This is a genomic window from Bradyrhizobium murdochi (assembly GCF_000472965.1).
GTDB classification, from domain to species: Bacteria; Pseudomonadota; Alphaproteobacteria; order Rhizobiales; family Xanthobacteraceae; genus Bradyrhizobium; species Bradyrhizobium murdochi.
Genome location: NZ_AXAU01000016.1, coordinates 112,847 through 160,309, shown reverse-complemented (window position 1 = coordinate 160,309; position 47,463 = coordinate 112,847). Strand labels below are relative to the sequence as shown.

Annotated in this window: 48 protein-coding genes, 3 pseudogenes and 2 riboswitches (1 of these 53 running past the window's edge); of the genes and pseudogenes, 29 read left to right on the top strand and 22 right to left on the bottom strand. The window is 62.4% G+C overall.

What is annotated here, in order from left to right:
- Together YUO_RS49010 and YUO_RS0126725 are read left to right on the top strand one after the other, a co-directional pair.
- Positions 1-96, top strand: a pseudogene (locus tag YUO_RS49010) (integrase core domain-containing protein); the annotation flags it as partial.
- A pseudogene (locus YUO_RS0126725) lies at positions 78-263 on the top strand (IS3 family transposase); the annotation flags it as partial. The pseudogenes YUO_RS49010 and YUO_RS0126725, both read left to right, overlap by 19 nt.
- A gap of 2 nt (positions 264-265) precedes the next feature.
- Here YUO_RS0126725 and YUO_RS41855 read toward each other — a convergent pair.
- Positions 266-562 (bottom strand): annotated as a pseudogene (locus tag YUO_RS41855) (PaaI family thioesterase); the annotation flags it as partial.
- Positions 563-791: 229 nt separating this feature from the next.
- On the opposite strand from YUO_RS41855, the gene YUO_RS0126715 reads away from it, so the two are divergent.
- The 3 genes from YUO_RS0126715 (at position 792) to YUO_RS41850 (ending at position 1,824) form a co-directional block, all read left to right on the top strand.
- Positions 792-1,067, top strand: coding sequence for a hypothetical protein (locus YUO_RS0126715; protein ID WP_028350019.1), 276 nt, complete (start codon positions 792-794; stop codon positions 1,065-1,067).
- Between the two features lie 82 nt (positions 1,068-1,149).
- Positions 1,150-1,380, top strand: a complete 231-nt coding sequence (locus tag YUO_RS0126710) for a hypothetical protein (RefSeq protein WP_028350018.1) — start codon at positions 1,150-1,152, stop codon at positions 1,378-1,380.
- 108 nt (positions 1,381-1,488) lie between these two features.
- Complete coding sequence (locus YUO_RS41850) at positions 1,489-1,824, top strand: PilZ domain-containing protein (protein ID WP_035727708.1); 336 nt, start codon at positions 1,489-1,491, stop codon at positions 1,822-1,824.
- Between the two features lie 12 nt (positions 1,825-1,836).
- On the opposite strand, the gene YUO_RS0126700 is transcribed toward YUO_RS41850, so the two are convergent.
- The 4 genes from YUO_RS0126700 to YUO_RS0126685 all read right to left on the bottom strand — a co-directional run bounded on the left by YUO_RS0126700 (position 1,837) and on the right by YUO_RS0126685 (position 4,316).
- Positions 1,837-2,079 carry a DUF6894 family protein gene (locus tag YUO_RS0126700; RefSeq protein ID WP_028350017.1) on the bottom strand — a complete coding sequence of 81 codons (243 nt, stop codon included), beginning with the start codon at positions 2,077-2,079 and terminating at the stop codon, positions 1,837-1,839.
- Between the two features lie 214 nt (positions 2,080-2,293).
- Entirely contained in the window at positions 2,294-2,473 is a 180-nt protein-coding gene (locus YUO_RS0126695; RefSeq protein WP_028350016.1) for a hypothetical protein, read from the bottom strand.
- Positions 2,474-3,201: 728 nt separating this feature from the next.
- Positions 3,202-3,381 (bottom strand): hypothetical protein, encoded by a 180-nt coding sequence (locus tag YUO_RS46525; protein ID WP_156434032.1) that lies wholly within the window; start codon positions 3,379-3,381, stop codon positions 3,202-3,204.
- A 692-nt stretch (positions 3,382-4,073) separates the two neighbouring features.
- Positions 4,074-4,316, bottom strand: a complete 243-nt coding sequence (locus tag YUO_RS0126685) for a hypothetical protein (RefSeq protein WP_156908783.1) — start codon at positions 4,314-4,316, stop codon at positions 4,074-4,076.
- Positions 4,317-5,017: 701 nt separating this feature from the next.
- Here YUO_RS0126685 and recA point away from each other — a divergent pair.
- A complete protein-coding gene (recA, locus tag YUO_RS0126680) occupies positions 5,018-6,109 on the top strand; it encodes a recombinase RecA (protein WP_028350014.1) in 1,092 nt (363 codons plus the stop codon).
- Between the two features lie 235 nt (positions 6,110-6,344).
- On the opposite strand, the gene gcvP is transcribed toward recA, so the two are convergent.
- The 3 genes from gcvP to gcvT all read right to left on the bottom strand — a co-directional run bounded on the left by gcvP (position 6,345) and on the right by gcvT (position 10,953).
- On the bottom strand, positions 6,345-9,218 hold the full coding sequence (gene gcvP / locus YUO_RS0126675) for an aminomethyl-transferring glycine dehydrogenase (protein ID WP_028350013.1): 2,874 nt from the start codon (positions 9,216-9,218) through the stop codon (positions 6,345-6,347).
- Positions 9,219-9,416: 198 nt separating this feature from the next.
- Positions 9,417-9,782: a glycine cleavage system protein GcvH gene (gene gcvH, locus YUO_RS0126670; protein WP_028350012.1), complete on the bottom strand. Its 366-nt coding sequence runs from the start codon at positions 9,780-9,782 to the stop codon at positions 9,417-9,419.
- Positions 9,783-9,807: 25 nt separating this feature from the next.
- Positions 9,808-10,953 (bottom strand): glycine cleavage system aminomethyltransferase GcvT, encoded by a 1,146-nt coding sequence (gene gcvT, locus YUO_RS0126665; protein ID WP_028350011.1) that lies wholly within the window; start codon positions 10,951-10,953, stop codon positions 9,808-9,810.
- A 55-nt stretch (positions 10,954-11,008) separates the two neighbouring features.
- A riboswitch (glycine riboswitch) is annotated at positions 11,009-11,087 on the bottom strand.
- Positions 11,088-11,090: 3 nt separating this feature from the next.
- Positions 11,091-11,181, bottom strand: a riboswitch (glycine riboswitch).
- A gap of 325 nt (positions 11,182-11,506) precedes the next feature.
- Between gcvT and alaS the strand changes: the two genes are divergently transcribed.
- The 3 genes from alaS to YUO_RS0126650 all read left to right on the top strand — a co-directional run bounded on the left by alaS (position 11,507) and on the right by YUO_RS0126650 (position 16,274).
- Positions 11,507-14,179 carry an alanine--tRNA ligase gene (gene alaS / locus YUO_RS0126660; RefSeq protein WP_028350010.1) on the top strand — a complete coding sequence of 891 codons (2,673 nt, stop codon included), beginning with the start codon at positions 11,507-11,509 and terminating at the stop codon, positions 14,177-14,179.
- Positions 14,180-15,000: 821 nt separating this feature from the next.
- Positions 15,001-15,324 (top strand): septal ring lytic transglycosylase RlpA family protein, encoded by a 324-nt coding sequence (locus tag YUO_RS45080; RefSeq protein WP_083754727.1) that lies wholly within the window; start codon positions 15,001-15,003, stop codon positions 15,322-15,324.
- A 275-nt stretch (positions 15,325-15,599) separates the two neighbouring features.
- Positions 15,600-16,274, top strand: coding sequence for a DUF2270 domain-containing protein (locus tag YUO_RS0126650; protein ID WP_028350008.1), 675 nt, complete (start codon positions 15,600-15,602; stop codon positions 16,272-16,274).
- A gap of 151 nt (positions 16,275-16,425) precedes the next feature.
- Here YUO_RS0126650 and YUO_RS0126645 read toward each other — a convergent pair whose 3' ends face one another.
- Both YUO_RS0126645 and YUO_RS0126640 read right to left on the bottom strand, forming a co-directional pair.
- Positions 16,426-16,932, bottom strand: a complete 507-nt coding sequence (locus YUO_RS0126645; protein ID WP_028350007.1) for a DUF3455 domain-containing protein — start codon at positions 16,930-16,932, stop codon at positions 16,426-16,428.
- 139 nt (positions 16,933-17,071) lie between these two features.
- Positions 17,072-18,286 carry an NADP-dependent isocitrate dehydrogenase gene (locus tag YUO_RS0126640; protein ID WP_028350006.1) on the bottom strand — a complete coding sequence of 405 codons (1,215 nt, stop codon included), beginning with the start codon at positions 18,284-18,286 and terminating at the stop codon, positions 17,072-17,074.
- 430 nt (positions 18,287-18,716) lie between these two features.
- Here YUO_RS0126640 and YUO_RS0126630 point away from each other — a divergent pair, with 430 nt between their 5' ends.
- The 3 genes from YUO_RS0126630 to YUO_RS0126620 all read left to right on the top strand — a co-directional run bounded on the left by YUO_RS0126630 (position 18,717) and on the right by YUO_RS0126620 (position 21,707).
- Positions 18,717-19,922, top strand: coding sequence for a TrmJ/YjtD family RNA methyltransferase (locus YUO_RS0126630; protein WP_028350005.1), 1,206 nt, complete (start codon positions 18,717-18,719; stop codon positions 19,920-19,922).
- A gap of 153 nt (positions 19,923-20,075) precedes the next feature.
- Positions 20,076-20,708, top strand: a complete 633-nt coding sequence (locus tag YUO_RS0126625) for a DUF1326 domain-containing protein (protein WP_028350004.1) — start codon at positions 20,076-20,078, stop codon at positions 20,706-20,708.
- A 204-nt stretch (positions 20,709-20,912) separates the two neighbouring features.
- A complete protein-coding gene (locus YUO_RS0126620; protein ID WP_028350003.1) occupies positions 20,913-21,707 on the top strand; it encodes a DUF2182 domain-containing protein in 795 nt (264 codons plus the stop codon).
- Between the two features lie 6 nt (positions 21,708-21,713).
- Here the strand turns inward: YUO_RS0126620 and YUO_RS0126615 are convergent, their stop codons facing one another.
- The gene (locus YUO_RS0126615; protein WP_028350002.1) at positions 21,714-22,373 is read right to left on the bottom strand and encodes a TetR/AcrR family transcriptional regulator; all 660 of its coding nucleotides are present in this window, start codon (positions 22,371-22,373) and stop codon (positions 21,714-21,716) included.
- A gap of 226 nt (positions 22,374-22,599) precedes the next feature.
- On the opposite strand from YUO_RS0126615, the gene YUO_RS0126610 reads away from it, so the two are divergent.
- The 4 genes from YUO_RS0126610 (at position 22,600) to YUO_RS0126595 (ending at position 25,982) form a co-directional block, all read left to right on the top strand.
- Entirely contained in the window at positions 22,600-23,142 is a 543-nt protein-coding gene (locus YUO_RS0126610; protein ID WP_028350001.1) for an OsmC family protein, read from the top strand.
- A gap of 35 nt (positions 23,143-23,177) precedes the next feature.
- Entirely contained in the window at positions 23,178-24,302 is a 1,125-nt protein-coding gene (locus tag YUO_RS0126605; protein WP_028350000.1) for an acyl-CoA dehydrogenase family protein, read from the top strand.
- A 52-nt stretch (positions 24,303-24,354) separates the two neighbouring features.
- Positions 24,355-25,233, top strand: a complete 879-nt coding sequence (locus YUO_RS0126600; RefSeq protein WP_028349999.1) for a sulfurtransferase — start codon at positions 24,355-24,357, stop codon at positions 25,231-25,233.
- Positions 25,234-25,370: 137 nt separating this feature from the next.
- On the top strand, positions 25,371-25,982 hold the full coding sequence (locus YUO_RS0126595; RefSeq protein WP_028349998.1) for a hypothetical protein: 612 nt from the start codon (positions 25,371-25,373) through the stop codon (positions 25,980-25,982).
- Positions 25,983-26,078: 96 nt separating this feature from the next.
- On the opposite strand, the gene YUO_RS41845 is transcribed toward YUO_RS0126595, so the two are convergent.
- From YUO_RS41845 to YUO_RS0126580, 3 genes are all read right to left on the bottom strand, one after another.
- Complete coding sequence (locus YUO_RS41845) at positions 26,079-26,423, bottom strand: hypothetical protein (protein WP_051379669.1); 345 nt, start codon at positions 26,421-26,423, stop codon at positions 26,079-26,081.
- 141 nt (positions 26,424-26,564) lie between these two features.
- Positions 26,565-26,993: a hypothetical protein gene (locus YUO_RS0126585; RefSeq protein ID WP_028349997.1), complete on the bottom strand. Its 429-nt coding sequence runs from the start codon at positions 26,991-26,993 to the stop codon at positions 26,565-26,567.
- A gap of 110 nt (positions 26,994-27,103) precedes the next feature.
- Positions 27,104-29,026, bottom strand: a complete 1,923-nt coding sequence (locus YUO_RS0126580; protein WP_028349996.1) for a sigma 54-interacting transcriptional regulator — start codon at positions 29,024-29,026, stop codon at positions 27,104-27,106.
- 166 nt (positions 29,027-29,192) lie between these two features.
- Here YUO_RS0126580 and YUO_RS0126575 point away from each other — a divergent pair, with 166 nt between their 5' ends.
- The 4 genes from YUO_RS0126575 to cynS all read left to right on the top strand — a co-directional run bounded on the left by YUO_RS0126575 (position 29,193) and on the right by cynS (position 33,071).
- Entirely contained in the window at positions 29,193-30,575 is a 1,383-nt protein-coding gene (locus tag YUO_RS0126575) for a CmpA/NrtA family ABC transporter substrate-binding protein (protein WP_028349995.1), read from the top strand.
- 166 nt (positions 30,576-30,741) lie between these two features.
- The gene (ntrB, locus tag YUO_RS0126570; protein ID WP_028349994.1) at positions 30,742-31,581 is read left to right on the top strand and encodes a nitrate ABC transporter permease; all 840 of its coding nucleotides are present in this window, start codon (positions 30,742-30,744) and stop codon (positions 31,579-31,581) included.
- 5 nt (positions 31,582-31,586) lie between these two features.
- Positions 31,587-32,513 (top strand): ABC transporter ATP-binding protein, encoded by a 927-nt coding sequence (locus YUO_RS0126565; RefSeq protein ID WP_028349993.1) that lies wholly within the window; start codon positions 31,587-31,589, stop codon positions 32,511-32,513.
- Positions 32,514-32,582: 69 nt separating this feature from the next.
- A complete protein-coding gene (gene cynS, locus YUO_RS41840; RefSeq protein ID WP_049820198.1) occupies positions 32,583-33,071 on the top strand; it encodes a cyanase in 489 nt (162 codons plus the stop codon).
- A gap of 71 nt (positions 33,072-33,142) precedes the next feature.
- Here cynS and YUO_RS41835 read toward each other — a convergent pair whose 3' ends face one another.
- A complete protein-coding gene (locus tag YUO_RS41835) occupies positions 33,143-33,955 on the bottom strand; it encodes an isocitrate lyase/PEP mutase family protein (RefSeq protein ID WP_035727705.1) in 813 nt (270 codons plus the stop codon).
- Between the two features lie 119 nt (positions 33,956-34,074).
- On the opposite strand from YUO_RS41835, the gene YUO_RS0126550 reads away from it, so the two are divergent.
- Positions 34,075-34,995 (top strand): LysR family transcriptional regulator, encoded by a 921-nt coding sequence (locus tag YUO_RS0126550; protein ID WP_028349992.1) that lies wholly within the window; start codon positions 34,075-34,077, stop codon positions 34,993-34,995.
- A 49-nt stretch (positions 34,996-35,044) separates the two neighbouring features.
- On the opposite strand, the gene YUO_RS0126545 is transcribed toward YUO_RS0126550, so the two are convergent.
- Positions 35,045-35,368 carry a DUF1476 domain-containing protein gene (locus YUO_RS0126545; RefSeq protein ID WP_028349991.1) on the bottom strand — a complete coding sequence of 108 codons (324 nt, stop codon included), beginning with the start codon at positions 35,366-35,368 and terminating at the stop codon, positions 35,045-35,047.
- Positions 35,369-35,703: 335 nt separating this feature from the next.
- Between YUO_RS0126545 and purC the strand changes: the two genes are divergently transcribed.
- The 4 genes from purC to YUO_RS0126525 are packed head-to-tail and all read left to right on the top strand — an operon-like array spanning position 35,704 to position 38,406.
- The gene (purC, locus tag YUO_RS0126540; RefSeq protein ID WP_008974302.1) at positions 35,704-36,471 is read left to right on the top strand and encodes a phosphoribosylaminoimidazolesuccinocarboxamide synthase; all 768 of its coding nucleotides are present in this window, start codon (positions 35,704-35,706) and stop codon (positions 36,469-36,471) included.
- Between the two features lie 21 nt (positions 36,472-36,492).
- Positions 36,493-36,732, top strand: coding sequence for a phosphoribosylformylglycinamidine synthase subunit PurS (gene purS, locus YUO_RS0126535; protein ID WP_028349990.1), 240 nt, complete (start codon positions 36,493-36,495; stop codon positions 36,730-36,732).
- A 10-nt stretch (positions 36,733-36,742) separates the two neighbouring features.
- Positions 36,743-37,444 (top strand): phosphoribosylformylglycinamidine synthase subunit PurQ, encoded by a 702-nt coding sequence (gene purQ, locus YUO_RS0126530; protein WP_028349989.1) that lies wholly within the window; start codon positions 36,743-36,745, stop codon positions 37,442-37,444.
- Positions 37,445-37,452: 8 nt separating this feature from the next.
- Complete coding sequence (locus tag YUO_RS0126525) at positions 37,453-38,406, top strand: tripartite tricarboxylate transporter substrate-binding protein (protein ID WP_235782839.1); 954 nt, start codon at positions 37,453-37,455, stop codon at positions 38,404-38,406.
- Positions 38,407-38,445: 39 nt separating this feature from the next.
- Here YUO_RS0126525 and YUO_RS46520 read toward each other — a convergent pair whose 3' ends face one another.
- The 3 genes from YUO_RS46520 to YUO_RS0126510 all read right to left on the bottom strand — a co-directional run bounded on the left by YUO_RS46520 (position 38,446) and on the right by YUO_RS0126510 (position 40,357).
- A complete protein-coding gene (locus YUO_RS46520; RefSeq protein WP_156908781.1) occupies positions 38,446-38,769 on the bottom strand; it encodes a hypothetical protein in 324 nt (107 codons plus the stop codon).
- Between the two features lie 168 nt (positions 38,770-38,937).
- Positions 38,938-39,867 (bottom strand): DMT family transporter, encoded by a 930-nt coding sequence (locus YUO_RS0126515; RefSeq protein WP_235782838.1) that lies wholly within the window; start codon positions 39,865-39,867, stop codon positions 38,938-38,940.
- Between the two features lies 1 nt (position 39,868).
- Positions 39,869-40,357 (bottom strand): PaaI family thioesterase, encoded by a 489-nt coding sequence (locus tag YUO_RS0126510; protein WP_028349985.1) that lies wholly within the window; start codon positions 40,355-40,357, stop codon positions 39,869-39,871.
- A 161-nt stretch (positions 40,358-40,518) separates the two neighbouring features.
- On the opposite strand from YUO_RS0126510, the gene purL reads away from it, so the two are divergent.
- The gene (gene purL, locus YUO_RS0126505; protein WP_035727701.1) at positions 40,519-42,726 is read left to right on the top strand and encodes a phosphoribosylformylglycinamidine synthase subunit PurL; all 2,208 of its coding nucleotides are present in this window, start codon (positions 40,519-40,521) and stop codon (positions 42,724-42,726) included.
- Between the two features lie 57 nt (positions 42,727-42,783).
- On the opposite strand, the gene YUO_RS0126500 is transcribed toward purL, so the two are convergent.
- Positions 42,784-43,968 (bottom strand): acyltransferase family protein, encoded by a 1,185-nt coding sequence (locus YUO_RS0126500; protein WP_028349983.1) that lies wholly within the window; start codon positions 43,966-43,968, stop codon positions 42,784-42,786.
- Positions 43,969-44,153: 185 nt separating this feature from the next.
- Between YUO_RS0126500 and YUO_RS45070 the strand changes: the two genes are divergently transcribed.
- Positions 44,154-44,327: a DUF1328 domain-containing protein gene (locus YUO_RS45070; RefSeq protein ID WP_028349982.1), complete on the top strand. Its 174-nt coding sequence runs from the start codon at positions 44,154-44,156 to the stop codon at positions 44,325-44,327.
- Positions 44,328-44,472: 145 nt separating this feature from the next.
- Here YUO_RS45070 and YUO_RS0126490 read toward each other — a convergent pair whose 3' ends face one another.
- Positions 44,473-44,832 (bottom strand): DUF427 domain-containing protein, encoded by a 360-nt coding sequence (locus YUO_RS0126490; RefSeq protein ID WP_028349981.1) that lies wholly within the window; start codon positions 44,830-44,832, stop codon positions 44,473-44,475.
- Positions 44,833-45,017: 185 nt separating this feature from the next.
- On the opposite strand from YUO_RS0126490, the gene YUO_RS0126485 reads away from it, so the two are divergent.
- Positions 45,018-45,290 (top strand): BolA/IbaG family iron-sulfur metabolism protein, encoded by a 273-nt coding sequence (locus tag YUO_RS0126485; protein ID WP_028349980.1) that lies wholly within the window; start codon positions 45,018-45,020, stop codon positions 45,288-45,290.
- Positions 45,291-45,313: 23 nt separating this feature from the next.
- The gene (locus YUO_RS0126480) at positions 45,314-46,492 is read left to right on the top strand and encodes a low temperature requirement protein A (protein WP_035727699.1); all 1,179 of its coding nucleotides are present in this window, start codon (positions 45,314-45,316) and stop codon (positions 46,490-46,492) included.
- A 969-nt stretch (positions 46,493-47,461) separates the two neighbouring features.
- Here the strand turns inward: YUO_RS0126480 and egtD are convergent.
- Positions 47,462-47,463 carry a 2-nt sliver of an L-histidine N(alpha)-methyltransferase gene (gene egtD, locus YUO_RS0126475; RefSeq protein WP_028349978.1) on the bottom strand. Its footprint extends 970 nt past the window's final position, so only 2 of the gene's 972 nt are visible here; its start codon lies beyond the right edge, outside the window — the gene reads right to left on this strand; its stop codon straddles the right edge of the window (only 2 of its three bases are visible, at positions 47,462-47,463).

Genomic DNA, 47,463 nt, shown 5'->3' with positions numbered 1-47,463 from the left:
CCATGCTGCTCGAACTCGGCATCAAGCATCGCTACACCAGACCCTACCGGCCGCAAACCAATGGCAAGGTCGAGCGCTTCTGGCGAACCCTCGAAGAGGACGTCATCGAGGGCGCAACCTTCGACAATCTCGACCATTTCACCAAAGAGCTGTTCGAGTACCTGATCTACTACAATAACCACAGGCCTCATCAGGCCCTTGCAGGGCTCACCCCGAAGGCCTTTGCAGCCACCAAGACCACCGCGATCCAATCAGCGAATTAGTGAACATCGACAATTGCGCGGTAGCCGCGGTTGGCGGCGAGGTTGGCGATCACCATCGCGGTGTCGGCGAATGCCATCAGCGCCTGGCCCGAGACCGTGCCGCCATTGCGGCACAGCCGCTCCGAGAACGGCAGGCGCAGGATCGCGCCCGGCTGCCAGTCGGCGGCATCGCCGGGCGGCGCAGAGTCAAAGCGCTCGATCGACAGGTTGAGATCCATCACCCATGGCGCAAATACCTCGCCGAGCACGTGCGTTGCTTCCGCGATGCCGAATTCGCCCGCTTGTGGCTGTTGTTGCATGAACGTCCGTTTCCTCATCCGATCTTGTTGTCGGCGCATTGTAGTGGTCATTGCGACGAAGGGAACAGCGGCGTGGGCTGCAAGTCCGGCGCGATCCGCAAAGCGATTGGCGCACGCGCCCGAAACCCTGCAGGCATCGAACCAAAGGCTTGTCCGCGCGTGCTTGGCTTGGCGGTTACGTCGATGGTATCTTTGCCGAAACGCTGAAAGCATCGCAAAGGAGAGCGTCATGAGAATGCTGAGCGCGGCCGTAATGGTGGTGTTGTTGATGGTGCCGGCCCACGCGCAGATGACCCCCAATATCAACCTGATGCCGGAAGTCCAGTCCAAATCGCCGGAGGAAAGGGAGCAGGAAGCGATCAGGGATAAGGCTTACAAGGATTCCTTGCGGAAGATTCCCGACGCCAAGACGTCTTCCGATCCGTGGGGCACGGTGCGCAGCACCGAGGCGCCCAAGGCCGCGGCGCCCGCCAAGAAGAACAAGACCGGCAGCAGCAGCCAGTAGCTTCCCCGCCAAAGCGGCGGGTAGGATTCGTTCGCCGCTACCCCTATATTTGACCTGTCGTCATCGTGTCTGGAGTTACGACATGGTCTTTCGTCCGCGCGATCTCGCGAGCCGGATGGCCGGCCGGCGCAAGCTGGGCGACGGCTACCTGCGCGAGACGTTTACTTTGCCGCGCGACCAAGCGAGGGCGAGGGCGCGCGACTTCCTCAACCGCTATCCCAAGGCAGCCTATATGAGTTCGGTCGAAAGCTGGCGCGAGCTGCCCAGCGGCGACATCGAATTCACGATGCGCCGGCTTGCCAGCGCCGACTAGGCGACCACCAGCTCGCGTCGGAATTAATACCGACTCCAGGATTTTTGCGGGATCCCGATAACCCGGTATTCAGGTATTCCGCCTACGGTTCCCCGCTCAGGAGAAATCATGGCGAGAGACCGCAAAGACCTTGGTGCCCGCAAGTTCGTTCGGGTCGACTTGCGCAAGCGGGGATTCCTGATTCCGGCGCCGGATGCGCCATGGATCGAGTGCTACGTCCTCGACATTTCCGACAACGGCGCCTGTCTGGATGTGGGCGAGCTCGCGGTTCCCAAGGTGTTCGGCCTTTCTCTCACCGCGGGCGGCGAGGTGCGACGGGTATGCACGCTGATCTGGCGCAGGGGTGAACTGGTCGGCGTCCGCTTCGTCTCCGCCCGGGAGCTGCGCAACGGCGTGGCGCCGCCAAATGAACCCGATGTCGCTTCCCGGAAGGCCCACGCCTAATTTACCGCTCGCTTAATCCGTATCCTGCAGCGTCTCGGCCACCAGGCGAATCCGGAATATCGGCTTCCTGGATTCATCCAGCAATTCCATCTGCCACTCGGTGTTTTCGGGCAGCTCGCGGGAAACGTCCGCGATCATGTCACCGCAGACCCCGGTCATTTCCTTCCACGCGGCGTTGTGATCGGCAAATTCCGCACCGTCATTGCTGACGCACGCATCCTCGCCATGTCGAACGCTGAAGAAAAAGATCGGCATGGCAAGCTGACCAAATGTAAAATGGGGCCGCCGTTGGCCCTGAGATCTCCCATTTGCCGGGGAGTGGATTCCTCGCCTATCGAAAGATCAACCCCGGGTTTTTACGGGCCCAAGCACATTGCCGGGCATATAGATCGGGTTGTCGCTCAGATCTAACCTGATGTTGTTGCAGGGAAATTTCTCCGATGGAAGGCCTGTAGAGGCGGCCGCCGGGTTACTCCCGCTCGGCTTTTTTCAACTCCCGGTCGATCCGAAGCTGGACCCGCCGGATGGCAAGCAGATTGAGCCTGGCTTCGGTCTTGCCCGTGACGACCTTGTCGCCGATACGGAATTGCCATTTCCAGATGCCCGGAGCGACCGCCGTCACGGTGTATTCGACGCCCTTGTGGATCATAGAGAAATCCCGCTGCGGCTCCCGACCGCTTCAAACCGGACCTCTGACTTAAAATTGCAATTGTTCTTGCCGCAGGCAATGCCTTTGCCGCGACGCGCACGGCCGAAATCCGCTCGCGGGGCTTCAACCCCATGGGCGTGACCGAATTCCCTTGCCGAATTCCCTTGTCGACCTAATTTCCGCGGCGCGCAAAAAGCGCTGCGCCGCGCAAGCGGAGTATGGTCGCTTGGCGGCGCAGGCCTATTCCCCGAGTGATGCAATATCCCAGGCAAGAGTTTTGTCGGGGCGATGCGAAAAAGGTTCAACGCACCGAGACAAACTTGCGGGCGATTTGCACGTGCGTAGGGCGCGGCCGTCCGCTTGGATGCCGGCTTCCTATTCCTGGCGCGACGGATAAGGCTGCCGCGGCGGAATGTGGGTTCTCGACGGCGCGTCCGGCCGGACGGGCTGCGGCACCCTTGGGGGCTCCGGCGCGCGGCTCAGGTTCAACAGCCAGGTGAGAAGAAGACGGGCGCCATGGTGTTGAAGCGTCGGCAGGATGGGTTCGTAGGCACGGAGGGTCCCAGGGGCGGTCGCTTGTATCTGCATCCGCTGGGCATAGTGTACAGCGCCTTGAAGGACCGTTCAGATGGAGCCGCAAGCACGCTTAAAATTGTAGGCGACGTCACGTCCCGATTTGCTGCTTGGATAACGATGAGGCCGCCTGTTCGGCGGCCTCATCGCGAGAGCTAGCCTTCCGGCTGCTCTACATCGGGCGCCCGGGGGCTGGCGTCGGGCGCCTCTTCACTCCTGGCCCGAAGGTCGGCGGCCTTGTCGAGAAAACCCGCGGCGATCTCTGGATCCGTGGTGGCCATTGCAAATTTAAGAAAGGTTGCAGCTTGTTCCGTAAGGTATTTCTTGCCCGGCACAATATTGGTTCCCCGTCACTACCCGTCGCTACCCTGCCGCACCCGCTGCAATTACGCACTGCGGTGAAATCCGTTCCGGGAAAAGTGCAAAACTAGACTTAAGTCGGGTGCGCTCCGCGGATCGTGCGTTCGGACCGGCTGGGGCGGGGCGCCGAAGGCGGCAATCTCACGAGGCAGTGGGGCGCGGTGTCCTCGCCCAAAAGCTTCCCGGTTTCCTTATGGATGAAGTGGAGCCGGCTGCAGGCGAGGCAAACGACGGACACATACGAATTGGGCTCGTCCTCCGGCGCGGTCGCCGGAAGCCAATGCTGCACCTTCGTGCCCAGCCGTGGGCATGTGAAAGGATATGTCGGCTCGTCATTGGCGAGAAATATGCAGAGGCTGGGTGGGTAGGTCACCTCCGTGTGTTTGCGCAGTTGGGGGACAGTCCGGGCAGCGAAGGCGAGGCGCGGCTATCTTCCTCAAGACGCACCGGGAGATGGGATTGGAGATACCTGGGGTTCCGGTATTGGAAACACCGTGGTGTTACGGACTCCAAAAAAGGGTGCGGAGAACTCTATGCTTGATGGTGCCGGGGCTGCTTTTCATCCCGAACCAATTTGTACCGGCTGGGGGCCGCCGAAAGGCGGCCCTTTCAATTTGCGCGAGACCTTTTTGGGAAGAAGCCGCCAACACCGGCGGCCTCTTGAGCACTAACGGTAGCCTTTGCATTTGGTCTCTTCTTTGTACTCGCCGTTGCGCTCCCACTTGCGTTCGATCTTGCAGGGACCTCGGTAAAATTCCTGCTTGTACTCGCGTGCTTCATTGTAGCTGCGGCCATAGTAGCCGCCGCGATCATAGCCCCAGCGGCCCTTACCGCTTTCGTCTTTCCACGGGTCGGCCAATGCCGGACCGGCGAGCATCGCTACGCCGACAATCACTAGGGCCCATTTCATCGCCATTCCTCCTCCACCGGGTTCCGGCAAACTTAACTAGGCGGGGATAAATTGGTTCGAATACAAAAAGGCCTAACGCCCAAAATCAAAAAGGGACCGCCGCCAACCCGACGGACTCTATCGCTATTGCAGCCGACTTGGTGTCGGCTGGCGGTATCAGCGGCGCAAGAGCGTTTCGATCTCGCGCTAAGATCGGGAGCTTGCTCTGAAGCGAAGGAGGCCGCCTTACTGGCCGCCTCTTTACTAGTGAACTGCTCTTTCAAGAGGGAGGCGTAGTTCTGCGGCGCGCTCGGCGCGCTCCTTTTTCCGAAACTCTATCTCTCGCCGCTCGAAAGCAATCAGCTCCTCTTGCGCCGATTGTAGAAAGCGGTCGCGCGGCGTTACGGCTAGCTGTGTATGTCCCGTCATTACTCACCCCGTGTGCCGCCCCAGCCTATTTGAAAAACTGGAGCCGCAGATCATTCCCGTAAGATTACGGATTTATGACGGCGGCGTGACCGCTCGTGGAGCAATGGGCCACCGCAAAAAACTCAAACCAAGCCAGTGAGGTCGGAAACTGGCCAGTAACCATGGGGTGGCGAAAAGAACATATTGCGAACATAGAACAAAGATGGTACAAGATTTCCCTGACGAAATCGAATCTCAAAAGCCGCTCACGCCGTTTGTCCCGCTCGCGAATCCCCGCCATAAGGAGCACGTATATGTCCGCCACTGCCCTGCGTATCGTTGAAGGATCCTCCATGGATAAGACCAAGGCCCTGTCCGCCGCGCTCTCCCAGATCGAGCGCCAGTTCGGCAAGGGCTCGGTGATGAAGCTGGGCAAGAACGACCGCTCGATGGATGTCGAGACGGTGTCCTCGGGCTCGCTCGGCCTCGACATTGCGCTTGGCGTCGGCGGCCTGCCGAAGGGGCGGGTGGTCGAAATCTACGGGCCGGAATCGTCGGGCAAGACCACGCTGGCGTTGCACACGGTGGCGGAAGGGCAGAAGAAGGGCGGCATCTGCGCCTTCATCGATGCCGAACACGCGCTCGATCCGGTCTATGCGCGCAAGCTCGGCGTCAACATCGACGAGCTCCTGATCTCGCAGCCCGACACCGGCGAGCAGGCGTTGGAAATTTGCGACACGCTGGTGCGCTCCGGCGCGATCGACGTGCTGGTGGTCGATTCGGTGGCGGCTCTAGTGCCGAAGGCCGAACTCGAGGGCGAGATGGGCGATGCGCTGCCGGGGTTGCAGGCGCGGCTGATGAGCCAGGCGCTGCGCAAGCTCACCGCCTCGATCAACAAGTCCAACACCATGGTGATCTTCATCAACCAGATCCGCATGAAGATCGGCGTGATGTACGGCTCGCCTGAAACGACCACCGGCGGCAACGCGCTGAAATTTTACGCCTCCGTCCGCCTCGACATCCGCCGCATCGGCGCAATCAAGGAGCGCGACGAAGTCGTCGGCAACACCACCCGCGTCAAGGTGGTGAAGAACAAGCTGGCGCCGCCCTTCAAGCAGGTCGAGTTCGACATCATGTATGGCGAAGGCGTTTCCAAGATGGGCGAGATCCTCGACCTCGGCGTCAAGGCCGGCATCGTCGAAAAGTCCGGCGCCTGGTTCTCCTATGATAGCCAGCGTCTCGGCCAGGGACGCGAGAACGCAAAAGCCTTCCTCAAGGCCAATCCCGACATGGTCGCCAAGATCGAGATGGCGATCCGCCAGAACTCCGGCCTGATCGCCGAGCAGATCTTGGCAGGTCCCGCCGAGCGCGACGCCGACGGCGAGGAGCCGGCGGACGACGAATAAGTTTTGAGAAACGCTTCAGGGGTTAAGGCCTGAATCGTGACGAACGGGTGCTGCGGACGTTGAGTTGCCGACGTCCTCAGTGCCCGTTTTGTTTTTGCGTTCCCCGAATGCGCAGCGCGACGCTTCTCGATCGGCGCAGTGCGCTGCTGATCCGGGTCTATCCGTTTTGCGCGTGTGTGGGTCCCGGCTCTGCGGAGCAGCGCTAGCGCGCTGCACCGCGTCCGGGACATGAGCCTCACTCCGCCGCTTGCGCGTAATCCTCAACCGGCGGGCACGAGCACACCAGATTGCGGTCGCCATAGACGTTGTCGACGCGACCGACCGGGCTCCAATATTTGTCGGTGCGCGAGATGCCATCGGGGAAACAACCCGTGGCGCGGCTATAGGGGCGGTTCCATGCATCATCGACAATGTCGTGCACGGTGTGCGGGGCGTGGCGCAAGGGCGAGGCTTCGACCTTCCAGCGGCCGATCTCGATCTCCGTGATCTCGCTTCGAATCGCGATCATCGCGTCGCAGAACCGATCCAGCTCCGCCTTCGATTCCGATTCGGTCGGCTCGATCATCAGCGTGCCCGGCACCGGAAAACTCATGGTCGGCGCGTGGAAGCCGTAGTCGATCAGGCGCTTTGCGATGTCATCGACGGTGACGCCGCTCGTCGTCTTCAGCGGGCGGGGATCGACGATGCATTCATGCGCGACGCGTCCCTTGGCGTTCTTGTAAAGCACCGGGAAATGCGGATCGAGGCGGCTGGCGATGTAGTTGGCGTTGAGGATCGCCATTTCAGTGGCGCGCGTCAGGCCTTCGCCACCCATCATCAGGATGTAGATGTAGGAAATCGTCAGGATCGACGCCGAGCCGAACGGCGCCGCCGACACCGGGCCGATCGGATGCGGCACCGCGCCATCGGTTGCGGGGTGGCCGGGCAGATAGGGCGCAAGATGAGCCTTGACGCCGATCGGGCCCATGCCCGGGCCGCCGCCGCCATGCGGGATGCAGAAGGTCTTGTGCAGGTTGAGATGCGAGACGTCGGCGCCGTAGTCGCCGGGGCGGGAGAGACCGACCTGCGCGTTCATGTTGGCGCCGTCGAGATAGACCTGGCCGCCATGGCTGTGCACGATGTCGCAGATCTCGGTGATGTGCTCCTCGAACACGCCATGCGTCGAGGGATAGGTGATCATCACGGCGGCGAGATTCTTCGAATGCTTCTCCGCCTTGGCGCGGAGATCGTCGACATCGACATCGCCCCGCGCGTCGCAGGCGGTCACCACCACTTCCATGCCGGCCATGTGGGCAGACGCCGGATTGGTGCCGTGCGCGGAGGAGGGGATCAGGCAAACCTTGCGGTGCGGCTCGCCGCGCGCGGCATGATAGGCGCGGATCGCGACCAGCCCGGCATATTCGCCCTGTGCGCCGGAATTCGGCTGCAGCGAGATCGCGTCATAGCCGGTGATGTCGCACAGCCATTTTTCCAGTCGCGCAAACAGCGCGTGATAGCCGGCCGCCTGCTCGCGCGGGGCGAACGGATGGAGCGAGCCGAATTCCGGCCAGGTCAGCGGGATCATTTCCGTGGTCGCGTTCAGCTTCATGGTACAGGAGCCGAGCGGGATCATGGCGCGGTCGAGCGCGAGGTCGCGATCACTGAGCTTGCGCATGTAGCGCAGCAGCTCCGTCTCGGAGCGGTGCGTGTGGAACACGGGATGGACGAGGAAGGCGCTGTCGCGCTTCAATTCGATGGGCAGCGTTTCGCGCGCGTCCAACTCGACATCCGCATAGGACAGCTTGCCGCCGAAGGCGCGCCACACCGCTTCCACCGTCGCAGGCGTGGTCGTTTCGTCCACGGCGATGCCGAGCGTGCCGTCACCGATACGAAGATTGATCTTCTCGGCGAGCGCGCGCGCGACGATCTCGCTCTGCTTGGCGCCCGCGGCGACGGTGATCGTATCGAAGAACGCCGGCGAAGCCGGCGCATAGCCGAGTTTTGTCAGCCCCGCCGCCAGCACCGCGGCGCGGCGGTGCACGGTGCGTGCGATATGCGTCAGCCCCTCGGGGCCATGATAGACCGCGTACATTGAAGCGATCACCGCCAGCAGCACCTGCGCGGTGCAGATGTTGGACGTGGCCTTTTCGCGGCGGATGTGCTGCTCGCGGGTCTGCAGCGCCAACCGATAGGCGGGCTGCCCCCGCGAATCCACCGACAGCCCGACGATGCGGCCGGGCAGCGAGCGTTTCAGCGCGTCGCGCACCGACATATAGGCCGCGTGTGGGCCGCCATAGCCCATCGGCACGCCGAACCGCTGCGCCGAGCCGATGGCGATGTCAGCGCCAAGCTCGCCGGGGGAGGCGATCAGCGTCAGCGCCAGGAGATCGGCCGCGACGACGGCGAGCGCGCCCTTCGCACGCAACGCCGAGATCGCCGGCCGCAGGTCGCGCACCGCGCCCGTCGTTCCCGGATATTGCAGCAGGCCGCCGAACACATCGGCGCCTTCGAGATCGGCGAGGGGATCGCCGACGATCAGATTCCAGCCCAGCGGCTCGGCACGGGTGCGCAGCACCGCGAGCGTCTGCGGATGCACTTCCGCATCGACGAAGAACGATTTTGTCTTCACTTGCGAGGCGCGCTCGGCCAGCGCCATCGCTTCGGCTGCGGCGGTGCCTTCATCGAGCAGCGAAGCGTTGGCCACATCGAGGCCGGTGAGGTCGCAGATCATGGTCTGGAAGTTGAACAGCGCCTCCAGCCGCCCCTGGCTGATTTCCGGCTGATACGGCGTATAGGCCGTATACCAGGCCGGGTTCTCCAAAACATTGCGCTGGATCACCGTTGGCAAAATGGTGCCGGAATAGCCCTGGCCGATCAGCGAGGTGAAAACCTGGTTTTGCGCGGCGAGCTCGCGCATATGCGACAGCGCCTCGGTTTCGCTCAACGCGGTGCCGAGATCGAGCGGCTTCTCCTGCCGGATCGAGGAGGGCAGCGTCTGGCTCATCAGCTCGGCGAGGCTGTTCGCGCCGACGTTCTCCAGCATCGCACTGATGTCCCGGGGCGAGGGGCCGATATGCCGGCGCACGAAATCGGTGGCGGCTGCGGCGGTGGTCTTGAGCGGCGCGTTCATGTGGGCCTCGCTAGAATTTGCAAAATTCGGTGTCATCGTCCGCCCTGTGCGCAATCGCGCAGTTGGGGCGGGACGATCCAGTACGCCGTCTGCGATGAACCGCTAGGCCGCGGCGTACTGGGTCGCCCGGTCCCAGTGCGCAATTGCGCACAAGGCCGGGCGATGACAGTGAGTGTGTGGTCGCAAGGTTCATCATCCTCACGCCGTGTGTGACTTGTAGGCGGCCTCATCCATCAGGCCGCCGAGTTCGCTTTTGTCCGCGATCTTCAGCTTGAAGAACCAGGCCTTGCCGCCGGCGTCGGAATTCACCAGCGCGGGTTCGGCGGCGAGCGCCTCGTTGACCTCGATCACTTCGCCCGAGATCGGCGCGTAGACGTCGGAAGCGGCTTTCACCGACTCCACGACCGCGGCGGCTTCGGCCTTCTTCAGGGCGCGGCCGACTTTCGGCAATTCGACGAACACGACGTCGCCGAGCTGCGATTGCGCATAGTCGGTGACGCCGATGGTGGCGACATCGCCCTCGATGCGGAGCCATTCGTGGTCGGATGTGAACAGCGTCGTCATGGAATTTCCTTCAGCGTTTGCAAGTTCAGCGTTTGTAGGCGTTGGGAACGAATGGCATGGCTGCGACCTGCAGCGGCAGGCGCTGGCCGCGCACTTCGGCGAAAACCTGCGTGCCGTTTGCGGCAAGCGCGGTCGGCAGGTAGCCCATCGCAACCGGCGCATTGAGGCTCGGGCCGAAGCCGCCCGACGTGACCTTGCCGATGGCGTCAGTCGAAGCGGTATCCGCAAACAGCGGCGCGCCTTCGCGCACCGGCGCGCGGCCTTGCGCGCGCAAGCCGACGCGGCGTCGCGATGCGCCTTTTTCAAACTGTGAGAGGATTTTTTCTGCGCCCGGAAAGCCGCCTGCGCGGGCGCCGCCGCTGCGGCGGCTCTTCTGCACCGACCATTCCAGCGCGCCCTCGACCGGCGTCGTTGTGGTGTCGAGGTCGTGGCCGTAGAGGCAAAGCCCGGCTTCCAGCCGCAGGCTGTCGCGCGCCCCTAAGCCGATCGGCAGCACGTCGGGGTTTTCCAGCAATGCCGCCACCAGCGCCTCGGCCTGTTCGGCCGGCACCGAAATCTCAAAACCGTCCTCGCCGGTATAGCCGGAGCGGGAGACGAAGCAGTCGAAGCCGGCGACCTTGCGCGGCCCGGTATCCATGAACCGCATTGCCGTCACGTCTGCACCAAGTTTCACCAGCACCGATTCCGCCTTGGGTCCCTGCAGCGCGATCAGCGCGCGATCGGCCAGCGAATCGATGACGCAGCTCTCGGAGAGATGAGCGCGTAGATGCGCCTCGTCCTCGGTCTTGCAGGCGGCGTTGACGACCAAAAACAAGTGATCGCCGAAATTCGCCACCATCAGGTCATCGAGAATGCCGCCGTCGTCATTGGTGAACTGGGCGTAGCGCTGCCGTCCCGGCGCAACCGCCACGATGTCCTGCGGCACCAGCCGCTCCAGCGCCAGCGCCGCATCTTCGACCTTGCCAGATTTCGCCCGCAGCGCGAGTTGGCCCATATGCGAGACGTCGAACAGGCCGACGGCGCTTCGCGTATGCAGATGTTCCTTCAGGACCCCGGCCGGGAATTGCACCGGCATCTCGTAGCCCGCGAACGGAACCATCTTGCCGCCGCGTGCCACATGGAGCGCGTGCAACGGGGTGCGTTTGAGGGAGGATTTGTCGCTTGCCAGCATCGTCAAGGCCCTCATGGGTTCCGGAGACCAGTCTCCAAAAACCCAAAGAAAGCCCCATCTGTCGCTGTGCCTGAGAGTATTATCCCGTCGGCGGACACCCTGGGCGCGTGTTGCCCGGCGTCTCTTTCCAGATGCTATTTCGTCACGCGGTCCGTTTGCCTGAGAGTTTCCGGGGCGGTTGCTCCTTCGGCGCCGGCGCTTAAGCCGATCTCTCCCGACGTGACGTCTTACAGATAAGAGGGAAACACAGCCCTGCCAAGCCTGTCAACGCAGCCGCAACATTATCAACGGGACTTGCGTGCCCATCTTGTGTGCTGCGGCAAGCCTATGATCCGCCTGCACAGTTTCTGGACACCGCAGGCCGCCTTGTCTAAAAGCGTTCCGGGGAGCGCGGCCAGCAAAAGTGGCTCCCGGTTTTGCGTCCGGCCGCGCTCCAAAACCATAAAATTGGGCGCATGATCTTTTCGCCAAACCGCTTAACACTTGGCGGATCATGCGCCGAGGTTAAAGGCTGGTTGCGGCCCATTCCGGCCCTTTTTTCGATTGGATGAACATGAGCGGCGTCAACGAGATCAGGTCGAAATTTTTGGACTTCTTTGCGGAGAACGGTCACGAGATCGTGTCGTCGTCGCCGCTCGTGCCGCGCAACGACCCGACCTTGATGTTCACCAATGCCGGCATGGTGCAGTTCAAGAACGTCTTCACCGGCGTCGAGAAGCGCGCTTACCAGCGTGCCACAACCTCGCAGAAATGCGTGCGCGCCGGCGGCAAGCACAACGACCTCGACAATGTCGGCTACACCGCGCGGCATCTCACCTTCTTTGAGATGCTCGGCAATTTCTCGTTCGGCGACTATTTCAAGGAACGTGCAATCGAGCTCGCCTGGAACCTGATCACCAAGGAGTTCGGGCTGAAGAAGGACAAGCTGCTGGTCACCGTCTACCACGACGATGAGGAGGCGGCGCGCCACTGGAAGAATATCGCCGGCTTCTCGGACGACCGCATCATCCGGATCGCGACCTCGGACAATTTCTGGGCGATGGGCGATACCGGCCCGTGCGGTCCGTGCTCCGAGATATTCATCGATCGCGGCGAGCATATCTGGGGCGGGCCTCCGGGCAGCCCGGAAGAGGACGGCGATCGCTTCCTTGAATTCTGGAACCTGGTCTTCATGCAATTCGAGCAGGTGACGAAGGACGAGCGCGTCGCGCTGCCGCGCCCCTCGATCGACACCGGCATGGGGCTGGAGCGCATGGCCTGCATCCTGCAAGGCGTCGACAGCGTCTTCGAGACCGATCTTTTCAGTCACTTGATCGACGCCGCCGCTTCGGCGCTCGGGCATGGACCGGACGAGAAGAACGTCGCGTCGTTCCGGGTCATCGCGGACCACCTGCGCTCTTCAGCCTTCCTCGTCGCCGACGGCGTGCTGCCGTCGAATGAAGGCCGCGGCTATGTGCTGCGACGGATCATGCGCCGCGCGATGCGCCACGCGCAGCTCCTCGGCGCGCGCGAGCCGCTGATGCATCGCCTGGTGTGGGCGCTGGTGCGCGAGATGGGCCAGGCCTATCCGGATCTGGTGCGCGCCGAAGCGCTGATCGAGGAAACGCTGCGGCTGGAAGAGACCCGCTTCCGCAAGACGCTGGAGCGGGGTCTTGCGATCCTCGACGAGAAGAGCGCGGGCCTGAAGAAGGGCGACATGTTCGACGGCGATACCGCCTTCACGCTGTACGATACCTATGGCTTCCCGCTCGACCTGACCCAGGATGCGCTGAAGTCGCGCGGCATCAGCGTCGATCAGGCGGCGTTTTCGGACGCGATGGAGCGGCAGCGCGTGAAGGCGCGCGCATCGTGGGCCGGCTCGGGCGATACTGCCAGCGAGGCCATCTGGTTTCCGTTGCGCGAAAAGCTCGGCGCCACCGAATTCCTCGGCTACGACACCGAAAGCGCCGAGGGCGTGGTGACGGCGCTGGTGAAGGACGGCAAGGATGCCGACAGCCTGAAGGCTGGCGAGACCGGTGCGATCGTGCTGAACCAGACGCCGTTTTATGCGGAGTCCGGCGGCCAGGTCGGCGACATCGGCCTGCTGACGGGCGAGGGCGTCAAGTTCCGCGTTACCGACACGCAGAAGAAGGCGGGCGATCTGTTCGTGCATCTTGGCACGGTGGAGCAGGGCACGCTGAAGGTAGGCACCGCGCTGCAGCTCGAGGTCGATCATGCGCGCCGGTCGTCAATCCGCGCCCATCACTCGGCGACGCATCTGCTGCACGAGGCGCTGCGCCAGGTGCTCGGCGATCACATCGCCCAGCGCGGCTCGCTGGTGGCGCCCGATCGTCTGCGCTTCGACTTCGTGCATCCAAAGCCGATCACGGCGGAAGAGCTCGCCCGCGTCGAGGACATCGCCAACGAGGTGGTGCTGGAGAATGACGAGGTCACCACCCGCATCATGGCGGTGGATGACGCTCGCGAAGCCGGAGCTCGCGCCCTGTTCGGCGAGAAATACGGCGACGAGGTCCGCGTGGTCTCGATGGGCAAGCAGGCCCGCGCCCACGGCCAGAACGCGCTCGGCTGGTCGGTCGAACTGTGCGGCGGCACCCATGTGCGCCGTACCGGGGATATTGGCTTGATCTCGGTGACCGGCGAAAGCGCGGTGGCCTCAGGGGTACGGCGCATCGAGGCGCTGACCGGACGTCACGCCCGCAAGCACGCCAATGATACGATGGCGATTGCGAAGACGGCGGCGTTCGAGCTGCGCACCAGTGTCGACGACATGCCGGCGCGCATCGCGGCCTTGATGGAAGAGCGCAAGAAGCTGGAGCGCGATCTGTCGGATGCGCGCAAGAAGCTCGCGATGGGCGGCGGCGCCGGCAACGGCGCGGCAGCGGGCGGCGTGCGCGAAGCGGGCGGCGTCAAGCTGCTGGCGCGTGCGGTCGAGGGCGTCGAGACCAAGGATCTCAAGAGCCTGGTCGACGACGGCAAGAAGCAGATCGGCTCCGGTGTGGTCGCGATCGTCGGCGTCACCGAGGACGGCAAGGCTGGCATCGTCGTCGGCGTCACCGCTGATCTCACCGCGCGATTCAACGCGGTGGAGCTGGTGCGCAAGGGCTCCGAGGCGCTCGGCGGCAAGGGCGGCGGCGGCCGGCCCGACATGGCGCAGGCCGGCGGGCCCGACGGCGCCAAGGCCAATGCGGCGCTGTCGGCGATCGAGCAGGCGATGGCGGGGGCTTAGCGGCAAGCTGAGGCGTGAAATCATAGGCGCCTTGGCCGAGATCGCCAGCGCTGTCGCTGCGATGCAATGGCTGATGATGGATCAACTTGCTGAGCAGGCGCCAGCCATCCCGCCTACAAGTGGAACAGCGGAATGAGCTAACGCCATCTGCATTCGTCACTCTGCAGCCTAATTCGTGGTGATGCTGTAGGGAATCCACGTTGATTGAACCCTCGATGTGCCGGGACCTTGCGGGCATCGTTGGTAGTGGCATTCCGGTAACCAACCCGATCGCTGGACTTACGCGACAGCCGACTTTGGGCGTTCGAGCGAGAGGTGCCAGCATGACCTGGTGGATGATAAGGCCATCTCTATTTGCGTCGATCGTCCTCGGCGCGTCGGTCTGCACAGCGTCAGCGCAGGACGCCAAGGTTTCAGTCGACATGGTGGGAGTAGGGAGCATGAGTTGCGCTCACTGGCGGTCTACAGAAGAGCATGTGTTGGAGGGGACGGTCTGGATTCACGGTTTCTGGACGGGACTCAACTACGTTGCTGCGGCGAGCGGCCAAACACAGCCGAGAATCAGCGTCTCATCGATCGTTGCAGAAGTCGAAAAGGTGTGCGCTCGCAAAACATCACAGACCTTAGCCAGCGCTGTATGGACGACGTATCTCGGGGCCAAGCGGTAGGGCGCCGATTGTCCGGGCGCATCACGCGCTTAGACGATCCTGTTACCGCAGCGATGCCGTGCCGCTTCGTCATTCTGACGCGCTTGCTGGAACTCAGAGGCCCGCGAAAAGTTGGCAGTTGGCCAATTGAGCCTCGGTCCTGGAAGGGTGACGATGATCCGCCCGATATGCGCCGCCCTGGCGCTCGCCTGTCTGTCTGTGCCGGCATTTGCCGAAACCTGCATTGCTTCTCGCTATGGCTACGGCGGCGGCAAGACCGCGTCGGGCGAGCGGATGAGTCCCAATGCGATGACCGCAGCACATCGCGCCAGACCATTCGGCTCTCACGTCACAGTCACCTCACATTCCACTGGGCGAAGCGTCACCGTCCGGATCAATGATCGTGGTCCGTTCGTGAAGGGACGATGCATTGACCTGTCCACCGGGGCCGCGCGTGTACTTGGCATGGCCGGGACTACGATGGTTTCTCTCCGCTGAGATTAGACGAACACAAGTGGGAAGTTGCGCCGTGAACAGCGCCCTGTCGGGTTGCGCGATGTCGTCGGCATTGTAGCCGCGCACGCAACCCAATGCAGACGCCAGGCCGGGATAGTGCGGTGCACCGTTCTATTGCTCGACCTGTTGCTAGCAATTCGGCCTCAGGGCGAGCATAGTTGCGACGTCACAATTCCGGATAGGTTCATCGGCGTTGATGATGTGGACGCTCCCGGTCAACGCCGGTGATCCGCGGTTCGGACAACCGGAGTCCCGCCATGTCTGTTACGGCTTCCAGCGAAACACAGCGCCAACACAGCTTCAATTCTGCCGAAATGGGCGCCATCGCTCATCTCTACCGGGGCGAAGTCTACCGTTCGACAATCTGGAGAACGCGGCTCGACAACACGACCAACTGGGCGATTGTCACAATGGGCATCGCCCTGTCGACGACCTTTTCGAGCCCGGAAGCTTCACCCCTGCCGCTCCTGCTCGTAGGCCTGCTCATTGCCGTGTTTCTCGGCATGGAGGCGCGACGTTATCGCTACTTCAATGTCTGGCGCGCCCGAGCTCGGTGGATGGAGACGAATTTCTACGCGCCGATATTCACCGGTGAAGCCCGCGACGATAGCTGGCAGGTGGTGCTCGGGCGCGATTACACGGCGCCCCGCCACCACATTTCGTTTGTCCGTGCGGCGGGACGGCGGCTGCGTCGCAACTACGTCTGGATTCTCGCCGTCCAGGTGATTGCCTATTACGGCAAGATCGCAATCCATCCGACGCCCGCGTCAACGCTCGCGGAATTTGTCGATCGCGCCGCGGTCGGACCGATTCCCGGCTGGGTCGTTCTGATAATTGGCCTTATCTACAATATCGGCTGGCTGGCGTTTGCGCTCGGCACGATGTGGCTCGACCAACGTGAGCACGGCGGCGACAAGGTGGCGATGGGCTAGCAGGCGATGGCCGCGAGCTTAGTCGCGCCTCGTCATTGCGAGGAGCGCTAGCGACGAAGCAATCCATGTCTCCGCTTGTGGCGAAATGGATTGCTTCGCTTCGCTCGCAATGACGCGGATAAGTCTTAGCCCGGCCAAGACGGAAAAGCCGTCAGCCCTTGCGAAGGAACACGTAGTCCGCGGAGTAGGGCACGTTGCGATAGCTGCTTGCCTTGTCGCAGGCGCCTTCGAGTTTTCCGCCTGTCGTGTTGATCCGCTGCACGGTGGTGACGCCGTTGAGCACTCCGGTGCCGCGGCCGGACGTCACTTCCAGCTTCAGCCAGGGAATATCGTTCGCCGTCGCGCCGGGGGCGTTGCCGACGGCCTTGCCGACGACGGCGCTTGAGTCCATGTGCTCCCAGTTCGGGCCGGTGTAGTGCCGGCCGACGGTCTTGCCGTCGAGCAGCAGAGTCGCGATCGGCTCGCGGAACGCCCAGGCAAGCTTGCCGTCGGCGGCAGCCTTGCATTCGTAGACCTGCGCGCCCTCGGCGTGGAGGGTGAGCTCGGTTTTTTCTCCCAGCGCCGCGACGGCGTCGGGAAGAGGGGTTTGGGCGGAGGCAGGGACGAGCGAGGCGGCTAAACAGAAAACCGGAAGCGCGACGTTCTTAAGCAACGACATAGTGGTTCTCCGTCGTTGGCAACGTCGTCATTGCGAGCGCAGCGAAGCAATCCACAGCGGCATAACTGCTTGATGGATTGCTTCGTCGCTTTGCTCCTCGCAATGACGTGGATATGACTTCGCGAATTACGAAGGCGGCTTATGCCGCCATCGCCTTCTCGAGATTGGCAGCAACCTTGTCGAGGAAACCAGTCGTGGACAGCCAGCGCTGGTCGGCGCCGACCAGCAGCGCGAGGTCCTTGGTCATGTAGCCTTCCTCGACGGTCGCAACGCAGACCTTTTCCAGCGTGTCGGCGAATTTTGCTAGCTGCGGGTTGTTGTCGAGCTTGGCGCGGTGGGCGAGGCCACGGGTCCAGGCGAAGATCGACGCGATCGAATTGGTCGAGGTCTCCTTGCCCTTCTGATGCTCGCGGTAGTGCCGGGTCACCGTGCCGTGCGCGGCTTCGGCTTCCACCGTCTTGCCATCGGGCGTCAGCAGCACCGAGGTCATCAGGCCGAGCGAGCCGTAGCCCTGCGCGACCGTATCCGACTGCACGTCGCCATCGTAGTTCTTGCAAGCCCAGACGTAGCCGCCGGACCACTTCAGCGCGGAGGCAACCATGTCGTCGATCAGGCGGTGTTCGTAGGTGAGCCGCTTGGCCTCGAATTCCTTCTTGAACTCGCGGTCGTAGATGTCCTGGAAGATGTCCTTGAAGCGGCCGTCATAGACCTTGAGAATCGTGTTCTTGGTCGAGAGGTAGACCGGGTAGCCGCGCAGCAGGCCGTAATTGAAGGAGGCGCGGGCGAAATCGATGATGGAATCGTCGAGATTGTACATTTCCATCGCCACGCCGGCGCCCGGGGTCTTGAACACTTCCTTCTCGATGACGGTGCCGTCTTCGCCGACGAATTTCATCGACAGCGTGCCCTTGCCCGGGAACTTGAAGTCGGTGGCGCGGTACTGGTCGCCATAGGCGTGGCGGCCGATGATGATCGGCTTGGTCCAGCCGGGAACCAGGCGCGGCACGTTCTTGCAGATGATCGGCTCGCGGAAGATCACGCCGCCCAGGATGTTGCGGATGGTGCCGTTCGGCGACTTCCACATCTCCTTCAGGCCGAATTCCTTCACCCGGGCTTCATCCGGAGTGATGGTGGCGCATTTGACGCCGACGCCGACCTTCTTGATGGCGTTGGCGGCGTCGATCGTGACTTGGTCGTTGGTCTGGTCGCGGTACTCCATTCCGAGGTCAAAATAGAGCAGTTCGACATCGAGGAACGGGGTGATCAGCTTGTCCTTGATGTACTGCCAGATGATCCGGGTCATCTCGTCGCCATCGAGTTCGACGACGGGGTTGGTCACCTTGATTTTTGCCATGATGGAGGGGGCCTTTTCTCGGAAAACCGCGCGTTTGGGGCGGGGTGGGTGATTATAGGCGGGGCTATAGCACCGCAAATCGGCCGGCGGAAGCCGAGCCGTTATGCACTTTCAACCCATCCTTTAGATCGGAACGCCGCCTGCGTCGCCGTCCCGGCCACCACGTACCAGGTCACGAACAGGCCGCAGATCAGGGCGCCCGGTAGGCTGGCGTCGGTCCGCCGCCAGGTGAGGGTCGCGATCTTGGCGCAGATGGCGAGCAAGGGGTTTGAAGTTTCGATCCCGTGAGAAACAGCCACACTAACCCTGTTATTTTGCTTGAGAATTCCGACTGCTTTGGTGAAAAGCGGCCAACGCCGAGGTTTTGAATCAGGCGCTCCGCAAGTCGACCCAAATCTTCAAGACTTGAAGCAGAAAGTGAGTTTGAGAAATGTCCGGCACCGATAAAACCAAGTCTGGGTTGGACTTAGCCGGACCCATTGTGATCCTCGTCGAGCCGCAGCTCGGCGAGAATATCGGTATGGCCGCGCGGGCGATGGGCAATTTTGCGCTGTCGCGCCTTCGGATCGTCAATCCGCGCGACGGCTGGCCGAACATCGCGGCGCAACGGGCCGCCGCCGGCGCGGACCAGATTTTGGAACAGGCGCAGTTGTTCGACACGGTGGAGCAGGCGGTCGCCGATCTCACACTGTTGTTCGCGACCACCGCCCGCGCCCATGACCAGGCCAAGCCCGTTGTCTCGCCGGAAGCGGCGGCAAGCGAGATCGTGGCTCATGTCGGAAGTGGCGGCGGGGCCGGCATCCTGTTCGGCCGCGAGCGGTACGGGCTGCAGAACGAGGAGGTGGCGCTCGCCAACCGGATCATCACCTTTCCGGTCAATCCCGGCTTCGCCTCGCTCAATCTGGCGCAGGCGGTGCTGCTGATCGGCTACGAGTGGTTCAAGCTGTCGACCGGCGGCGCACTGCCGTTCGCGATGCCGGAACGGTCGGAGCCGGCCTCGCAGCACCAGATGCAGGCCTTCTTCGACAATCTGGTTCGGGAACTCGACAAGGTCGAATTCCTCCGCCCGCGCGAGAAGCGCGAAACTATGCTGGTGAACCTGCGCAATATTTTCACCCGGATGGACCCGACCAAGCAGGACATGCACACTTTGCACGGCGTGGTGATGGCGATCGCCGAGGGACGCAAAGGACCGGCCAAGGGCGGCGTGCTCGACGGTGAACAGGCGACAAGGCTGCGGGCGCTGTTGGCCGAGCACGGGCAGGGCCCCGCGGTGCCTGGCGACAGCTCTACCGTGCGCGGCCTAGCACGGCTGCTTCGGCGCAACCCGACCGATGCCGAGCGCATCCTTTGGCAGGCCTTGACCCGCGACCGCCGCTTTGCCGGCCAGTTCAAGCGCCAGACCCCGGTCGGGCGCCACATCCCCGATTTCGTTTCCTTCGTGCATCGCCTCGCGATCGAACTGGTCAACCCGAACGAGACGGAAACAATTGTCGCCGACCGCGCCGGGCGGAAGGCGTGGCTGGAGGCACGGGATTACCGCGTGATCGAGATGCGGGTGGCCGATGTTGAGCGGGATCTGGCGACGGAACTGGCGCGGCTTGAGAAAGCCATAGGGTGGGCAAAGGCGCGTTAGCGCCGTGCCCACTATTTGTCGGCATCGTTGTCTTGAATGGTGGGCACTCTCCGCTTTGCCCACCCTACGGGTCGCTGTCCCTTGGCGCGCAAACGGAGTAAGCTCGCGTTCAAGCGGCTGCAGTCCAATCGATAACGCAAAAGGAGGTGTGCGATGGCGACATCTGACTGGCGTCTCGAAGGCGAATGGATCAAGAACTGCAATTGCGCGTTTGGCTGTCCGTGCGATTTCAACGCGCGGCCGACCGAGGGCTATTGCAAGGGCCTGGTCGGCATGAGGATCACCAAAGGACATTTCGAGAAAACAAATCTCGACGGCATGGTCTTCGCGGCGACCGTTGATTTTCCCGGAGCGCTGCATGAGGGCAACGGCCAATTACAGCCGATCATCGACGAGCGTGCCACACCCGAACAACGCGAAGCGCTTTTCAAGATCATGTCGGGCCAGAACTCCGCCGAAGGCACGCTGTTTCAGATCCTCAGCCTGATCGTAACCAAGATGCACGAACCGCTGTTCGTGCCCTTCGAGTTTTCGTTCGACAAGGATGGACGCGTCGCGCGCATGGTGGCCAAGGGCGTTCTTGAGACCGAGGTCGAGCCGATCAAGAATCCGGTGACCGGACAGCCTCATCGCATCCAGGTCGTGGTGCCCGAGGGCTTCGAACACATCTCTGCCGAGATTGCTTCGGCCAACATCCGCTCGACCGGTGCAATCAAGTTCGACACCAAGGGGTCGCATAGTTCGCTGGCGAACGTCGTGCAGACGCCGGAAGGCGTCGCGGCTTAGCGCGGCTGGGTCACAAGTCCCTCATGGTGAGGAGTGCGAAGCGCGTCTCGAACCATGAGGCCCCGTCTGTGGCCTACATCCTTCGAGACGCCCGCACTGCGGGCTCCTCAGGATGAGGGGTTTGAGCAGTTATGACGCAGTAGAACTAGCGCTGCATCGGAGACGGCATTTCGACGCGCCGGCTCGGTGGCGGAGGTTAAGTCCATGTCCGGGACCTCTGCGCTTGAACAGGCTTTGCGCCACGATCGCCTGATCGTGGCATTCGGCATGGCTGCCGTCGTCGCCTTCGCCTGGGGCTATCTGGTCGCCGGCGCCGGCATCGACATGAGCATGGCCGACATGCCAATGGACCCCGAGCCATGGTCGCCCTCGCAGGCTATGCTGATATTTGCGATGTGGTGGGTGATGATGATCGCGATGATGGTGCCGAGCGCGGCGCCAATGGTGCTGCTGTTTACGGCAATCAAGCGCAGGCAGGCGATCGAAAATCCCGTCTTCACGAGCTGGCTCTTTCTCGCCGGCTATCTCCTGATATGGGCCGGCTTTAGCCTCGCCGCGGTCGCGGTGCAGTGGGCACTCGACCAGGCCGGGCTGCTGTCCGGCATGATGGCGAGCACCAGCAGCATACTCGCCGGGATCATCCTGGTTGCCGCCGGGCTCTATCAGCTCACACCGGTCAAGCGCGCGTGCCTGCGCTACTGCCAAAGCCCGGTGTTCTTTCTCAGCCGCTATTGGCAACCGGGCGCCATGGGCGCGCTGCGCATGGGTTTTCGGCACGGCACCTACTGTGTCGGCTGTTGCTGGTTTTTGATGGCGCTGCTGTTCGTTGCCGGCGTGATGAACCTGGTGTGGATCGCGGCGGTCGCGATCTATGTCGCCTTCGAGAAACTGCTGGCACGCAGCCCGTGGCTCAGCCGCATCGCAGGTGTGGGCCTGATCCTGGCCGGCGGGGTGGTGCTGGCGCGCAGTCTTGTCGTTACGGATTCCGCATCGCTGTAGCTCGCCTCAGACGGCGACAAGCTCCGCAGGGTTACCGGCGCGCTTCGTCTTCTTCACCCTGGAAGGCCCGAACAGATTGGCCGCCGCAAGCCCTGCAGTATCCGCGACGGCGGGATCGCGCGTGACCATGGCGGCGACGATGGCGCCGTCTATTAACAGCGCGAGTTGATGGGCCAGCACCTGCGGCTCGGCCGCGCCCATCTCAGTGGCGAGCTTTTCGATGTGCGCCAGCACCACCTTCTTGTGGCGCAGCGCAATACTGCGGAACTGCTTGGCGTCCTTGTCGTGCTCGGCAACCGCATTGATGAAGGGGCAGCCATAGAAGCGTTCTTCGGCGAACCAGCGCTTCAGCGCCGGAAAAATCCGCTTCAGCTTCGTCTGCGCATCGCCGCCGCCATTTTCCATCGCGCCGATGAACCATTCGCGCCAGGCCTTACCTTCGCTTTCCAGCACAGCGTTGACGAGGTTGGTCTTCGATCCGAACAATTTGTAGAGCGTGGTCTTCGCCGTGCCGGCCTCGTCGATGATCGCATCGATGCCGGTAGCGTTGATGCCGTTTTTGCAGAACAGATGCGTCGCCGCGCTGAGCAGGCGGCCGCGCGCGGACTCCTCGTCGCCTGTGGCCGACGCCGCGACAGCTTTCCGCTTGGAAACTGATTTGCCCATGCGCCGCAGTTAATCGGAGCGCGGCGCAATCATCAAGCCGCATCTTTGCGCCGAAAATAATCGCAAGCACGCGGCAATTGCTTCGCGCCTGAGCAGCACGGCGCTGACCAATTTCCGGGCAGGCGCACTAAGCGACGAGAGACGTTCGGCTTTTGATTTCGGCCTGATCTGGCACGCTTCATGCAGGAAACAGAACGTTCGGTATCCTACCCAAGGGAGAGAAATGATGACCGCGGTCGCTCAAAAAACGGTGCTCACGGGCTGCCTGGCCCCGATCGACAAAAACGGGCTGGAGCAGCTCATCGCCAACGGCAAGGCCAATCCGAAGGTCATCAAGACCTTGAAGTGCAGGACGGTGGCGGAGGGCAAGTTCCGTCACGCCAACTACATCCGCAATCTCGCGCCCTACATCGTCGACGAGCCGCCGGGCCTTTTGGGCGATGACACCGCGCCGAATCCTTCCGAAGCCTCGCTCGCCGCGCTCGGCTCGTGCCTTGCGGTCGGCCTGCACGCCAACGCCGTGCACCGCGGCTGGATCGTCAACAAGCTCGAACTCGAGCTCGAAGGCGACCTCAATATCACGGCGGTGTGGGGCACCGGCGACGTCAGCGAAAAGCCGGTCGGCTTCACCGATGTGCGCGTCAAGGTCGACATGGAATGCGAGGGCATTCCGAAGAGCGAGATCGATGCGCTGGTCGCCCACGTCAAGAAATGGTCGCCGGTCGCCAACACCTTTACGCGGCCGGTCAATCTCGAAGTCAGCGCATAAGCAGTCGCAACAAGCACTGGGGTGCGGAGGATCTCATGGGTTCAGTGGCGGTATCGCGGCTCGCAGTTGCCGAAGATCTCCCCGCGGCATCGATCGTGGATCAGGTCGCGGCGATTGCGCGTAGAGAACTCGCACCCCAGGCCGCGGCCATCGACGAGGGCGCCGTCTATCCGGATGCGTTGCTGCGGCGGCTCGGGCACGTCGGTGCATGGGGCAGTCACCAGCCAGCGAATGGCATGGCCGACCTGCGCTGCGCCATTCAATCGATCGCGGCGGTCGGCGAGGTCTGCGGCGCCACTGCCTTCATGGCGTGGTGCCAGAACACGCTGGTCTGGTACGCCTCGAATTCAAACAATCCAGAACTCGTTGCCAAATTCGCCGGCAAGTTTGCCAGCGGCGAGATTCTCGGCGGCACCGGGCTCTCCAACCCGATGAAGAGTTTTTTCGGCATCGAAAAGTTGAAGCTGAGGGGGCGGAGAGTCGAGGGCGGCTATATCGTGCGCGGCGCGTTGCCCTGGGTGTCGAACCTCGGTCCCGATCATTTCTTCGGCACCATCTTCGAGCGCGAGGATGAGGGCGGCGGCATCGTCATGTTCCTTGCCGATTGCTCCGATCCCGCGATCACGCTGCAGCCATGCAAACCATTTCTCGCGATGGATGGCACCGGCACCTATGCGGTGCAGTTCCGCGACGTCTTCGTGCCGGATGAGCTGATCCTCGCCGAACCGGCGGGACCGTTCGTGAAGAAAATCCGCGCCGGCTTCATCCTGCTGCAGGCTGGCATGGCGCTCGGCCTGATCAAGGATTGCATTCAGATCATGGACGAGGTCGACGCGCCCTTGAGCCATATCAATCGCTATTTGCCGCAACAGCCTATTCAGTTCCGTGAACTCCATGCCGAGTTCGAGAAGGAGACGATGGCGCTGGCGCGCGACCCCTACAATTCCGACGACAGCTATTGGCGGCGCGTGGTGGCGCTTCGGCTCCGGCTCGGCGACGCCAGCGTCGCGGCTGCGCATGCCGCGATGCTTCATTGCGGCGCGCGGGGTTACCTAAAGAGCCACCGCGCCCAGCGGCGGCTGCGCGAAGCCTATTTCGTCGCCATCGTCACGCCCGCCACCAAGCAGTTGCGCAAGATGCTGGCCGGCGACGAGCACTAAAGGGATTTCCGATCGACCCCAACCCGCAACCACGAAACAGGAGAGGCCTGCCATGACGGACGTTCTGATTACTGCCGGCGAACTCGCGGAATTCCTCAAGCAAGAGCCGTGTGTCGTCATCGACACCCGCAATCCCGAGGCTTACGGCGCGGGGCATCTCCCGAACGCCGTCAACGTCCATGAAATCTTCACCTATCTCGCGACTTCGACGCCGGAAGGTATTCACGAACTGAAGACGAAATTCGCCGATGCGTTTGGCGCCGCCGGGCTTTCGGGCAAGGAGACCGCCGTCATCTACGAGCAGTCGATGAATTCCGGCTTTGGGCAGTCCTGCCGCGGATACTATCTGCTGACCATGCTCGGCTATCCCAAGGTCAAGGTGCTGCATGGCGGTTACGATGCCTGGGCGGCGGCAGGCCTGCCGGTGACCGAGGACGTGCCGTCGCCGGTGAAGGCGTCGTTCTCGGTTCTGCCTGAAGCGGGCGACATCCTGATCGACGCCAAGACCATGCTGGCCGCCGTCGGCAAGCCCGGCATCGCCTTGCTCGATGTGCGCGACATCGACGAGTGGATCGGCGAAAGCTCTTCTCCGTATGGGAAGGATTTCTGCCCGCGCAAGGGACGCATCCCCGGCGCCGTCTGGCTCGAATGGTACCGCATGATGAAGCCGACCGCGGAAGGGCCGCGCTTCAAGTCCAAGAACGAGATTTTGGCGGAATGCGCCACCGTCGGCATCACGCAGAATACGCCGGTCTATCTCTATTGCTTCAAGGGCGCGCGCGCCTCGAACACGTTCCTCGCCTTGAAGAACGCGGGCGTGAAGGATGTGCGGATGTATTTCGGCTCCTGGAACGAATGGTCACGCGATCCCGCGCTGCCGATCGAGGAGGGGCTGCCGATGGAGGCCAAGCTCACCACCAAGGCGGCGTGAGGACCGGTTTGATGTTTGCAGCCTGATTCGACCGGATCGGGCTGCAACATCGCCAACAGGTGGAACCGCGCCATCGCGCCGCTCTGGCGTTCCCGATATCCGCTGCGTATAATCGCGGCGCAGTCGGGTGGTCGCGGATGTCGATGTTTTCACGCAAATTCGGTCTCGTATTGGTCGCGGCGACGCTGTGCCTTGGCGCACGCGCCGCTCACGCTCAAGCCTCGCCGGTGAATTACTGGATTCCAGGCTGGCCGATGGGTTTCAGCGGGGATGTGGGCGAGAGCCCGAACGCTTACGGCAATTTTCCGAGCTTCGACTTCCGCGAGGTCGGAAACGGCTCGTCCTATGCGCGCTACAATTTTTCGAACGGCTTTTTTGTCGGCAGCCAGCGTAGCAACATGGGTCTCACTGGCCTCAGCCAGAGTGCGTTCGGCGGGTTCGGCTCGCTCTATAGCGAAGGCGTGCAGTTCGGCTACAGCCTCAAGAATAGCGGCTTGCCCGTCACCTTCTATGCCGGGTTCGACACGCTGAAATACAATACCGGCATCGGCGGCCCGTTCGCGCCGTTCGACTCCAAGTCCGGCACGCTGCCGATCTCCAGCGTGAATGCCGGCGTCGAATTCCAGGCGACGTCGAATCTCAGCCTGTCGCTCGGCGTCGGCTACGTCCAGCAGTCGGGCCGCCTCGACAGCGAGTTCAACTCGCTGCCCGGCGCTTCGTCGTTCTCGGTCGGCGGCCGACGCTACTAGCGCGTGGACTCGTAATTACGTCAGGTTCGCTTTTCGCTGGGAAGGCTACTATCAAGCCAACATTGATGCGTGTCGCCTTTGGGCCCGACGGCAGACCTATTTTGTTGCCAACAGGGGGCTTATCTCGCCACCGTCTGTGGTGCCGAGCATCTGTCCCAATTCTAGCGCAAGCGGCAAGACCCAAAACGGAGAGTCGGGATCGAACGGCGCGGGCTCACCCGTCACGTTGTAGAGCGTCTTGGCGCAAATCTCTTCGAAGGCGTATTGAGCCAGAGCTAACTGATCGCCGCGCTTTTCTGCTGCTAGCGTCTTCTTCCTAATCTCAGAAAACAGGGCGTGCGCCTCCTTGCGCCGCGACCTCTCATTCGCCAGTGTAATCAATTTTCGAAACGTTTCCTTGTCCTTGCACCGCCCCTCAAAGAATACAAGCGGTGCAAGCATGGCCGTGATTATGTCGGTCGGACGCCTAGTCACGTAGATGTCTCCAACTGGTCAAAGGCGGATGTAAACGGCGGTCGGCTTGGCCACAAGCGTCCGTCGAATGTATCGCTCGGCACGCCCATTGCTGGCTAACACTAAACGTTAGGCAACCTTGTATAGCGCAATCTCGTCTGGCTCGGCCAAAACCAGATAGCAGCCATCATCCGACAAAGAGGCAGCAAACCATGCGCCGGAAAAGATCGGAAACTGGATTTCCCCACTTTGTCCAGTAGTCACGTATTTGACCGCGACGAAGTTCTTGTTCGGGTCGAAGTCGTAGACGATTTCATTTGGGCCGACGCGTAAGAGCGGCTGATTCTCTGCCAACCCGTCAAAGACCAAGCCCAAGAAATCCGCTCTGTCTTCAACGAACTTATAGGGCTGAAGATCGGTCACCTCGACGGCAGGATTATCCGATCCGATTGCGATTCGCCAAACCACATCATGATCGCAGATGTAGAACGTTTCCGCTTTCGGGATCGTAAAACCGATGTGCCGTTCTGATAGAAATGGAAGCTTCAGTTTTTTCACAGCCAGAACTTAGTTTGAAGAAGCCGTCATATCTGCTGCCGGTCCACAAGCCGCAAGCCGGGTGCCTTCGGCTTTGCCGTGGGAATCCGAAGTTTACGTGCACGCCCTAATTAGCCGGCCAAGCCGCGCGCATTCGTAATTCCCAGCGCCTTGATGCGCGAGGCCAGCGTGGTCGGCTTGATGTCGAGCATCTCGGCGGCGCCGCCGGGGCCGAACACCTTGCCGGAGCAGGCAGAAAGCGCGGCGAGAATGTTGGCGCGTTCGTGGGCGCGCATCTCTGCCGATGTCATGACGACGGGGCGGCTGTCTGCTTTCACGCGCGCCGCGCCGGGGGAGGGTTGCGCGCCTGATACATCGGGCAGGTCGATGCGCAGGCGGCCGTTCTGGGCGAGAATTGCCGCGCGCTCGATCACGTTCTGCAATTCGCGGACGTTGCCGGGCCAGTCGTAGCGTGAAAGTCGGCGCGCATCGCCCTCCGACAGACGAAGCTCCGATTTCAGCGCCTTGCTCTCGCGCGTCAAAAAATGCTGCGCCAGCAGGGGGATGTCCTCGCGGCGTTCGCGCAATGGCACCGATTCCACCGGAAAGACGTTGAGCCGGAAATAGAGGTCCTCGCGAAACCGGCCGCGTTGCACTTCCTGCTTGAGATCGCGGTTGGTGGCAGCGATCACGCGCACGTCGACCGCGCGGGTGCGCTCTTCGCCGACGCGCTCGAAATTGCCCTCTTGCAGCACGCGCAAGAGCTTGCCCTGCAGCTCCAGCGGGATTTCGCCGACCTCGTCGAGAAACAGCGTGCCGCCGTCGGCGAGCTCGAACCGTCCGATGCGGTCGCGCATCGCGCCAGTGAAGGCGCCTCTGATATGGCCGAAGAACTCGCTTTCAAAGAGTTCGCGCGGGATCGCCGCGCAGTTGACGCGGATCAGCGGCCGGTCACGGCGGCTGCTCGCCTCATGAATGGCGCGCGCGATCAGTTCCTTGCCGGTGCCGGACTCGCCGGTGATCATGACGGCGGCGGTGGTCGGCGCCACCAGCTTGACCTGGCGCAGCGTCTTCTGGATCGCCTCGCTCTGGCCGATGATACCGCGCGGGTTGGTCTCGATGCGGATTTCTTCCTGGAGATAAGCGTTTTCCAGCTCCAGCCGCTCGCGCAGGCGATCGACTTCGGCAAGCGCTGCATGCAGCTTCTCGTCGGCCTCGCGGCGCTGGCTGACGTCGCGGAACACGATGACGGCGCCGACCACGACGCCGCGGTCGCGGATCGGCGTTGAGGTATATTCGACCCAGACCGGCGTGCCGTCCTTGCGCCAAAATACCTCGCCTTCGACCTGGTGCACGGCGCCGTCGCGAAATGCCGCGTAAATCGGGCAGTCCTGATCGGGATAGTGCCGCCCGTCATGATGGGTGTGATGAACGATCGGATGGATTGCCTTGCCGACCAATTCTTCCGCGCCCCAGCCCAGCATGCGCTCGGCGGCCGGATTGACGAAGGTGGTCTTGCCCTCGGCGTTGACGCCGTAAATGCCTTCGCCGGCGGCGCGCAGAATCAACTGATTTTCGCGCTCGATATCCTGGAAGACCCGTTCGACCCGCTGCCAGGTCGCGATCCCGCCGCGCATGTGGTCTTCGGCCGCCGCGTCGACATAGCGCCGACGGCGGGCGTCGAGATCGCTCATCGTGAGCAGCACCAGCGAGCGGCCCTCGCACGGCACGAGTGAGCCGGCATATTCCAGGCGCAGGCTTTGCCCCGTCGCGTGGCGCGGGGTCAGCGCGTTGGTCCAGTATGCGCCCTTGTCGAGCACGGCCTGCGTGAACACGATCAGAGCAGGCAATTGTCCGGCATGCAGCGTGCTGGCCTTGGTCTGGCGCAGCAAGGCGCGGTCATAGCCGAGCAGGGTGCAGGCCGCCGGATTGGCGTCGAGGATCTGGTCGGCATGGGGATCGAGCAGCAGCGCGGGCTCGATCGCGAACTCGAAGGCGGCGGCGCGCAGTTCAGCGTCCTGCGGCGCAGCGGTTGAACCGAGCGCGAGATCCATCAATCATTACTCCGAAAACTCGTAATCGAGCTACGAATTTTCGTGTATCACGAATTTTCGTAATCGCCAATGTCAGCAAAATCCCCGCGATATCAGCGCGGTCGCCCGCGCGCCGGGCTGGCATGTGCCTTGCTTAATTAGGGTGCAACGTCGCGCAGGAGGGCTGATGTCTACCTTCGACAATCCATTCGATCCCAACCATCGTCTTCATGCCGGTGGCTGTAGCTGCGGCCAGCATGTCAGCGAGGCCGAGCACCAGGCCGCCCAACTGCAGGCCCAATCCGCCATCGAGAGCGAGCAGAAACGCTACGAAGGGGTGGTCGCTTCCGCCGTGATGCGCGCGATGTTCCCGCAGGACGTCGCGCGACGCGCGTTTTTGAAGTCGGTGGGCGCGGCAACCGCAGCGGCGGCATTGTCGCAATTCTTCCCGCTCAAGACGGCGACGGAAGCGTTCGCGCAAGGCGGGCCGCTGGAAAAGAAAGACCTTAAGGTCGGCTTCATCCCGATCACCTGCGCCACGCCGATCATCATGGCTGCGCCGATGGGGTTCTATGCCAAGAACGGCCTGAACGTCGAAGTGATCAAGACCGCCGGCTGGGCCGTCATTCGCGACAAGACCATCAACAAGGAATACGACGCTGCCCACATGCTGTCGCCGATGCCGCTCGCCATCACCATGGGCGCCGGCTCCAATCCGATTCCCTACACCATGCCGGCCGTGGAAAACATCAACGGCCAGGCGATCACGCTGTCGATCAAGCACAAGGACAAGCGCAATCCGAAGGACTGGAAGGGTTTCAAGTTCGCCGTACCCTTCGACTATTCGATGCACAATTACCTGCTGCGCTATTACCTTGCCGAGCACGGCATCGATCCCGATGCCGACGTGCAGATCCGCGCGGTGCCGCCGCCGGAAATGGTCGCCAATCTGCGCGCCGACAACATCGACGGCTTTCTCGGGCCCGACCCGATGAACCAGCGCGCGGTGTTTGACGGCGCCGGCTTCATCCACATCCTGACCAAGGATATCTGGGAAGGGCACCCGTGCTGCGCCTTCGCCGCGTCGAAGGAATTCGTCACCACGATGCCGAATACCTATGGCGCGCTGCTCAAATCGATCATTGAAGCCACCGCGTACGCGCACAAGGCGGAGAACCGCAAGGAGATCGCGGCGGCAATCGCGCCGGCCAACTATCTCAACCAGCCGCCGATCGTGCTGGAGCAGATTTTGACCGGCACCTTCGCCGACGGGCTCGGCAACATCGTCCAGCAGCCGAACCGCGTCGATTTCGATCCGTTCCCATGGCAGTCGTTTGCGGTGTGGATCATGACCCAGATGAAGCGCTGGGGGCAGATCAAGGGCGACATCGACTATGCCGGCATCGCCGCGCAGGTCTATCTCGCCACCGACGCCGCCAAGCTGATGAAGGAAGCAGGACTGACGCCGCCCGCCGCCACCACCAAGAGCTTCTCAGTGATGGGCAAGACGTTCGATCCGGCGAAGCCGGAGGACTATCTGGCCGGCTTCAAGATCAGGAAGGCGCCGTGATGAGCGATGCTCTCGTGACCCGGATGCGATGCAGCGCGCAGCACGGAGTGCGTAGCGTTGCTTCGCTAGGCCGGGACCGCCTCGCACTCGGTGGGTCCCGGTTCTGCGGCGCACCACTGCGCTGCGCTTCGTGCTGCGCCGCGCCCGGGACACGGAGCTTGTCGTCATGACCTCATCCCTTCGTTTCCGTGCCGCCGTCGTCTCGATCGTGCTGTTCGCGGCGTTCCTCGGCATCTGGCATCTCGCCACCCGCTCGACGGGCGCTGTCGGCAACATGTCGCCGGAATACGCCAAGTTGATGGGGCTGACGGCCACCCAGGGCAAATCGGCGATGCCGGGACCGCTCGATGTCGGCGCCAAGCTGTGGGAGCATCTCAGGCAGCCGTTCTACGACAACGGGCCGAACGACAAGGGGCTTGGCATCCAGCTCGGCTATTCCATCGCGCGCGTCGGCCTCGGCTATCTGCTCGCGGTGATCGTCGCCATTCCGCTCGGATTTTTGATCGGGATGTCGCCCTTGATCAGCAAGGCGCTCGATCCGTTCATCCAGGTGCTGAAGCCGATTTCGCCGCTGGCCTGGATGCCGCTCGCGCTCTACACCATCAAGGATTCCTCGGTCTCAGCGATCTTCGTGATCTTCATCTGCTCGGTGTGGCCGATGCTCCTGAACACCGCGTTCGGCGTCGCCGCGGTACGCAAGGAATGGATCAACGTCGCGCGCACGCTGGAAGTCGGTACCGTCAGGCGCGCCTTCACGGTGATCCTGCCGGCGGCCGCACCGACCATCCTCACCGGCATGCGGATCTCGATCGGCATCGCCTGGCTCGTGATCGTCGCGGCCGAGATGCTGGTGGGCGGCACCGGCATTGGCTACTTCGTCTGGAACGAGTGGAACAATCTCTCGATCACCAACGTCATCATCGCCATCCTCATGATCGGCATCGTCGGCATGCTGCTCGACCAAATCCTGGCGCGGTTTACGCGCATGGTCACGTTCCCGGAGTGATGGCGATGACCGACAAGTTCATTTCCATCGAGGGCATCGCGCGGCGTTATCCGGGCGCGGGTGGCGGTGAGACCACGATTTTCGAGGATCTCTGGCTGTCGATGAAGCGCGGCGAATTCGGCTGCGTGATCGGGCATTCCGGCTGCGGCAAGACCACGGTGTTGAACATCCTGGCGGGGCTCGACCAACCGAGCGAGGGCGCGGTTATCGTCGACGGGCAGGCCATTGAAGGCACGAGCCTCGATCGCGCCGTGATCTTCCAGAGCCATGCGCTGCTGCCATGGCGCACGGTGCTCGGCAACGTCGCCTATGCCGTGACCTCGAAGTGGCGCAACTGGGATCGCGCCAAGGTGAAGGCGCATGCGCAGAAGTTCATCGATCTGGTCGGGCTGACCGGCTCCGAGCACAAGCGGCCGTCGGAACTATCCGGCGGCATGAAGCAGCGCGTCGGCATTGCGCGGGCGCTCTCGATCACGCCGAAGATCATGCTGATGGACGAGCCGTTCTCGGCGCTGGACGCGCTGACGCGCGGTACGTTGCAGGACGAGGTGCGGCGGATTTGCCTCGAGACCGGGCAGACGGCGTTCATGATTACCCATGATGTCGATGAGGCGATCTATCTCGCCGACAAGATTTTTCTGATGACCAATGGTCCGGGCGCCGTGCTGGCCGAGATCGTGGAAAATCCGCTGCCGAAGGATCGCGGCCGCATCGATCTGCACCGCCATCCGCTCTATTACGCGCTGCGCAATCACATCGTCGATTTCCTGGTCAGCCGCAGCAAGACGTTTGCTGCCACCGTGACTGATTATGACCCGCGCAACGTGCCGGTCGTGCGGCCGGGCAAGCCGGAACTGGTAGTGGCTGCCGAGGCGGAGGATTCGATTGAGGCGTCATGGCCGAGCGTGGCCCGGCCATCCACGTCTGCCTAGGCAATACGAAGCAAAAACATCGATGCCCGGGACACCCCCGGGCATGACGAGTACATAAGGAGATAGGGTATGAAGCGCGAAGATCTCACCGAAAAGCTGCTCGACATCAAGCGCGAGAAGGGCTGGAGCTGGAAACACATCTGCGAAAAGATTGGCGGCTATTCGGAAGTGCTGATCGTCGGCGCCATCATGGGCCAGATGAAGCTCACGAAGCCGCAAGCCGCCAATGCCGGCGAATTATTCGGGCTATCGAAAGCGGAAGTCGCGATGCTCAACGAGGTGCCGATGCGCGGCACCGGCACGCCGATGCCGCCGACCGATCCCTTGATCTACCGCTTCTACGAAATGGTGATGGTCAACGGGCCGGCCTGGAAGGCGCTGATCGAAGAGGAATTCGGTGACGGCATCATGTCGGCGATCGATTTCGACATGGCGTTGGAGCGCGTCGCCAATCCGAAGGGCGACCGGGTCAAGATCACGATGTCCGGAAAGTTCCTGCCGTATAAGTACTACGGCGCGAGCGGCAATGTGCCGGAGTATGGATTTAAGGAGGAGTGAAAGAGGCGAATGGCGAATAGCGAATGATGTTTTCCCTATTCGCTATTCGCCACTCCTTATTCGCGGTCATTTCATCCGAACGCCGCCCGCACCTCTGCGATCGGCGCCATCTCGCGCACAAACGTGAATGCGCCACGCTCCTTCATCTCACGCGCGCACTTCAAGAACGCCGCAAGCGCGTAGCGTTCCATCGCGCCGCCGACGCTGATGCGCTTGACGCCGGCCTCGGCGAGTTGCGGGACTGTCAGCGTCGGATCGGCAAATCCCATCACCAGGTTGAACGGCTTGCTGACCGAAGTCACCACGGTGCGAATGGTGCCGATGTCGTAGAGGCCAGGTGAGTACAGGACATCAGCGCCGACAGCCTCGAACGCCTGCAGCCGCTTGATCGTGTCGTCGAGATCCTTGCGACCGTAGAGGAAATTCTCGGCACGCGCGGTCAGCGTGAACGGAAAGGGCAGAGCGCGGGCCGCTTCGACCGCGGCCTGCACGCGCTCGACCGCGAGCGAAAAGTCGTAGATCGGGCTCCGCGGATCGCCGGTCGAATCTTCGATCGAGCCGCCGACGGCGCCGGCTTCGGCCGCGCGCGCGATCGCCTTCGCCGCTGTCTTCGGATCGTCCGCGCCGCAGTTTTCAAGGTCGGCGTTGACAGGAAGGTCGGTTGCTTCCGCAATCGCTCGGCAATTCTCGAGGATGGCGTCGAGGCTGACGGTCACGCTGCCGAGCGTGTTGGCAAGGCCGAGACTCGTGGTCGCAAGCGCCTCAAAGCCCATCGCGGCGAGAAGCTTGGCGGTGCCGGCGTCCCAGGGATTGGGAATGATGAAGGCGCCCGGGCGCGCATGCAGCGCGCGAAACGCTTCGGCTTTTTCCATCTGAGTTCGCATCGGCAATCTCCGCTTCGTTTGTTGGTCGGGTCTGGTTGGCGACGAAACTAGCGGGCTATCTACCATCAGCCAAATTTGTTATTTCTCTACGTATCATCAGCTTTTTGCATGGATGAAGCATGGACAGCGATGCGCTTCTCACCTTCCTGACTGTTCATCGCCGCGGCGGCATTTCGAATGCCGCAAAAACGCTGCACCGCTCGCAGCCGGCGATTTCGCGGCGCATTGCCCTGCTGGAGCAGGAACTCGGCGTACCGCTGTTCGAGCGGATCGCGGGGCGCACCATGCTGAGCGATGCGGGGCGGGTGCTAGTACCTTACGCCGAGCGCGCGGTGGCTGCGGCCCAGGATGCGGAGAATGCGGTGCGCGCACTGGCGCGGCCGGATTCGGGGCCGGTCGCGCTCGCCGTCGTCGGCACGCTCGCCGGCGGGCGGCTGTCGGCGGTTCTCAAGCGGTTTGCGGCCGAGCATCCGCAGGTCGAATTGTCCTTGCGCACGGCGACCAGCGCGGAGGTCAGTGACATGGTCCGCCGCGGCGAAGTGACCATCGGCCTGCGCTATGACCGCGATCGCTCGCGCGACCTTGACTGTGAATTGCTGTTCTCCGAGCGGCTGCAGGTGGTGTGCGCGCTGGATCATCCGCGGGCCGGCCGCCGGATCGCAAAGCTCGCCGAGCTGCGCGGCGAGCTTTGGATCGCATTTCCGGTCGTACCGGGACGGCGCGAGATCACGGCCGCGCATGTCTTTGCGCTGTTCCAGACCCACGGCCTCGGCGAAATCGACTGGACGCCAGTCGACAGCCTGACCGCGCAGAAGCGCCTGGTCGAAGCCGGCCTTGGCATTGCGCTGTTATCGGAAAGCAACGCTGCAGAGGAACTGCGACACAAGACGATTTCGACGATCGCCGTGCGTGACCTCAAGGCAAGCCATGACGTCGTCACGGTAACGCGCCGCGGCGGCTTCCTGAGCGCGGCGGCGCAGCGGTTGCTGGAGATCGTGCGTGGAGAATACAGAAAGGCGCGAATGGCGAGTGGCGACTAGCGAATAGCATTTTCCCTATTCGCCATTCGCCACTTCCTATTCGCTGCGCTCAGTTCCCCGCCTTCACCTGGGCGGCGGCAACCGCGATCAGTTCGTCCATCTTGATGCGAACTTCCTGCGCGGTGACGGCGACGCCCTTGGCGGTAAGATCCTTCACCACCTTGTCCTGGACGTCCTTGTCGCCGGCTTGCTCGAAATCGGCCGCGACCACTTCCTTGGAATAGGCGGTGGCGGCATCGCCCGACAGCCCGAGCTTCTCCGCTGCCCAAAGGCCGAGCAGCTTGTTGCGGCGTACCTCAGCTTTGAACTTCTGCTCCTCGTCGAGGGCGAATTTCTTCTCAAAACCTTCCTCGCGCTTGTCGAAAGTGGTCATTCTTCGGTTCCAATCCCCGCAAATGGTAAATAAGGCCGCGTTGTCGCGGCCCGATGGACTACCTAGATAGAGGGGGCGAATCGGTAAAACAACGGTCCGTTAAGCCGCAGGCAATCGGGATAAGTTGGGCCCAATCGGGCCGGGTCGATTGTGCTGGATGGGCCAATCGGATAGGTTGCCCATCAGGCGAGGTTCTTGTTCTGTTTCCGGTCGCTTAGTTCAGGACGCCGTTAGGTTCAAGACCTGGCCTTCACGGCAGCTCCGTCGTGGTCGCAAACCCTTGTCATCCGGAGCACACCAATTTCATGGATTTCAACAAAACACGGTACATCCCAATGAGCCGTCGACGCCGTATTTATGAAGGCAAGGCCAAGGTCCTGTATGAAGGTCCGGAGCCGGGAACCCTGATCCAGCACTTCAAGGATGATGCGACCGCGTTCAATGCCAAGAAACACCAGGTGATCGAGGGTAAGGGCGTCCTCAACAACCGGATTTCGGAGTACCTGTTTCAGCACCTCAACGACATCGGGGTGCCGACCCATTTCATCCGCCGCCTCAACATGCGCGAGCAGTTGATTCGCGAGGTCGAGATCGTGCCTCTGGAGGTGGTGGTGCGGAACGTCGCGGCCGGTTCGCTGTCGCAGCGCCTCGGTATCGAGGAGGGCACCCAACTGCCGCGCTCGATCATCGAATTCTATTACAAGAACGACCAGCTCAACGATCCCATGGTGTCGGAAGAGCACATCACCGCGTTCGGCTGGGCGACGCCGCAGGAAATCGACGACATCATGGCGCTCGCCATCCGCGTCAACGACTTCCTCACCGGACTGTTCCTGGGCATCGGCATCCGCCTGGTCGATTTCAAGATGGAATGCGGCCGCCTGTTCGAGAACGAGATGATGCGGATCATCGTCGCCGACGAAATCTCGCCCGACTCATGCCGGCTGTGGGATATCAAGTCGAACGAGAAGCTCGACAAGGACCGTTTCCGCCGTGATCTCGGCGGCTTGCTTGAAGCCTATACCGAGGTGGCGAAACGTCTGGGCATTCTGATGGAGAACGAGCGCCCGGCCGGTTCGGGTCCGGTGCTGGTGAAGAGCTAAAGAAGAACTGGGGCAAATCTCGTGAAGGCACGCGTTACCGTTACGTTGAAGTCCGGCATCCTCGATCCGCAGGGCAAGGCCATCGAAGGCGCGCTGAAATCGCTCGGCGTCGATGGCGTTGCCAGCGTCCGCCAGGGCAAGGTGTTCGACATCGAACTATCAGGCTCGGACAAAGCCAAGGCAGAGGCGGCATTGAAGGATGCCGCCGACAAGCTGTTGGCGAATACGGTCATCGAGAATTACCGGGTCGAACTGCTCTAGGCGCGCATTCATGAAATCAGCCGTTCTCGTCTTTCCCGGAATCAACCGCGAACGCGACATGGCGCGCGCGCTCAAGCTCGTCTCCGGTGAGGAGGCGGCGATGGTGTGGCATGCCGAGACGGAGCTGCCCAAGGGCACCGATCTGGTGGTCGTGCCCGGCGGGTTTTCCTACGGCGATTACCTGCGCTGCGGCGCTATTGCCGCGCGCGCGCCCGTCATGGACGCGGTGCGTAAGTATGCGGCCGATGGTGGGCTCGTGCTTGGCGTCTGCAACGGTTTTCAGATCCTGTGCGAAGCGGGCTTGCTGCCCGGCGTCTTGATGCGCAATGCGCGGCTGAAATTCGTCTGCAGGGACGTGCATCTGCGGGTCGAGCGCTCGGATTCGCCCTTCACGCGCGGCTACAATGCCGGCCAGGTCATTCGCGTGCCGGTCGCGCATGGCGAGGGTAACTATGAGGCCGATGAAGAGACGGTGAAGCGGCTGGAGGGCGAAGGGCGCGTGCTTTACCGCTATTGCTCCGCCGAGGGCATCGTCGACGAGGAGTCCAACATCAACGGCGCCGCGCAGTCGATCGCTGGCATTGTCAACGAGCGCGGCAACGTGCTCGGCATGATGCCGCACCCGGAAAACCACGTCGAAGACATCATGGGCTGCACCGACGGCCGCGGCTTGTTCGCAGGGCTAGCCGCGCATCTGCAAAAAGCCGCGTGAGCTTCTTGGTGTCGCGCCTGACGATTGTCGTTGTGGCGCTATTATGCGCCGTGGCAGCCCACGCGCAGGATTATCCCAAGCGTCCCATCACCATGATCGTGCCGTTCGCGGCCGGCGGCACCTCCGACGTGATCGCGCGTGTGGTTGCCGAGGAAATGACCAAGTCGCTCGGGCAGCCGATCGTGATCGAGAACGTCGCGGGCGCCGGCGGCTCGACTGCGCTGACGCGTGCCGCGCGGGCGGAAGCCGACGGCTACACCATCGCGATCGGCAATGCCGGCACCAGCGCCGCGACCTATACGATCTATCCGAAACTGCCGTTCACGCCGGAATCCTTCGCACCCGTTGCGGTGGTAGCGAAAACCTTCGGCATCATCGCGTTGCGCAAGGATTTCCCCGCCAAGAACCTGCAGGATTTCATCGCCTATGCGAAGAAAAATCCCGGCAACGTCAATCTCGGCCATGCCGGCGTCGGCTCGTCGAATTTCCTAATCTGCAAGAGCTTTGTGCAGGCGGCCGGCATCGACGTGACGCTGGTCGGCTATCGCGGCGCGGCGCCGGCGCTGACGGACGCGATCGGCGGCCAGATCGACGGTGTCTGCGACGCCGCCGCGTCGGTGTCGCAGGCGATCGATGACAAGCTGGTAAGGGGTCTCGTCGTCGGCTCAACGGTGCGGCTTGCAACCTTGCCCGGCCTGCCGACTTCCTCCGAGGCCGGACTTCCCGAATTCGAGGCGCAGGGCTGGAATGGCCTGTTCGCTCCAAAAGGCACGCCGCCTGCGATCATCGCGAAGCTGAACGCCGCCGCCAGGACCGCCGTCGAGAGCGAGGCGGTGAAGAAGCGTTTTCACGATCTCTCCACCGTTGCGCCCGACGCCAACGAGCATGCCAGCGAAGTGCTCGGCCAGTTGGTGACGCGCGACGTCGAGAAATACAAAAAGCTGCTGGAAGAGAAGAAATAGCGCCGGCGATAAGAAAGCCCCGCAGTGCGGGGCTTTTTGTTATCGGCCGGTAGTCGAACCCGGACCCGTCGGCGACAGGGTCGAACCGCTCGGCGAGGGGTTGATGTGGGTGTTCCCTGACGGGTTCACTGCACTGTTTCGGCCAGCTGCTGCACTGCCGGCATCGTTGCTCATGCCGGTGGTGGCATTACCGCCCGTTCCACTGCCGGTGGTCGTTCCGCTGGTGGAGGATCCTGCCGCTCCACCTGCCGCCGTGCCACCCGTGCCCGAACTTCCGCCCGCGCCGCTGCCGCCGGCTTGCGCCAGGGCGAAGGTGTTCGTGAATGCCAGCGCCATGGCCAATCCGATTGTTGCGAGTTTCATGATTGCTCCTTTTCTTGCTGCGTAACGGCGCAACACGATGCGCTCGCATGCGTTCCGGTGTGTCAATCATGGTTGATTGCTGTTCCACCACCGTTCCCGCAGGCCCCAGGCGGAGTGGCTTTCGGTCGCCGAAAAACAATTATCGGCTTGATTCCGCCGACGGCTTCATCAGCCTGTCGGCTTCCCGCGCAGGCGCTCGATCCACTTGCGATAATGGTCGCGCGGGATGGTCATCGCGGCGACGCCGGCCATCACCAACGCGAGGCCGAGCGCCAGATTCGGCGGCACCGGTTCGCCGAGCAGCAGCACCGACAGGCCGACGCCGATCGGAATTCGCAAATAGCCTTGCGCATTGGTGGTCAGCGTGCCGAGCCGCGTCAGGCACATGTAGAACAGCATCAGCCCGAAGGCGCTGGAGAATATTCCCATCGCGGCGGTGGCAATCAGCGCCTCGCGCGTCGGCCGCAGGGTCCAGGGATGATCGACGATCAGGGCGAGCGGCAACAGCACGGTGCCGCCGAACAACAGCGAGCCCGCCGCCACCACCATCGGGTCGTAGTCGGTCAGCTTGAGCCCGAAGATCGTGGCGCAGGCGAACGAGATGGTGGCGACCAGGATGACCATTTCGGCAAACAGGTTGCTGGAGAGCCCGCCGAGCGTATCGAGGCCGATAGTCACGGCCGTACCGGCCAGGCCCAGAATGGCGCCGATCAGCTTGAGCAGCGTCGCCGGCTCATGGCGCGTGACGGCCCAGGTGATGAGGAAAGCGAAGATTGGCGTGGTCGAGGCCAGCACCACGGTCGGCGCTGCCGCCACATATTGCTGCGCCCAGGTGATCATCAGGAAAGGAATGGTCGAGTTGATGGTCTGCTGGAATGCAAACAGCCTCCAGGCCTTGCCGTCCGTCGGTAGCCGCAAACCGCGGGCACGCAGGATCACCAGCAGGAAGCCCGCCGCGATCAGCGAGCGCGCCGAGATGAAGGTGACCGGCGGGATCGAGCCGAGGCCTATCTTGGTCAGCGGATAGGTCGAGCTCCAGCAGCACGCCAGGGCGAGCAGCAATGCATAGTCGCGCCAGCCGCGACGTACCTGTGGCACGTCAGGTGGCAACGGCGGCGGTGCCGGTCGGCTTTTTCCACTTCACCCGCTTGATGGTGCCGGAGAAGGTGAACAGCGAGCGTTCGCCGGATTTCAGTACGCCGCGCAGGAAGATCAGCGAGCCGCCGGCGCGGGTGATTTCACCCTCGCATTCGACCAGTTCGCCCTCGCGCGCGGCGTCGAGAAATTCGCAGGCGAAGGAAACCGTCACGCCCGGCCCCTCCAGCACGGAAGAGGCGATCGCGAACAGGCAGTAGTCGGCGAACGACATGAAGCAGCCGCCATGGACGTTGCGCTGGCCGTTGAGGTGCTTCTTCTCGACCCGGAACGCGCATTGCACTTTGCCGTTCTCGTCCATCCGGTGCCAGAAAGGGCCGTTATGGGTCTCAAAACTGTCGCGGGTCCAGGTCCGCCAGCCCGCAAATTCGCCCTCGGTTTCGACATGCAGGTCGGGACGCTGGTCGAATGCATTTTTGGGGAGTTCGTTCACAAAAAATGACCTTCAATTCGATGTTTCAGCCCTTAAATCCGATCCGGGGACGATGTGCAAACGGCGATCCCGCAAAGCTCCCTTCGCAAAGCTCTGGACAGGGCGGAAATGCGCCATAAAAGGCCTTTTCGCACTCCTTCGATCTTCCTATTAAGGCACCCATGAACGAGCCCCAGATCACCCCCGAACTCGTCGCCACCCACGGCCTGAAGCCCGACGAGTATGAGCGCATCCTCAAGCTGATCGGGCGGGTGCCGACGTTCACCGAGCTCGGGATTTTCTCGGCAATGTGGAACGAGCACTGCTCGTACAAATCCTCGCGCATCCATCTGCGCGGCTTGCCGACCAAGGCGCCGTGGGTGATCCAGGGTCCGGGCGAGAACGCCGGCGTGATCGACATCGGGGACGGGCAGGCGGTCGTCTTCAAGATGGAGAGCCACAACCATCCGAGCTACATCGAGCCGTATCAAGGTGCGACCACCGGCGTCGGCGGCATTTTGCGCGATGTGTTCACGATGGGTGCGCGGCCTATTGCCTGCCTCAATGCGCTTTCCTTTGGCGCGCCGGAGCATCCGAAGACGCGCCATCTGGTGTCGGGCGTGGTGGCCGGTGTCGGCGGCTACGGCAATTCCTTCGGCGTGCCGACGGTCGGTGGCCAGGTGCGCTTCCACACCCGTTACGACGGCAACATCCTGGTCAACGCGATGGCGGTCGGCCTCGCCGAAACCGACAAGATTTTCTATGCGGCGGCCTCCGGCGTGAACATGCCGATCGTCTATCTCGGCTCCAAGACGGGCCGCGACGGCATTCACGGCGCCTCGATGGCATCGGCCGAATTCGACGATGACTCCGCCGAGAAGCGGCCGACGGTGCAGGTCGGCGATCCCTTCGCGGAAAAGCTCTTGCTCGAAGCCTGCCTCGAGATCATGGAAAAGGGTTGCGTGATCGCGATCCAGGACATGGGCGCAGCGGGCCTGACATGCTCGGCGGTCGAGATGGGCGCCAAGGGCGATCTCGGCGTCGAACTCGATCTCAACGCGGTGCCGACCCGTGAAACCGGCATGAGCGCCTACGAGATGATGCTCTCGGAGAGCCAGGAGCGCATGCTCATGGTGCTCAAGCCCGAGAAGGAAAAAGAGGCCGAGGCGATCTTCAAGAAGTGGGGGCTCGATTTCGCCGTGGTCGGCTACACAACGCCGACCAAGCGCTTCGTGGTGAAGCATGGCGGCGACGTGATGGCCGATCTGCCGATCAAGGAATTGGGCGACGAGGCGCCTGTGTATGACCGCCCGCACGTCCCATCCGCGGCCTTGCCGATGGTGCAGGCGCGCGAAGTGGAGCCCCCAGTTGGCATTTCGGCGGCACTGGAGAAGCTGATCGGCACGCCGGAGCTGTGTTCGAAGCGCTGGGTCTGGGAGCAATACGACCACGTCATTCTGGGCAATACCGTGCAGCGTCCGGGCGGCGATGCCGCGGTTGTGCGCGTCGAGGACGGGCCGAAGGGGCTCGCGCTCACCGTCGACGTGACGCCGCGCTATTGCGAGGCCGATCCGTTCGAAGGCGGCAAGCAGGCCGTTGCCGAAGCCTGGCGCAACATCACCGCGGTCGGCGGCCGGCCGCTCGCGATCACGGACAATCTCAATTTCGGCAATCCGGAACGGCCCGAAATCATGGGCCAGTTCGTCGGCTGCCTGAAGGGTATTTCCGAAGCCTGCCGCACGCTCGATTTCCCTGTCGTGTCGGGCAACGTCTCGCTCTACAACGAAACCAACGGCCGCGGCATCCTGCCGACGCCCTCGATCGGCGGCGTCGGCCTGCTCGACGATTTCACCAAATCGGCGACGCTGGCCTTCAAGGCGGCCGGCGAAGCGATCCTTTTGATCGGCGATACGCAAGGCTGGCTCGGACAGTCCGTCTATCTGCGCGACATCTGCGGCCGCGAAGAAGGCGCGCCGCCGCCGGTCGATCTGGCCGCCGAAAAGCGCAATGGCGACGTGGTCCGCGGCATGATCCATGCCGGCACGGCGACCGCGGTGCATGACGTCTCCGACGGTGGCCTCCTGATCGCGTTGGCCGAGATGGCGATTGCCAGTGGCATCGGCGCGCAGCTATTGGCGGCGCCGAACGCAATCGTGCCGCACGCTTACTGGTTCGGCGAGGATCAGGCGCGCTACATCGTGACGATACCGGCAGCCGACGCCGGCCTGGTGCTGGCGAAGATGAAGGGCGCAGGCGTGCCGTGCGCGCGGATCGGCACCACGGGTGGCGATGCGATCGCGGTTGCCGGTGAAACACCGGTCGCTGTGGATGCGCTGAAAACGGCGTTCGAGCACTGGCTGCCGGCCTATATGAGCGGGAAGGCGGCGTAGGCTTGTCGTCATTCCGGGTTCTATGCTTGCGCATCGCCCCGGAATGACGGAGAGGGCTTACAGCACCCTTGTCGCGCCCGGTATCTGCCGCAACGCTCGCGTCAGCGCCCAGCTTGCCGCGACGGTCAGCACAAACCCGATCGTGGCCTTGACGATCGCTGGCAACTCATAATCGAACAGCCAGTATTGCAGCCACAGTGCGATCGGGTAGTGCACCAGGAACATGCCGTAGGCGTCCGCCTGCATCGGATCGAGTAGCTTGGCTGAGCCTGATTGCCTGAACCTTTGGAAAAAGGCCAGGATCAGAAACATGATGGCCACGCTGAAGACAGTGAAGCAGATGGCGTAGAGCACTTCATACCAGTCCGGCAACGGCGACGGGTTGCCCAGTATTTCGCGCTTGATGAAGATCAGCACCCACAAGAGGCAATACGGAACGACCGCCAGCACCATCCAGTCCCAGCTCACCTTCGCCATCCGGCCCTCTGCAGCGAGCAGCCCGCGATCCATTTGCGCAACGCCGATGCCAGCACCGAAAAAGAAGTAGCTCGCATAGAGCATCACGCGCCCGTGCTGGACCGAGAACGGCCCGAACTCGAACCAACTGCTATGTCCGTAGTGAACCAGCCCGGGAATGTAGAACGCGGCGGTGACGGCAAGCATGACCGCGAAGAACACTGCGGGCCGGCGACGACCATGCAGCGAGAGGCGGTTGATCGGATCAAGCAGATTGGGCGATAGCCGATACAAGATGCAGGCCACCACGTCGAAACTGAGCAGGACCCAGAGGAACCAGATCGGCCCGCTCGGCCACGGGCCCTTCGTGATCATATTCCACCAGTATTCCGAAAAGCCGATCTCGGGATGGTGCCGCAGTGAGATGGCGTAGTAGGCGAGCGGAATGACCGTGAAGGCGCAGATCACGAAGGGTAAGCCAAGCCGAAGCAGGCGATCTGCCAAATAGCTCAGCGGTCCCTTCCGGGCGATACCAGACCAGGCGAACAGCCCCGACAGGAAAAAGAACATCGCCATGAAGAAACTGTCAGTGGCGAGCACGATCATGTCGAAGCCGAAGAACGACGTCGGATCGGTATGACCGAAATAGGTATAGGGGATGACGGCGTGGTGGAGCAGCACCACCAGCGTCAGGAAGGTGCGCGCGCGATCAAGCGAGAGGTTTCGCGATTTGGCTTGGGGCACTGCGCTGACGTCGGCATGCCCCACGGTTGAAATCGATGTCATGCGGGCCTCCCGGCCAGGCTATGTGGTCAAATGTTGCCGCGGGGAACCTGATTCAGCAAGGCCCAATCGGGCGCTAGCGAACCCGCATCTCCGGGCTGATCGGAACCGGCGGTGCAACCGGCCGTTAGGTCAGGTGAAATTGAGGGGCCACCTCTGGTACGGCCCGAGAGGTCGCGGAGCACGTAATGACAATTCTTAAATGGGCGCTGATCTTCTTTCTGGTGTCGATCGTTGCCGGCATCCTCGGCTTCACCGGCATTTCGGAGGCCTCCGCCGACATCGCCCGCTTCCTGTTCTATGTCTTCGTCGTGATCTTCCTGGTGCTTCTGATCCTCGGGCTCACGATATTCAGGGTGTAGCTCCACGCCGTCATTCCGGGATGGCGCGAAAACGCCCGACCCGAGGGGGCAATTGCACCCCGGGGAATAGGATTCTCAGGTGCGCAATTGCGCACCATCGTTCGATGCTACGCATCGCTCCGAAATGGCTTCTTAGTACGTCTGACTACGCCACTTCCTCGATCGTCACCTTGTCCGGATAGAACGCCAGACGGCCGGCGATCTCGGTCATGGCCGGGAAGGGCGTCTCGTAGGTCCAGATCGAATTTTCGAGATGCTTGCCGTTGGCGTTGATGCTGAAATAGTTCGCGTCCCCCTTGTAGGGGCAGTGCGTGGTCCGCTCGGTGCGGGACAACAACGCCATATTGGCGTCCTCGCGCGGCACATATTGCACCGCCGGATAGCTGGCTTCCTTCAGGGTCAGCGCGCGGATGGTGTCGGCAATGACCACGCCGTCCACCGAGACCCGGACGCGCTTGGGGTTTGCCGTAATCGTGATCGGATGGTCGGGACCGGGCAATTTCATGATTTTGAGCCTCTTTTTCGGTCAGCCCGAAATGATCGGGCGCGACGCGATCTCGCGGTGTCAAACGCTTCGGCACGGAATATAGTGCCGCCAGGCGTGACCTAGAAGAGCGTACGCGCTAGGCTTGGTTGTCACGGTCGCGCGAGCCGGCCGTGATTCGAAACACCTGACGGAGACATGCTGGAATGCCGATGGATGCCCACGATATCGAGTCGATGATCAAGGCAGCTATCCCCGATGCCGAGGTGACGATCCGCGATCTCGCAGGCGATGGCGACCACTACGCCGCGACCGTGATCTCGGAGTCGTTCCGTGGCAAGTCGCGCGTGCAGCAGCACCAGATCGTCTACCAGTCGCTCAAGGGGCAGATGGGCGGCTTGCTGCATGCGCTGGCGCTGCAGACCGGGGTACCTGGCGGGCCCGGGGCACCTGGCGGCCCCGGGGTACCGGAGAGGTAGTCCCCGGACGGCGGGGGGCATCGATGACAGACAACGCGCACGGCGCGCTGTTTCGCCGGATCGTGCCGCACCAGCATAGCCGCGTCACTTACGCGGAGTTGTTCTTCGATCTCGTTTTCGTCTTTGCGATCACGCAAATTTCGCACACGCTGCTGGCTCACTTTACGCCGCTGGGTGCGCTACAGGTCACGCTGCTGTTTCTCGCAGTCTGGTGGGTATGGGTATTCACTACCTGGATCACCAACTGGCTCAATCCCGAAAAGACTCCGGTCCGTCTCCTGCTGTTTGCGATGATGCTAGGCGGGCTGGTGCTATCGACCTCGATTCCAAAGGCGTTTGACGAGCGCGGCTTGTGGTTTGCCATCGCCTACGCGGGGATGCAGGTCGGCAAGACGATATTTCTCTGGTTGTCGACGCCGCCATCGCGCCCGCGGACCCGCATGAATGCAGTGCGGATCGCTGTCTGGCTGTCGGTGTCGGCCATCTTCTGGATCGCCGGCGGGATAGTCGAAGGCCAGTTGCGGTTGGCGCTATGGGCCGTCGCGCTCGTCATCGAATATATCTCGCCGGCTGTGCGGTTCTGGATTCCCCGCCACGGCGCGTCCTCGGTCGCGGACTGGATGATCGAAGGCGGGCATATGGCCGAGCGCTGTGGGCTGTTCATCATCATCGCGCTCGGCGAATCCATCGTCGTCATCGGCGCGACTTTTTCCGAACTCGCCTGGACCACCGAAAACGTTCTGGCGTTCGTCTCGGCCTTGGTCGGCAGCATCGCGATGTGGTGGATCTATTTCCACGTCGGCGCCGAAGCCGGCTCCGAGCAGCTTTCAAAATCGAGCGAGCCGGGAAGGCTGGCGCGGCTGGCCTACACCTATCTGCACCTGCCGATCGTGGCCGGCATCATCGTCGCGGCGGTGGCCGACGAACTGGTGCTGAAACACCCCGGCGGACATTCCGACCTCAAGACGGTAATGAGCGCGATCGGTGGCCCCTTGCTGTTTCTGTTCGGGACCATCCTGTTCAAGCTGAGCTTTCGCGGCTTCCTTCAACTCTCCCACGGGGCGGGCATCATCACGCTTTGCGTGCTCGCCTGGTTCGCAAGCGAGCTGTCGCCGTTGATGCTGTCGATCCTGACCACCGCGATCATGATCGCGGTCGCGGTGTGGGAAACGGTCTCGCTGCGATCCGATCCGGCAGAATAGTATCTTTAATCCAGCCTGGGCCGCCTCACCGGCATCAATTGCGGCGAGTTGTGCTCATCGACGACATTTCTGAGAACGAGATTTGACAGTTGGACGACGAGAGCCCGGAGCCTCGCATTTTCCTCGCGAAGCGCTGCTCGCTCGGTGTCTGCTCCCTCGTCCCAGCCCGGGTCCGTGTCACTGTGAACAGACGAGGATGCCGAACGTTGCCCGTGGTTGCTGGACGCTGGAAATGCGTTGCCCATGACTGATATCCCCTGGCACGAACTCACCCCAAGCCATGCTGCCGCGGAGGCTCGGCTGAGTCCGCGTCAAAAATTGGACATTTCGAAGGGGAAACGACAGCGCAGATGGACCCTTTTGCGGGCGGGTCAATAAAGATGAACACTTGTTAAGAAGTTTGGCTATACTGAGCTTGGACAGGGTGTGGGGACGCGCGGCGGCGTAAGCACCTTTCCATCAAACCTTGACCAGCGCGATTACTCAGTGCCCACGGGGGTGCCGTGGTGGGAATACGCGCCTATGAAACAAAGCGAAGCAAGAGTACGCATTATTGAAGAGTGGGACCGCTGGATCTTGACGCAGATGATCGAGCCGGACGGACCGACTGGAAAAGATTCTTTGAAATTTTTCCACGAACTGCAGGACGCGGGATCTCCGCTACTGGATTTCCAGTCCCGCGGACAAGACAAGTGGCGGATCATTCACGCGTGGCTGTTGGGTGCAGACCGATTGTCCGATGATTGGATATCTGTCGCTCCCCGCATTGCGCCGACACGCAGGCCGCGACCGGACCGCAGGCGGTCCGTCTGCAAGACGTGAGCTGCAAAGCCCGCGGCTAGAGCCTTTCGGTTCTGATTGAATCAGAACCGGCTCCAGATTCTTGTTTTGACGCGTTTTCTTGACGCGAGCCGGTGTCCACCCCGGATCAAGTCCGGGGCAGGCTTTCGCTTGAAAACGCTCTAATGCTC

Bases quoted from the DNA above. Each gene is read 5' to 3' on its own strand.
- YUO_RS0126605 (WP_028350000.1), top strand. From the start codon at position 23,178: ATGGGTTCAGTGGCGGTATCGCGGCTCGCAGTTGCCGAAGATCTCCCC.
- YUO_RS0126710 (WP_028350018.1), top strand. From the start codon at position 1,150: ATGGTCTTTCGTCCGCGCGATCTCGCGAGCCGGATGGCCGGCCGGCGC.
- cynS (WP_049820198.1), top strand. From the start codon at position 32,583: ATGAAGCGCGAAGATCTCACCGAAAAGCTGCTCGACATCAAGCGCGAG.
- YUO_RS0126600 (WP_028349999.1), top strand. From the start codon at position 24,355: ATGACGGACGTTCTGATTACTGCCGGCGAACTCGCGGAATTCCTCAAG.
- YUO_RS0126630 (WP_028350005.1), top strand. From the start codon at position 18,717: ATGTCCGGCACCGATAAAACCAAGTCTGGGTTGGACTTAGCCGGACCC.
- YUO_RS45080 (WP_083754727.1), top strand. From the start codon at position 15,001: ATGATCCGCCCGATATGCGCCGCCCTGGCGCTCGCCTGTCTGTCTGTG.
- YUO_RS46520 (WP_156908781.1), bottom strand. From the start codon at position 38,769: ATGAAACTCGCAACAATCGGATTGGCCATGGCGCTGGCATTCACGAAC.
- YUO_RS0126490 (WP_028349981.1), bottom strand. From the start codon at position 44,832: ATGAAATTGCCCGGTCCCGACCATCCGATCACGATTACGGCAAACCCC.
- YUO_RS0126645 (WP_028350007.1), bottom strand. From the start codon at position 16,932: ATGTCGTTGCTTAAGAACGTCGCGCTTCCGGTTTTCTGTTTAGCCGCC.
- YUO_RS0126575 (WP_028349995.1), top strand. From the start codon at position 29,193: ATGTCTACCTTCGACAATCCATTCGATCCCAACCATCGTCTTCATGCC.
- YUO_RS0126615 (WP_028350002.1), bottom strand. From the start codon at position 22,373: ATGGGCAAATCAGTTTCCAAGCGGAAAGCTGTCGCGGCGTCGGCCACA.
- YUO_RS0126650 (WP_028350008.1), top strand. From the start codon at position 15,600: ATGTCTGTTACGGCTTCCAGCGAAACACAGCGCCAACACAGCTTCAAT.
- YUO_RS41835 (WP_035727705.1), bottom strand. From the start codon at position 33,955: ATGCGAACTCAGATGGAAAAAGCCGAAGCGTTTCGCGCGCTGCATGCG.
- YUO_RS0126700 (WP_028350017.1), bottom strand. From the start codon at position 2,079: ATGCCGATCTTTTTCTTCAGCGTTCGACATGGCGAGGATGCGTGCGTC.
- purQ (WP_028349989.1), top strand. From the start codon at position 36,743: ATGAAATCAGCCGTTCTCGTCTTTCCCGGAATCAACCGCGAACGCGAC.
- YUO_RS0126580 (WP_028349996.1), bottom strand. From the start codon at position 29,026: ATGGATCTCGCGCTCGGTTCAACCGCTGCGCCGCAGGACGCTGAACTG.
- ntrB (WP_028349994.1), top strand. From the start codon at position 30,742: ATGACCTCATCCCTTCGTTTCCGTGCCGCCGTCGTCTCGATCGTGCTG.
- alaS (WP_028350010.1), top strand. From the start codon at position 11,507: ATGAGCGGCGTCAACGAGATCAGGTCGAAATTTTTGGACTTCTTTGCG.
- gcvT (WP_028350011.1), bottom strand. From the start codon at position 10,953: ATGCTGGCAAGCGACAAATCCTCCCTCAAACGCACCCCGTTGCACGCG.
- YUO_RS0126480 (WP_035727699.1), top strand. From the start codon at position 45,314: ATGACAGACAACGCGCACGGCGCGCTGTTTCGCCGGATCGTGCCGCAC.
- YUO_RS0126595 (WP_028349998.1), top strand. From the start codon at position 25,371: ATGTCGATGTTTTCACGCAAATTCGGTCTCGTATTGGTCGCGGCGACG.
- recA (WP_028350014.1), top strand. From the start codon at position 5,018: ATGTCCGCCACTGCCCTGCGTATCGTTGAAGGATCCTCCATGGATAAG.
- YUO_RS0126500 (WP_028349983.1), bottom strand. From the start codon at position 43,968: ATGACATCGATTTCAACCGTGGGGCATGCCGACGTCAGCGCAGTGCCC.
- YUO_RS0126550 (WP_028349992.1), top strand. From the start codon at position 34,075: ATGGACAGCGATGCGCTTCTCACCTTCCTGACTGTTCATCGCCGCGGC.
- YUO_RS0126545 (WP_028349991.1), bottom strand. From the start codon at position 35,368: ATGACCACTTTCGACAAGCGCGAGGAAGGTTTTGAGAAGAAATTCGCC.
- YUO_RS0126625 (WP_028350004.1), top strand. From the start codon at position 20,076: ATGGCGACATCTGACTGGCGTCTCGAAGGCGAATGGATCAAGAACTGC.
- gcvP (WP_028350013.1), bottom strand. From the start codon at position 9,218: ATGAACGCGCCGCTCAAGACCACCGCCGCAGCCGCCACCGATTTCGTG.
- YUO_RS41850 (WP_035727708.1), top strand. From the start codon at position 1,489: ATGGCGAGAGACCGCAAAGACCTTGGTGCCCGCAAGTTCGTTCGGGTC.
- YUO_RS0126565 (WP_028349993.1), top strand. From the start codon at position 31,587: ATGACCGACAAGTTCATTTCCATCGAGGGCATCGCGCGGCGTTATCCG.
- YUO_RS0126695 (WP_028350016.1), bottom strand. From the start codon at position 2,473: ATGATCCACAAGGGCGTCGAATACACCGTGACGGCGGTCGCTCCGGGC.
- YUO_RS45070 (WP_028349982.1), top strand. From the start codon at position 44,154: ATGACAATTCTTAAATGGGCGCTGATCTTCTTTCTGGTGTCGATCGTT.
- YUO_RS0126640 (WP_028350006.1), bottom strand. From the start codon at position 18,286: ATGGCAAAAATCAAGGTGACCAACCCCGTCGTCGAACTCGATGGCGAC.
- YUO_RS0126620 (WP_028350003.1), top strand. From the start codon at position 20,913: ATGTCCGGGACCTCTGCGCTTGAACAGGCTTTGCGCCACGATCGCCTG.
- YUO_RS0126685 (WP_156908783.1), bottom strand. From the start codon at position 4,316: ATGAAATGGGCCCTAGTGATTGTCGGCGTAGCGATGCTCGCCGGTCCG.
- YUO_RS41845 (WP_051379669.1), bottom strand. From the start codon at position 26,423: ATGCTTGCACCGCTTGTATTCTTTGAGGGGCGGTGCAAGGACAAGGAA.
- YUO_RS0126715 (WP_028350019.1), top strand. From the start codon at position 792: ATGAGAATGCTGAGCGCGGCCGTAATGGTGGTGTTGTTGATGGTGCCG.
- YUO_RS0126610 (WP_028350001.1), top strand. From the start codon at position 22,600: ATGACCGCGGTCGCTCAAAAAACGGTGCTCACGGGCTGCCTGGCCCCG.
- purL (WP_035727701.1), top strand. From the start codon at position 40,519: ATGAACGAGCCCCAGATCACCCCCGAACTCGTCGCCACCCACGGCCTG.
- gcvH (WP_028350012.1), bottom strand. From the start codon at position 9,782: ATGACGACGCTGTTCACATCCGACCACGAATGGCTCCGCATCGAGGGC.
- YUO_RS0126485 (WP_028349980.1), top strand. From the start codon at position 45,018: ATGCCGATGGATGCCCACGATATCGAGTCGATGATCAAGGCAGCTATC.
- purC (WP_008974302.1), top strand. From the start codon at position 35,704: ATGAGCCGTCGACGCCGTATTTATGAAGGCAAGGCCAAGGTCCTGTAT.